The organism is Paucibacter sp. XJ19-41 (assembly GCF_028462495.1).
Taxonomy (GTDB): Bacteria; Pseudomonadota; Gammaproteobacteria; order Burkholderiales; family Burkholderiaceae_C; genus Roseateles_E.
Genome location: NZ_JAQOWX010000029.1, coordinates 1 through 48,757, shown reverse-complemented (window position 1 = coordinate 48,757; position 48,757 = coordinate 1). Strand labels below are relative to the sequence as shown.

47 protein-coding genes and 3 pseudogenes are annotated in these 48,757 nt (G+C 65.7%); 24 read left to right on the top strand and 26 right to left on the bottom strand.

What is annotated here, in order from left to right; translation table 11 throughout:
• Window positions 1-8 precede the first annotated feature (8 nt).
• From PO768_RS10205 to PO768_RS10190, 4 genes and pseudogenes are all read right to left on the bottom strand, one after another.
• A complete protein-coding gene (locus tag PO768_RS10205; protein ID WP_272645979.1) occupies window positions 9-326 on the bottom strand; it encodes a hypothetical protein in 318 nt (105 codons plus the stop codon).
• Window positions 327-434: 108 nt separating this feature from the next.
• Window positions 435-571, bottom strand: a pseudogene (locus PO768_RS10200) (DUF1232 domain-containing protein); the annotation flags it as partial.
• Window positions 572-1,308: 737 nt separating this feature from the next.
• Window positions 1,309-2,262, bottom strand: coding sequence for a relaxase/mobilization nuclease domain-containing protein (locus PO768_RS10195; protein WP_272645978.1), 954 nt, complete (start codon window positions 2,260-2,262; stop codon window positions 1,309-1,311).
• On the bottom strand, window positions 2,255-2,848 hold the full coding sequence (locus PO768_RS10190) for a hypothetical protein (RefSeq protein WP_272645977.1): 594 nt from the start codon (window positions 2,846-2,848) through the stop codon (window positions 2,255-2,257). The genes PO768_RS10195 and PO768_RS10190 overlap by 8 nt, the downstream gene beginning before the upstream one ends.
• A 704-nt stretch (window positions 2,849-3,552) precedes the next feature.
• Between PO768_RS10190 and stbB the strand changes: the two genes are divergently transcribed.
• Window positions 3,553-4,299: a StbB family protein gene (stbB, locus tag PO768_RS10185; protein WP_272645976.1), complete on the top strand. Its 747-nt coding sequence runs from the start codon at window positions 3,553-3,555 to the stop codon at window positions 4,297-4,299.
• Window positions 4,296-4,757: a hypothetical protein gene (locus PO768_RS10180; RefSeq protein WP_272645975.1), complete on the top strand. Its 462-nt coding sequence runs from the start codon at window positions 4,296-4,298 to the stop codon at window positions 4,755-4,757. The genes stbB and PO768_RS10180 overlap by 4 nt, the downstream gene beginning before the upstream one ends.
• 80 nt (window positions 4,758-4,837) lie before the next feature.
• Here the strand turns inward: PO768_RS10180 and PO768_RS10175 are convergent, their stop codons facing one another.
• From PO768_RS10175 to PO768_RS10165, 3 genes are all read right to left on the bottom strand, one after another.
• Complete coding sequence (locus PO768_RS10175; protein WP_272645974.1) at window positions 4,838-5,698, bottom strand: DUF932 domain-containing protein; 861 nt, start codon at window positions 5,696-5,698, stop codon at window positions 4,838-4,840.
• 39 nt (window positions 5,699-5,737) lie between these two features.
• On the bottom strand, window positions 5,738-6,196 hold the full coding sequence (locus PO768_RS10170) for a single-stranded DNA-binding protein (protein ID WP_272645973.1): 459 nt from the start codon (window positions 6,194-6,196) through the stop codon (window positions 5,738-5,740).
• 629 nt (window positions 6,197-6,825) lie between these two features.
• The gene (locus tag PO768_RS10165) at window positions 6,826-8,925 is read right to left on the bottom strand and encodes a ParB/RepB/Spo0J family partition protein (RefSeq protein WP_272645972.1); all 2,100 of its coding nucleotides are present in this window, start codon (window positions 8,923-8,925) and stop codon (window positions 6,826-6,828) included.
• 654 nt (window positions 8,926-9,579) lie between these two features.
• Between PO768_RS10165 and PO768_RS10160 the strand changes: the two genes are divergently transcribed.
• Together PO768_RS10160 and PO768_RS10155 are read left to right on the top strand one after the other, a co-directional pair.
• Window positions 9,580-9,849: a hypothetical protein gene (locus PO768_RS10160; RefSeq protein WP_272645971.1), complete on the top strand. Its 270-nt coding sequence runs from the start codon at window positions 9,580-9,582 to the stop codon at window positions 9,847-9,849.
• Window positions 9,850-10,381: 532 nt separating this feature from the next.
• Window positions 10,382-11,266 carry a type IV toxin-antitoxin system AbiEi family antitoxin domain-containing protein gene (locus tag PO768_RS10155; protein ID WP_272645970.1) on the top strand — a complete coding sequence of 295 codons (885 nt, stop codon included), beginning with the start codon at window positions 10,382-10,384 and terminating at the stop codon, window positions 11,264-11,266.
• 7 nt (window positions 11,267-11,273) lie between these two features.
• Here the strand turns inward: PO768_RS10155 and PO768_RS10150 are convergent, their stop codons facing one another.
• Entirely contained in the window at window positions 11,274-12,215 is a 942-nt protein-coding gene (locus PO768_RS10150) for a nucleotidyl transferase AbiEii/AbiGii toxin family protein (RefSeq protein ID WP_272645969.1), read from the bottom strand.
• A 302-nt stretch (window positions 12,216-12,517) separates the two neighbouring features.
• On the opposite strand from PO768_RS10150, the gene PO768_RS10145 reads away from it, so the two are divergent.
• Window positions 12,518-12,736: a helix-turn-helix transcriptional regulator gene (locus tag PO768_RS10145; protein WP_262973521.1), complete on the top strand. Its 219-nt coding sequence runs from the start codon at window positions 12,518-12,520 to the stop codon at window positions 12,734-12,736.
• Here the strand turns inward: PO768_RS10145 and PO768_RS10140 are convergent, their stop codons facing one another.
• Complete coding sequence (locus PO768_RS10140) at window positions 12,737-13,147, bottom strand: hypothetical protein (protein WP_272645968.1); 411 nt, start codon at window positions 13,145-13,147, stop codon at window positions 12,737-12,739.
• A gap of 92 nt (window positions 13,148-13,239) precedes the next feature.
• On the bottom strand, window positions 13,240-14,274 hold the full coding sequence (locus PO768_RS10135; RefSeq protein WP_272645967.1) for a hypothetical protein: 1,035 nt from the start codon (window positions 14,272-14,274) through the stop codon (window positions 13,240-13,242).
• Between the two features lie 307 nt (window positions 14,275-14,581).
• Here PO768_RS10135 and PO768_RS10130 point away from each other — a divergent pair, with 307 nt between their 5' ends.
• The 5 genes from PO768_RS10130 to PO768_RS10110 all read left to right on the top strand — a co-directional run bounded on the left by PO768_RS10130 (window position 14,582) and on the right by PO768_RS10110 (window position 20,727).
• The gene (locus PO768_RS10130; protein ID WP_272645966.1) at window positions 14,582-14,716 is read left to right on the top strand and encodes a hypothetical protein; all 135 of its coding nucleotides are present in this window, start codon (window positions 14,582-14,584) and stop codon (window positions 14,714-14,716) included.
• A gap of 133 nt (window positions 14,717-14,849) precedes the next feature.
• Window positions 14,850-15,701 (top strand): lasso peptide biosynthesis B2 protein, encoded by an 852-nt coding sequence (locus tag PO768_RS10125; protein ID WP_272645965.1) that lies wholly within the window; start codon window positions 14,850-14,852, stop codon window positions 15,699-15,701.
• A gap of 17 nt (window positions 15,702-15,718) precedes the next feature.
• A complete protein-coding gene (locus PO768_RS10120) occupies window positions 15,719-17,539 on the top strand; it encodes an asparagine synthase-related protein (protein WP_272645964.1) in 1,821 nt (606 codons plus the stop codon).
• Window positions 17,540-17,570: 31 nt separating this feature from the next.
• Window positions 17,571-19,439, top strand: a complete 1,869-nt coding sequence (locus PO768_RS10115) for an ATP-binding cassette domain-containing protein (protein ID WP_272645963.1) — start codon at window positions 17,571-17,573, stop codon at window positions 19,437-19,439.
• A 133-nt stretch (window positions 19,440-19,572) separates the two neighbouring features.
• Window positions 19,573-20,727, top strand: a complete 1,155-nt coding sequence (locus PO768_RS10110) for a Fic family protein (RefSeq protein WP_272645962.1) — start codon at window positions 19,573-19,575, stop codon at window positions 20,725-20,727.
• Window positions 20,728-20,992: 265 nt separating this feature from the next.
• On the opposite strand, the gene PO768_RS10105 is transcribed toward PO768_RS10110, so the two are convergent.
• From PO768_RS10105 to PO768_RS10080, 6 genes and pseudogenes are all read right to left on the bottom strand, one after another.
• Entirely contained in the window at window positions 20,993-23,596 is a 2,604-nt protein-coding gene (locus PO768_RS10105; RefSeq protein WP_272645961.1) for an alpha/beta hydrolase family protein, read from the bottom strand.
• A gap of 149 nt (window positions 23,597-23,745) precedes the next feature.
• Window positions 23,746-26,037: a TonB-dependent receptor domain-containing protein gene (locus PO768_RS10100; protein ID WP_272645960.1), complete on the bottom strand. Its 2,292-nt coding sequence runs from the start codon at window positions 26,035-26,037 to the stop codon at window positions 23,746-23,748.
• A 164-nt stretch (window positions 26,038-26,201) separates the two neighbouring features.
• Window positions 26,202-26,486 (bottom strand): annotated as a pseudogene (locus PO768_RS10095) (hypothetical protein); the annotation flags it as partial.
• A gap of 505 nt (window positions 26,487-26,991) precedes the next feature.
• Window positions 26,992-28,083, bottom strand: a complete 1,092-nt coding sequence (locus tag PO768_RS10090; protein WP_272645959.1) for a FecR family protein — start codon at window positions 28,081-28,083, stop codon at window positions 26,992-26,994.
• A gap of 2 nt (window positions 28,084-28,085) precedes the next feature.
• Window positions 28,086-28,586: an RNA polymerase sigma factor gene (locus tag PO768_RS10085; RefSeq protein WP_272645958.1), complete on the bottom strand. Its 501-nt coding sequence runs from the start codon at window positions 28,584-28,586 to the stop codon at window positions 28,086-28,088.
• A 363-nt stretch (window positions 28,587-28,949) separates the two neighbouring features.
• Complete coding sequence (locus PO768_RS10080; protein WP_272645957.1) at window positions 28,950-29,282, bottom strand: hypothetical protein; 333 nt, start codon at window positions 29,280-29,282, stop codon at window positions 28,950-28,952.
• On the opposite strand from PO768_RS10080, the gene PO768_RS10075 reads away from it, so the two are divergent.
• Window positions 29,281-30,066: a helix-turn-helix transcriptional regulator gene (locus PO768_RS10075; RefSeq protein WP_272645956.1), complete on the top strand. Its 786-nt coding sequence runs from the start codon at window positions 29,281-29,283 to the stop codon at window positions 30,064-30,066. The genes PO768_RS10080 and PO768_RS10075 overlap by 2 nt on opposite strands.
• Before the next feature lie 69 nt (window positions 30,067-30,135).
• On the opposite strand, the gene PO768_RS10070 is transcribed toward PO768_RS10075, so the two are convergent.
• The 3 genes from PO768_RS10070 to PO768_RS10060 form a co-directional block, all read right to left on the bottom strand.
• Window positions 30,136-31,506 carry a DUF6880 family protein gene (locus PO768_RS10070; protein ID WP_272645955.1) on the bottom strand — a complete coding sequence of 457 codons (1,371 nt, stop codon included), beginning with the start codon at window positions 31,504-31,506 and terminating at the stop codon, window positions 30,136-30,138.
• A 216-nt stretch (window positions 31,507-31,722) separates the two neighbouring features.
• On the bottom strand, window positions 31,723-32,052 hold the full coding sequence (locus PO768_RS10065) for a HepT-like ribonuclease domain-containing protein (protein ID WP_272645954.1): 330 nt from the start codon (window positions 32,050-32,052) through the stop codon (window positions 31,723-31,725).
• 23 nt (window positions 32,053-32,075) lie between these two features.
• The gene (locus tag PO768_RS10060; protein ID WP_272645953.1) at window positions 32,076-32,360 is read right to left on the bottom strand and encodes a nucleotidyltransferase family protein; all 285 of its coding nucleotides are present in this window, start codon (window positions 32,358-32,360) and stop codon (window positions 32,076-32,078) included.
• A 522-nt stretch (window positions 32,361-32,882) separates the two neighbouring features.
• Between PO768_RS10060 and PO768_RS10055 the strand changes: the two genes are divergently transcribed.
• The 3 genes from PO768_RS10055 (at window position 32,883) to PO768_RS10045 (ending at window position 36,001) form a co-directional block, all read left to right on the top strand.
• The gene (locus PO768_RS10055; protein WP_272645952.1) at window positions 32,883-33,701 is read left to right on the top strand and encodes a spondin domain-containing protein; all 819 of its coding nucleotides are present in this window, start codon (window positions 32,883-32,885) and stop codon (window positions 33,699-33,701) included.
• Window positions 33,702-33,767: 66 nt separating this feature from the next.
• Window positions 33,768-34,472 (top strand): response regulator transcription factor, encoded by a 705-nt coding sequence (locus PO768_RS10050; RefSeq protein ID WP_272645951.1) that lies wholly within the window; start codon window positions 33,768-33,770, stop codon window positions 34,470-34,472.
• Window positions 34,469-36,001, top strand: coding sequence for a sensor histidine kinase (locus PO768_RS10045; protein ID WP_272645950.1), 1,533 nt, complete (start codon window positions 34,469-34,471; stop codon window positions 35,999-36,001). Before PO768_RS10050 ends, PO768_RS10045 begins: the two co-directional genes overlap by 4 nt.
• 127 nt (window positions 36,002-36,128) lie before the next feature.
• Here the strand turns inward: PO768_RS10045 and PO768_RS10040 are convergent, their stop codons facing one another.
• Complete coding sequence (locus tag PO768_RS10040) at window positions 36,129-36,689, bottom strand: peroxiredoxin-like family protein (RefSeq protein WP_272645949.1); 561 nt, start codon at window positions 36,687-36,689, stop codon at window positions 36,129-36,131.
• Window positions 36,690-36,782: 93 nt separating this feature from the next.
• On the opposite strand from PO768_RS10040, the gene PO768_RS10035 reads away from it, so the two are divergent.
• On the top strand, window positions 36,783-37,619 hold the full coding sequence (locus PO768_RS10035; RefSeq protein ID WP_272645948.1) for an AraC family transcriptional regulator: 837 nt from the start codon (window positions 36,783-36,785) through the stop codon (window positions 37,617-37,619).
• 85 nt (window positions 37,620-37,704) lie between these two features.
• On the opposite strand, the gene PO768_RS10030 is transcribed toward PO768_RS10035, so the two are convergent.
• A complete protein-coding gene (locus PO768_RS10030; RefSeq protein WP_272645947.1) occupies window positions 37,705-38,439 on the bottom strand; it encodes a cytochrome c biogenesis CcdA family protein in 735 nt (244 codons plus the stop codon).
• Between the two features lie 13 nt (window positions 38,440-38,452).
• Window positions 38,453-38,833, bottom strand: a complete 381-nt coding sequence (locus PO768_RS10025; protein WP_272645946.1) for a thioredoxin family protein — start codon at window positions 38,831-38,833, stop codon at window positions 38,453-38,455.
• Between the two features lie 231 nt (window positions 38,834-39,064).
• Here PO768_RS10025 and PO768_RS10020 point away from each other — a divergent pair, with 231 nt between their 5' ends.
• The 4 genes from PO768_RS10020 to PO768_RS10005 all read left to right on the top strand — a co-directional run bounded on the left by PO768_RS10020 (window position 39,065) and on the right by PO768_RS10005 (window position 41,561).
• On the top strand, window positions 39,065-39,679 hold the full coding sequence (locus PO768_RS10020) for a DUF7482 domain-containing protein (protein WP_272645945.1): 615 nt from the start codon (window positions 39,065-39,067) through the stop codon (window positions 39,677-39,679).
• A gap of 244 nt (window positions 39,680-39,923) precedes the next feature.
• The gene (locus tag PO768_RS10015) at window positions 39,924-40,223 is read left to right on the top strand and encodes a hypothetical protein (protein WP_272645944.1); all 300 of its coding nucleotides are present in this window, start codon (window positions 39,924-39,926) and stop codon (window positions 40,221-40,223) included.
• A 17-nt stretch (window positions 40,224-40,240) separates the two neighbouring features.
• Complete coding sequence (locus tag PO768_RS10010; protein ID WP_272645943.1) at window positions 40,241-40,687, top strand: hypothetical protein; 447 nt, start codon at window positions 40,241-40,243, stop codon at window positions 40,685-40,687.
• A gap of 259 nt (window positions 40,688-40,946) precedes the next feature.
• Window positions 40,947-41,561 (top strand): hypothetical protein, encoded by a 615-nt coding sequence (locus PO768_RS10005; RefSeq protein ID WP_272645942.1) that lies wholly within the window; start codon window positions 40,947-40,949, stop codon window positions 41,559-41,561.
• Window positions 41,562-41,631: 70 nt separating this feature from the next.
• Here the strand turns inward: PO768_RS10005 and PO768_RS10000 are convergent, their stop codons facing one another.
• The 3 genes and pseudogenes from PO768_RS10000 to PO768_RS09990 form a co-directional block, all read right to left on the bottom strand.
• Window positions 41,632-41,877: a hypothetical protein gene (locus tag PO768_RS10000; protein ID WP_272645941.1), complete on the bottom strand. Its 246-nt coding sequence runs from the start codon at window positions 41,875-41,877 to the stop codon at window positions 41,632-41,634.
• Window positions 41,878-41,972: 95 nt separating this feature from the next.
• Window positions 41,973-42,344: pseudogene (locus tag PO768_RS09995) on the bottom strand (DUF6880 family protein); the annotation flags it as partial.
• A gap of 15 nt (window positions 42,345-42,359) precedes the next feature.
• Window positions 42,360-42,536: a hypothetical protein gene (locus PO768_RS09990; protein ID WP_272645939.1), complete on the bottom strand. Its 177-nt coding sequence runs from the start codon at window positions 42,534-42,536 to the stop codon at window positions 42,360-42,362.
• A gap of 276 nt (window positions 42,537-42,812) precedes the next feature.
• Here PO768_RS09990 and tnpA point away from each other — a divergent pair, with 276 nt between their 5' ends.
• From tnpA to PO768_RS09970, 4 genes are all read left to right on the top strand, one after another.
• Complete coding sequence (gene tnpA, locus PO768_RS09985; protein ID WP_272645938.1) at window positions 42,813-43,217, top strand: IS66-like element accessory protein TnpA; 405 nt, start codon at window positions 42,813-42,815, stop codon at window positions 43,215-43,217.
• Window positions 43,214-43,561, top strand: coding sequence for an IS66 family insertion sequence element accessory protein TnpB (tnpB, locus tag PO768_RS09980; protein ID WP_272645937.1), 348 nt, complete (start codon window positions 43,214-43,216; stop codon window positions 43,559-43,561). The genes tnpA and tnpB overlap by 4 nt, the downstream gene beginning before the upstream one ends.
• Before the next feature lie 65 nt (window positions 43,562-43,626).
• On the top strand, window positions 43,627-45,210 hold the full coding sequence (gene tnpC / locus PO768_RS09975) for an IS66 family transposase (protein ID WP_272645936.1): 1,584 nt from the start codon (window positions 43,627-43,629) through the stop codon (window positions 45,208-45,210).
• Window positions 45,211-45,246: 36 nt separating this feature from the next.
• On the top strand, window positions 45,247-45,774 hold the full coding sequence (locus PO768_RS09970) for a hypothetical protein (protein ID WP_266009268.1): 528 nt from the start codon (window positions 45,247-45,249) through the stop codon (window positions 45,772-45,774).
• A gap of 418 nt (window positions 45,775-46,192) precedes the next feature.
• Here PO768_RS09970 and PO768_RS09965 read toward each other — a convergent pair whose 3' ends face one another.
• Complete coding sequence (locus PO768_RS09965) at window positions 46,193-47,737, bottom strand: Fic family protein (protein ID WP_272645935.1); 1,545 nt, start codon at window positions 47,735-47,737, stop codon at window positions 46,193-46,195.
• A 653-nt stretch (window positions 47,738-48,390) separates the two neighbouring features.
• Between PO768_RS09965 and PO768_RS09960 the strand changes: the two genes are divergently transcribed.
• Window positions 48,391-48,757: PAS domain-containing protein (locus PO768_RS09960; protein WP_272645934.1), on the top strand; the 367-nt coding region annotated here is incomplete at its 3' end.

Sequence of the window (48,757 nt, the reverse complement as noted above, 5' to 3'; positions counted from 1 at the left end):
CGCGCTGGTCAGGCCGCGACCGTCTGACTTAAACCAACTGGCCTCCGCGGAAGCCGGGGCGATTCAACTGGCGCGATCCGGTCGCCGAGTACTAGATGGATACCCAGCATGCTCTCGCGCCCCACCAAGGCAAGACCAGCTTGCGGACCCTCAGCAAGCCCACCGACCAGAGCAAATGCACCGGCAATCGGAAAGTAGGCGTTGGCACTCGGCAAGCCAGCTTTATGCAGTACCGCGCCGGCCTCCAGCTGGACAATTTCGCCACAGCGCAAGAGATTCTGACGGTCCGCTCGTCCGAGCTTCGCAAGTAGCTTGTTGTGATGCATGAGACATTCTTTGCCCCGGGCTGGCCAGAAGTCGGTGCGGCTCCGCGCATTAGCGTCAGCCGACTAGTGCTTTCTGCGGCAAAGGCCGCAGCTGTGGAGCCCGGCGTACAGTGTCAGCCGTATCGGGCCTGACAAAAGTAGAACTTCGTCGACATTGCGGAGCACGGGAACGAAGTCTGGAATGAGGTCAATTGGGCTGCGCGTGTGACGACCACCACCCCAAGGGCCTGGGCATACAACGGAGTCCGCACGTTCCCGAACATCAAGCGCGAAAGTTTATCGTCGTAGCGTGCCTGCCCTTTGGAATTTTGCAGCCAGGACCGCTTTGGCGCCTTCGGTGAGTGCACGAGTCAGAGCCAAGTCTGAGGTTGCCCACCGGTAGTTTCCCGACAACCCAGCATCCCGATACACCTCCTGAGGTACGCCATGGGTATCGTCCTCGCGATGAACGACAACCGCTGCGATAAAGCCCCGACCCGCGCAAAGCTCCATTGAGCCTGCGTAGATCCGGTAGTTGCCATCTTTCCTGTCCTCGAATCGCATATGCATCCCTCAGAGGTTCAGAGGCAAACCCGTTTCAAGAAACGGGCGTTCGGCGCCGATTCGGGCCGACATCAAACACTGCGTGAGTATTTGATGGCTGTCTGTTCGTTACCGAACACAGCTACGACAACCGCACCGAGAACCTCGGCAACCGCACCTGGACGATCTTGTCTTCCAGGGTCGGCAAGGGCGTGACGCATCAGGGTGCCGGGGTCAGTCGCCTCAGCGTTGGTTGCCACATGCGTAGCCGACCCTCGCCTGCGCCAGTGAAACTGTTGCGTCGACATCGCCGATCGAATGTTGGACGATCCAACTCCCGACCTCAGTTAGAGGTCCGACTTTCGCATCGCCTTGTCGACCCAGGAAGCCAAGGGAGAAATGAACAGCCCACGCAGCTGATTTCATTTAGGTCCTCCTCAGATGGTGGGCGGTGAGGGTTTCAGCGGCCTGGTCGATCCAAATCAGGTGGCTCCACCTCGCGCACTACGCGTGGCTCGCGCACAGCGGAGGCGTTCTTGCCGCCGGTCATGTAGCCACGAACCGCACTTGCCAGCTTCATGTCCGCAGGGTCGTTCGACGACTCCAGCACTTGGATGATGGCCTTCCATGTAGTACTGCGGGCGTTGGCAGGCCCTCCCTTTGCCTCCCTCTTCGGCCCACGCTCCGCCATGAGCAGGCGCCCCTCACTGCGAGCACGAATGCGCCACAGCGGCTCGTAGCCCCTGATGGCGCCTCGTGACGCGCGCGAGCTGGCGCCAGCCTCGACACCCCATCCCCTCAACCGCTCGGCAAAGAGCTCACGCCAGCGCCGCAAGTCCGCCTTCCTCGGATTCAGTCGATGCCCATGCTTGGACTCCATCCGCACGCTGAGGTGCACGTGGGGGTTGGCCTGGTGATCGTGCAGCACCATCACGTATCGATGGTCCTTGAACTCGATCTGTGCAAACTCCCGGGCCGCCCGCAGCACGGCCAGCGGATCGGTACCCTGCGGCATCGACAGCATCACATTGAGCGCCTCCCGCCGCGGGCCCTCTTCCGGAATCCTCGACCCGCCATAGCGCCAAGCGTCCGTCAGCTCGTGCACCGCTTCACGCCCGGAGGCCTTCAATCCCAGCTCGTCTTCGATCTCCAGCCGCCCCGCTTTGCTGATGTAGCGAAAGTGCGCGGCAATCGCTTTCATGCCGCGTCCGCCCCCTGTCACCTTGACCATGACCTGCGGTACGCGCCGCAGCACCACTGCCCCGATGTGACGGCGAATCGCGTCGGCGCGTTGATGAACGGACTGCCCCGAGAGCTTTGGTGTCGAGCTTTTCACCACACGGTTTGGTGGGTAGAAAAGCCTGTCGCCCCACTGGACTAGCAGTCCGTCGATCCACTGTGGCTGCTCATTCATGACGTTCTCCTCTTGCTGGGGCGCCTCCAGATGAGCCCGCCCGGGATCCTGGTCTGCCCAGCCCGGCCTCAGCCAAGGCCACCGAGGCCAGCCTCAGGTGCCGGTGGATTGGCGCTTCGATCCGCAGCAGCAGGTCCCGGTATGCGCGCGCTGCCTCACCTTCCCCGTGCCTCAGCAAAGCAGCCAGTTGCAGGAGTCCCCGGCGTACGGTCACCAGCTCATCTGTCGAAGCGTGCAGCTCGGTCAGCAACGCAGGCCGCCCTCCTCCTCCGGTTAACGAGGGCACCTCACTCGCAAGCCCCACGAGGTAGGCGCCTGGTGACAATCGGGCCTGCCGAGCAGCCAGGCGGATGAGTTGGGCGTCTGCGGCGCTCAGGCGCAGCGACAGACGGACCGGCCCACGGCTCACGGGGTTGATGCGCACGGATGGAACGAGGTCGCGCCCCTCCTCTTTACCCAAGCGCTCAACCAGCACGCGCCGCACAAGGTTTGTGGGCGACACGCCCTCAAGTCGCGCACGCGCCAGCAGTGCTGCTCGCATCCCTTTCAGGTCGACGCAGAAGAGCTCTCGATGCGACTTGTCCATGGCCACCTCCATCGCGGATGGGTGCAATACATCGGGGCGCCTTCGCCCCTATCGCTGCACTAACCCAAGACCAAGTATTGGTCCGAAATCGCGCTTTTGAGGCGCTGATTTTTGGCAAAAATCAGCACCGATTCCCGGCCAATCGTGGACTAAAGATTGGTCATGAACACCTCAGCCGTCCACGCAGCGTCCCTCGGCGACTCAGGTCCGTCCCCTGACCGTCCATCAAGCGTTCCGGGAGCGACCCGGGAGCGGCACCTGAGCGTCCCCGGACTGACCGCAGAGGCAGGCCTGAAGCTGATGCCTGGGGAGCCGCCCGGGCGCGCCACGCGCAAGGCGCGGCAATTCGAGGCCGAGATCGCCAGACTCCGCGCGGAGGGCTACACGCTGACCGCCATCCGCCGATCGCTGGCTGCGGCCGGCGTAGAGGTCAGCCTCGCCACCATCCGGCGGGAACTGAAGCGCCCCACGCGCGCGCTGCCAATCACGATGGCAACCGCAGTCCCTGCCGTCACCTCATCCGGTCTACTCATAGCCAGCACAGCCTCGCACTCCGCACCGGCCCACGCCGCAAGCCGGTCACAGCAGCCTGGCGCACAGCCATCCCCCGCAGAGCTCTGCGAGCAACCCAGCGGCAAAGACCTGGCTCAGGCGTTCTGCAGCAGCCAGAACCATCACCCCCTGAAGCGCGCAAAGGAAAACCCATGAAGATCGCCGTTATCAACTTCTCGGGCAACGTGGGCAAGACCACCGTGGCCCGCCACCTTCTGCTGCCTCGCATTCCCGCTGCGGAGCTGATCGCTGTGGAGAGCGTCAACGCCGACGCCGACGCAGAAACAACACAGACTCTGCAAGGCCGCCAGTTCGGAGCGCTGCAGCAATACTTGCAGACCATCGACAGCGCCGTCATCGACATTGGAGCGAGCAATGCCGAGGAGTTTCTGACCCTGATGAAGGCCTACTGCGGCAGCCACGAGGACTTCGACTGCTTTGTCGTGCCGACCGTGCCCTCAATCAAGCAGCAAAAGGACACCATCGCCACGCTGATCGAGCTGTCGCGGTTTGGCATCCCGCCACAGCGTCTGAAGCTGGTCTTCAACATGGCTCAGCCCGGCGTGCCGATCAAGGAGTCGTTCTACCTCGTGCTCGCCTTCCTCGCCCAGCAACGGCTGGCGGAGGAAAACACGGCTTGCCGCTTGTACACGAGCGACATCTATGGCTTGGCGCGAGACAGCCATACCGACATCGGCACGCTGGCCCTCGACCAGACCGACTACAAGCGCCTGATCCGTGACTCGGACGACAGCGAGGAAAAGCTCGCGCTCGGCCTCAAGCTGGCTGCCCGCCGGCTGGCCATCGGCGCTGTTCCCGCGCTTGACGCTTGTTTTGCAGCTCTCGGTCTGGATGAGCTTGCTGATGCAGACACCGCGCCGGCGGTGCACTACTCGTGAACGAGCCCTTCACAGCACGGGATGCGCTCGTCGCCGAAGCGCTGGGCGACATCGGGGTGCTTTTGGATCGCGCCGACATGGTCGCGCTGGAGATGAGATCCGCCGCCGAAGCGGTCGACCGTGCCTGTGAACGGCTCGAAGCGCAAGCTGCTGCGGCGGAGCCGCGCATGGCCCAATTGGCCGAGCATGCCCAGGGCGTGGCGGCCAAGCACATCGCGCGGAGCGCCCGCGAGGCCATGCACACCGCCGCCGACGACGAATGTCGGTCGATGGCCGCCTTCGCCCGCGCGCTCTTTCATAGCGAGCTGAACCCCGCCTTGCACAGCCTCCTTCAGGCTGCAAAGGCCTGCGCTGAGAACCGAGACCATTCGCGCATCAGTTGGTGGGCCTGTACCGTATCGGCGGCGGCCTCGGTCATGCTGACAGGGTTGCTGGCCTTCTGCATGCTGCACCTGTAGGCCCGTGCGGCATGCCCTGCCGGTCCACGGCGCGGCGGACAGGTTGTTGGTTGGCTTGCCCGCCGTGCCGGAGTGGCTCTTCAGGCCTTCAGCCTGCGCATCTCCTCGGCCAGCACCCACAACGCACGATTGAGCTGCACGCTTCGGTCGATGCTGCCCACGGCCCTTGTGTGCATGCGCCGGCCCTGGGTGCTGCGCCCCGGTTGTCCACCGCGCATCAGGTTTTCTTGGGCGCGCTGGAAGCTCATCCACAGGCTGTCGCCCTGGTCCTCCATGCGACGGGGCTGCATCAGTTGCTGCGCCGTGATCGGCGCCGCCGGCGTGGTGGCACCCGTCGCCTGCTCACCGTAGCGCAGCGCCAGCGCGGCTGTCGCGAAGGCATGCTGCTCTTCGGCGCGCAAGCTCAGTGCCTTCATGCCCTCGGTGGCGGCCTCCACCGCCTCGAAGTCCTCCAGCACGCGGAACGCGCCCTCGATCACCTCGCCCTGGATATCGCCTTTGTGGGGAATGCGGATGTCCTCGACCACATCGCCCACCACCAGGCCGTTGCAGCAGACAAAACGGAACACCCCGGCCAGCAGTTGGTAGGAGCTCGCACCATCATGGCTGTTGATCAGAATGATCTCATTGGCCTCAGACTTGCCCCGCTGCAGCTGCCCGGCATGGCGCATGCGGATCATGTGCTTGGTGAACTCGGCCTTGCCGGCGATACGGCTCGCGCTCTGCGCGACCATGAAGGGCTCGAAGCCCTCCATGTGCAGGGCACGCAAAACCTCGATGGTCGGAATGTAGGCATAGCGCTCCGAACGGCTGCAGTGCTTGCCGGCCGCGAAGATCGATGGAGCGGCAGCGCGCATCTGGTCTTCAGCCAGTGGGACAGCGCTTTGCAGCACGCGGCTGCCACGGCCGAAGCGAGCGGCCAGTATGGAAGATGAGGACATGATGATCTCCTGTCGGTAGGGATGATGAAAGCCGAGGGTTCAGCGCTTGGCCCGTGCACCGGAGCCGCCGGGGGCTGAGCGGCCGCGCCGGGCCGGTGGTTCGAGCGAGGACTCGCCCCAGCCTTCGTCTTCGGGCACCGTGCCGCGCTCCGATGCCTTGGCCCGGCTGTCCAGGAAGTCGACCTCGTCGGCCGTGAAGCTGAAGGCGTAGACATCGACGCCGCTCTTGTCCTGGTAGTTGTTGTTGCGCAGGCGGCCGACGATGTTCACGTGCGAGCCCTTGCCCAGGTACTGGTTTGCGTTCTCCGCGAGCCTTCCCCATAGGGTCCACTGCACGGCGGTGCTCTCCTCCTCCCGCGCCTCGCCGCTGCCGCGTCGGACATTGCTGATCGCAGTCAACACGGCCTTGGCCAGCCGGTCTTCGCGGTTGACCAGGTACTCAAGCCGGACCGCGCCGGCCAGATGCGCATTGCGCTGTTCCACGCGAACGGATGCCATGATGGGACTCCTTTGAGTGGACCTGCCGGCCCCATGATGGAAGCCTCCCAGCAGATCCTCTCGCTCGGACTCCTCGCTCCCGCCCACGGGCGGGCGGGGGGTGGGCATGGCCCCTTCCCTCACGGGAAGGGGTGGGGGATGGGTGGGGTGTGTTCAGCAGCAGCCCAAGCAGCGCGCCGCTGTCTCGGCCCACTGCTCGAAGATCCCCCCACAAGTCCCCTCACCCACGGATGGGGGCGCCGTGGGGGGATCGCGGTGGGCCTGCTCGGCGCGGGGACTGCCCCATCACCGGTCCGCAGGCATCGCGGCCGCCGTGCCAGGTCCCCTGGCACCAGGCTGCGCCGAAGGACCGCCCCCTGGCTGAGCCCCGGCGTCTTTCGCGGGCGGCGTGCCATCAAGCGCAGCGGCTGGCGCGCCGTTCGAGCCGGGGCGATCACCTCAAGAGGCGGCCCGGCTTCGGGCGTGGCGGGTGCCAGGGGTGCCGATCTGGCGAGGCCAGTTCGGCAGCCGGCGGGCCGTTCCCGCGCAGCGGGAAGGAACAAGCCCGCCTTCCCCTGGCACGGGATCGGGCCGCCGGACCAGGGCAAGGGCACAGGGCAAGGGCGCCGCCCTTGCCCCGGATCGCTCACTCAGGCCTGCACCCGCAGCAGGGCCGGCAGCCAGCGCTTGCCGTCCAGCAGCGCCTCGGCCTTCTCCACGAGCTGCTCCTTCTTCATCTTGGCCAGACCGACGCCGGCCTCGCCCTCGCCTGCCTCGGCCAGCGCCTGCCCGATCTGCGCCTTGGACACCCGACCCAAGTAGGTCTCGCCCGAGGCCTGCCACCAGTCGGCCATATCCAGGCCGGTGGCGCTCGCCAGCGTCTGGGCCGGCTTTGCGTGCGCCGAGCCATGCGTCGCGTTCGCGGTCAGAGCCGCACACAGCGCCAGCAGGTCGAGCAGGGTCTCCACAGACTGCTCCAGCAGATAGGGGAGCAAGGCCACCGGCTCGGCAGGCAGCCGCTCGCGCCAGCCCGCGACCAGGGTCGACAGCGCGACATGCGCCGAGCTCTCCTTCAGCCGGGGCGTGAGCTGCATCAACGACCAGTTGCAGCTTTGCACCGAGACGGTCAGTGCCGTGGGCGAGGCGAAGCGCGCGGTGCAATCGTCGTACAGCAGCACAGTCGCCATGGCATGAGCGAGCGCGGCCAGGGCCACCTGCGGCTTGCGCATCAGCGTCACCTGCAAGGCCTCGGTTTTGTAGGCCGCCAACTCGCGGCACAGCGCCGCCGAGAGCCCGGCGTCTGCATCGCCATCCTGCCCGGTGCCCATCCCCGCGTCATTGCTGCCATCGCCGAGCGCGCGGCAGTGGCCTGCGACCCCGCCCATGGCGCTGCGCAGCTGGCGATAGTCCTCGTCGCGCAGCAGGTGCCGCTTCACGACCAGCGTGCCCTCCCGGTCCAGCGTCAGCAGGGCACCAGCCAGCGCGGCCACCTCGGGCTCGCAGTAGGCCAGTTGCTGCTCGATCTCGTCGATTCGGGCCTGCACGACCTGCTGACGCATTTCCAGCGCCTCGATGGCCCGCTCTGCGTTTTCGCCGTCGCCATCGCCTTCGTCCTCCTGCTCACGGTCATACAGGGCTTCCAGCCGCTCGTCCAAGCCTTCCTGCTCCCGCTCCAGCGCGGCAAGCTCCTGTGCCTGCTCAGCGGAGGCTTCTCGCCGCTGTGTCGGGGCGTCGTGATAGCGCTGTTGCACCTCGTAGCCGAAGTCGATGGCCACCTCGGCCCAGGGCCAACCCTCCAGGGCGCGCAGTTCCTCGGCCTTGGCCTGCAGACGCTCCAGCGCCAGACGCTGCATCAGCGCCGGATCGCCGATGTGATCCGATTCGCTCTGCTCGTCGCTGAACAGGTCACGGATCACGACGCCGCCTGCTAGCTCGTAGGCGTCCAGCCCGACGAAGCGAACCAGCGCACCGCGCACGCCGGTGCCCAGGATCGCGCGCCGCAACGCGGCAGGATCGCGGCTGTAGACCGGCAGGCATTCCCAGGCGCTCTCCTGCTTGGCATGCGTGTCCGCCAGCGACAGCGCCATCAGCTGGTCCATGTTCAGCTCGCCCGCACGGAACATCGCGAACAGCTTGGGCGAGACGCCGGCCAGCTTCAGACGCCGCTTGACCGTCAGCGGCGTCAGGCCAAAGCACACGGCAATGTCTTCAATGCCGGCGCCGGCCGCCACCATGTCCGCGAACGCCTGGACCGTGTCGGCGATGCTCATCGGCTTCTGACCCTGGTTCTCGGCCACGCTGACCGCGATGGCCCGCTCAACCGGCACGACCCCGCAGGCCACCGAGTATTCCAGATCGATGCGGCCCCGCTTGAGCAGCAGGTGCAGGGCGCGCAGGCGACGCCCGCCCGCGATCACGCCATGCGTGTAGACGCGGTGCTTCTCGCGACCCTTGCCGCGCCGAGGCGTGTCGTAGGCGATCACCGTCAGGTTCTGCAGCAGGCCCTGGGCGTCGATCAGGTCTGCCAGCTCCTCGATCTCGCCCTCGGTCGGCGGATCCTTGCGCACATTGCGCTCGTCCAGCCGCAGCCCGCGCAGCGGCAGGTGCTGCAGGTCCGCCTCCGGGCTTTGCGCCCGCAGGGCGATGCCGGCTTCCAGGCCTGCTTCCTGGTGAGTCTCGGGAGGTGCGGAGGGAACGTCCGCTGCACGGCTGTTGCTGCCGCGGGTGGTTGGGGTTGCTGTCTTGCTCATGGCACGCCTTTCTGCGTTGGTGGTGGAAAAACCCTGCTTCCTGGAGCCGTCTCGACGGACCAGGAGCGCGGGGCGCGCCAAAGGCAAGGGCCGGGCCGCAGGCCGCAGCCCGAAAGCGAAACAGGCGAAGCCTGCGAAGCGAAGGGACCGGGCGAGGACCCGGGGCGCAGCCGCACCCTTGCCGCCGGCGGGCGCTGCGCTACACGTCGAGAACCGGACGGCTCGGAAGCAGGGCCGCCACCCATGCAACCCAGGCCGGCCTGACGAGCAGGACCAGCGGCATCCAGCGCCAAACACCCGCAGCAGCGCGCAGCGGCCCGCCGCTGCGCCCACACACCGCGAAGCGGTGCACTTCAGCGCCGACAGGCGAAGACTGGCGGCACAGCGAGAGGGGCCACAGGGCTGCGCAGCAGTCCCCGTAGCAGCGGGGATGAGCGCGTCGCGCGAACCCGCACGCACCCGCTCGGCAGGCCAGGCCTGCCGACTCGCTCATCGGGATTGCCCCCTGGTCCACCCTCCATGGCGTCCGCAGCTCAGACCTGCCCAGACCTGGCAGGGCCAGCCCCTCGGGCACTGGTAAAGATCGCAGCGACACACCACCACAGCGCGCGAAGCCGTGCGACCATCGCGACTCCGCAGCACGGAGATGCCAACATGGAAACGGTCAAGGATCCGGTGATCCTGTTCGAGACCCACATCACGATCGTCTCTGCAGCCGACCTCAACGGCGAACGCTGTCGTGTAGTGAACGTCCAGTTCAAGGCCGCCCAGACCTCCCCAGCCGGCCTCCTGAAAGAGGTGAAGATCCCCGCCCTCCTCGTCGAGAAGGAGCATCTGGAGGAACTGATCAACGCCTTCACGATGACGCTGCAGGAACTCGGTGGGCCGACACCCACCGCCCCCGCACCCGAGTCTTATCAGTAGCAGCGGCGACGACCTGCCAAGCCACGCAGAACCAGGCGGCCCGGCTTCGGGCGTGGCGGGTGCCAGGGGGCCGATCTGGCAAGCCAGTTCGGCAGGCGGGCCGTTCACGCGAAGCGGGAAGGAGCAAACCCGCCGACCCCTGGCACGGGTACGGGCCGCGCGGCTTGAGCGAAAGTTCCTCCCCAAGCTCGGGCCCAAGTTCCACCGCGACAAACAGCAGCGGTCTCGCATCGCGTGCCGGCGGTGCCCGGAGCCAGCCAGCCTATGCAATGTGCCGGGCAAGCGACCAGACGCGCGGATAGATAACTTCGCCGTAATCAGGAGCTTATAAGCTCCTGATTATAACAAAGACAGCATTTGCCCCTACTTGGCTGGCCAGCGGCGACGCGAAAGTTATAGAAATCTGCTCGTATTGATGGCTCGAACGCCCTCAATCGAGGGAACGAAGGGGCTCAAGATCTTGACAGTGTTTCTGATAAACATCATGCTATGAGGCATACATGCCTCATAGCACGACGAACGATTGGTTCCTATGAACCGAACCCGCCTGCAGATCGCCAAGCCAGACATCCTGGCGTTTTTCAGCGAGAAGATGCCCCCGATCCTGAGGGAGCGGCAGATTGCGTCCGCCCTGGCGCAGCAGCGCAAAGGGTGGCGGTTGGCCCAAAGCACCACGCTCGCTGCCTTCATCGAGTTTCTGCTCAAAAGCGGGCGGCTCAAGCGGCACAAGTTCGACTTCCCCAACAGGCCGGAGACCGTGTACACCTGGGGCACGCCTGCGACGATGGAGCTGCTGTTGCACCTCAAGGCGAACAGCTACTTCAGCCACTACACGGCCCTGCGCATGCATGGCCTCACGGAGCAGGTTCCCAAGCTCGTCTACATCAGCCACGAACGCTCAACCCCGCCCTCGACGGGCGACGACATCACGCAGGCGGCCATCGACAAGGCCTTCCGCCTGCCGGCACGAGTCAGTCAGAACGCGGTGGACTTCGGGGAGCTTCGCATCGTGCTCCTCAACAGCGCGAACACGGGCGAGCTTGGCGTCGTCGCCCAGGAGCACCAGCAAGGCGAAGGCCCCGCCGCCAAAGTGAGGGTCACCAGCATCGAGCGGACACTCATCGACGCGGCAGTGCGCCCCACCTACTGTGGCGGCGTCGCGGAGGTGGCCAAAGCGTTCGAGCTCGCCAAGGGCACGTTCTCAGTGAACGCCCTGGGTGCCATGCTGAGCAAGATGGGCTTCACCTACCCCTACCACCAGGCCATCGGGTTCTATCTGGAACGCGCCGGCTACCGGGACAGCGTCGTCGACATCATCCGGCGCTTCCCCATGAAGCACGACTTCTACCTGACGCACGACATGGCCGACACCCGCTACGAATCGGCTTGGCGCCTGCACGTCCCCAAGAGCTTCTGATCCCGAGTCAGGGCGTCATCGCTGTCAGGACCTCGTTCGCCAGCTTGACCACATAGTCGAAGTAGAAGTCGAATTCCTTGAGGTCGTAGGCAGGGGCCATCGTCTGTCTGACGGCCTCGAAGTTCTGGCGATGGAACTCGCGCTCTTTCTCAATGTCGGCCAGCCAGGCCAGCTCGACATGCTTCACCTTGAACATCTCCCGCGTGATCTGGAGCGCCCTCGCCTGCGTCAAGGTCAGGCCCAGCTCCTCGACCAGCACGTAGATGTCGATGAAGTCGCGAGCGCGCGGCGCGCCTGGCCGTGAGCGCCTCACCACCGGACCGTAGACCTCCATCTGCTGGCAGATGGCCCGCAGCTTCTCGCAGGCGATCATCGTTGGCGAGTAGACAAAGATGCGGTAGCCATCGACCTCGGCGGGCTCCTTGTCCTCGACGTACTCGAAGCGGCTGATGTCGATACTGAACTTCGTCCCCTGCCCGATGTTCAGCGCCGATTTCCGCAGCTTGTCCATGTCCTGCTTCAGGGCCTCGTACTGCTCGGTCGGGGCGAGCTTGAACTCGATGTCGTAACCGCCCCAGAAGCCGGCCAACTCGGGCGAGACCTGCGCGGGCTTCTCCGCCATCTTGAGGTCGAACGGCTCGTACCCCGCAGCCCGGAAGGTCTGCTGCAGCGCACGCACGATCTTGGCCTGGACGCCCTCGACCCCGCCTTCGAAGTCCCTCGCCATGGAGAAGTCCAGGTCGATGGACTGGCGGGACGTCAGCTTGTGGATGAGGGCCATGGCATTCCCGCCCTTGAGCACCAGCTCGTCCATGAGGTCGTCGTCGGAGAACATGGCGGCGACGGCGAGCCGCTTGATCTTCGCCAGCGTCTCCAGCTCGCCGTCCTTGACCTTGGCCATTGTCTTGCCCATAGCCTTGCCCTTCGCCCTGGCCTCACCTTTTGCCATGAACGCCTCGCCTTCAGCAGTCGTCGATATCCGGCTCCATTCTCGGAGCTTTGGCGGCCAGCGCAGCACGCACCCCCAAAGGAGGTGCGTATCGCACAGCAGGGCATGCCAGGGGTCGCAGCCACTGCAGGCGTGGGGCTCAGAACACGCTGGCGTCCGCATCGATGCAGCCAGGCGCAATGCAAGGCCATGAATCCCGGCGATCGCGGCAGGGACGAGGGCGCTGAATTTTGCTGAATTTCAGCAGCTAGAACCGAGCTGTCCGTGCCTAAACTGAATGGAACAGGACACGGGAGCACAACATGCAAGCACACCCACACAGCGTGTCGTCGAGTCTGACGCCCCAGGCTTTGCTGCGCCTACCTAAGGTCATGAACACCACCGGGCTGGGTCGATCCACGATCTATCGCATGGTCGCCAAGAAGCAGTTTCCCCGACCGATCAAAATCAGCGTCAGGGCCGTCGCATGGCGCCAGACAGACATTGCCGATTGGATCGAAGCGCGGACGCCACCTGCCTGATCAACCGGCGTCAGCAACCGAAAGACCTGCATCCCAACTCGCCTGCCATGCATCCAAGTCCACGCACAAGCTTGCGGTGAGCGTCTCCATCAGCACGATGGACAGCAGCGTGCCCTGTTCGATGCGAGTTCGGGAGCTCAGCAAGCGCAGACGAGCAAGCAAGGCCCGCAGCGCTTCGACCGTCTCAAGAACCTCCGGTGGTGGCCGACTCAAGCTCATCGAGAGCACGACGGCCTGCGACCCGTCGGCCACATCCCTGGCCATGATCCGCACCGTCTCCAGGCGGGATTTCGCGAACGCTTTGGGCAGCATCACGGCCAGCGCGTCCACGTCTGAGACCAGCTTGGCAACCCGTGACTTCAACGCTTCACTCGACACCGCCAATACACTGGCATCTGGTACTGCACCCATATGGGAAGTGTAGCCATTGCGCGGCGCAGTATCGCCAGCAGCGCGACTCGGCGTCAGTCTTCAGCCGAAGGCAAGGGCGACGCAGCAGATACCTACGCATGATCTTTTCCGGGGATGCTCCGCATCAAACCCGCCCTGCGCAATTCCGCCACGTCCTGAAGAACCCGCTGGAGTGGCGTCGCAAGCAGCTTCCTATCCGAGAGATGAGACCGGCGGCGGGCCATCTGCACGCTCAGCGTGCCTTTGCTGCAGCCGTAATGTCGCGCGACAAATGCGGAGGAACACAGCCGGCAATCGGCCGCCATGCAGGCGACCAGGGCGCGAGCCCTGACCTTCAGCCCGCGGGGACATGTCGGCGTATCGAGTCTGCCGGATGCATCGATCTTGGCACACACCCAGGACTCCAGCAGCGACAGCGCGCCTTCGACGCCATAGCCGCCGCCTGCGGCGATCAGTGAGGCCGCCATGGGATCAACAGCTCGGCGAGTGGCTGCGGCAGAGGCCAGGCTCTGCGGCGTCGCCGGCTCCTCAAGGCCCCGTGTGAGCTCCCACACGCGCCACGCTTCGTCAGAGGGTCGCGCACGCAACGTGGCATCGAGCGCCGCGCGCGCCACGCTGATGAGTTCTCCATAGAGCGACAGCAGCGGCTTCGCATCGAAGCCCTCACCGGACTTCAAACCCGTGACGACGCTCAGTGCCGCGTTCGGGTAACGCTTCGGCCTTTTGCACAGGCCCAGCTTGACCGGGCGCCATGCCAGCATGAGGATCTCGCGCCGCAAGGCCTGTCTGGACTCGAGGGGTTCGGCACGACACTTCGCAGCGAAGGCCGGCCCGCGTCGTACGTGGGCCGCGCGGACCCACCGCGACAGGATGTGGCTGCAAGAACGCATGACGCCCACGATGCCGTCCCCGTCGTCGATGCGCGCGACGATGTGGATCTCGGTCGGCATCAGCACGTAGTACAGCAGCTGCCGTCCCGACTGACGGTGTGCAGCAATCAGTCGCTCCCGGATCCTCTCGGCCGTGCGCTCGTGGGCGAGGAAGTCGCGGCCTGGAGCCGCCTGCCAGCTCAAGCTCCAGGTTTTCTCGAGGGCGCTCGCCTCGCCCTTTGGCTTTTCTGCTCCCATGGCGGTAAGACGAAATCGCAGGCCTGCTGCACCCCACTTTCTTGTAAGCGATTGAAACACCCACTACGGCGATCCACTCGGTGCCCATGCCGAGCCATCGAAATCGAACCGAAACACCGTCGTTGCGAAGTTAGGGGCTCCCCCCGAATTGAAGCTCTTCTCCAGCGGGGGCCGCGCAGGACCAAATCAAACGCCCAAGATCGCCCGCCATGAACTCTCGACGGCCCCACCAGCCGGCATTACCTTCATCTCGCCCGAAGCCTGAAACGCCGAGGGCAGTTCGAGTCTCAACCTGAAGGAGTTCATCATGGACAAGCAAGCGCAAGCGGCAATGGAGCCGCAACTCATCGACCTGGGCGACGCGAAGGCACTGACGCAGGGCCTCCCGCAACCCAACTCGTACGAGGACAGCGTCGAGATCGAGGGGAAGAAGGTCCCCTGAACGGCCACGGCGTGCGTCATCAATGTCCGACGCACGCCTGAGGCCACAAGTGCCGCTGCGGTCCACCATCGCGATCTCCCTCGCGACGCGGCCGCAGCGGCCGACCAGATTGATCCACCAGCGGGAGGACCAGATGATCCACGTCAGTGCTCCCCACGAGCTGGCCTTGGCGAGCCATGTCCGTGCGTGCGCATGCGATGGTCAGGTCATCCTCCTCGACCTGCGTCGCAGCCGCTACCTCGGGATCGGTGGCCCCGCCTCGCAAATGCTGGCCCAAAGGCTCCAGGACTGGCCGATCGCCGCGCAGCACAGCGGCACCTCCCTCAGCACCTCGGCCACAGCCGCCCTGCTGCACCAGCTCGTCTCGCAGGGTCTGGTAGTGGACGCCACGACCACCTGGACAAGAAACACCGGCATAAGGAACACCGGCACAAGGAACACCGATGTCAGCCGTGCGTTCCACAGGAGCCCGGTCGACAGCTTTGAAGAAGCGACGTCGACCATCGAGCTGGATCAGGACCTGGGTCATGGCCTGACCTCGGCCCCAGGCAAGCCACATCGGACGACCGTCCACATCCGGCGCTCGCTGCGCTTCGTGCGCAGCGTGGCCACCGCCGCCTGCTGGATCCGTTGCCGCACCTTGCAGGCCATTGCACGCGATATTGCACGCCGGCGGATCCAACTCCAGGGGTCGCGTGCAGAACGCAAAGAGGCCACCGAAGCCGACGAAGCCATCGAGGCGATGAAGCCAGCCCTGGCGGCCTACGATGCCCTGCGGCCTTTCGTGTTCACCGCTCGCGACGAATGCCTGCTGGATTCCCTGGCCTTGCTCCACTTCCTGTCGCATGAGGGCCTGGCCCCACGCTGGGTTCTGGGCGTCAGAACGGGGCCCTTTGCTGCCCATGCCTGGGTGCAGGAAGGTTCGACGGTGCTGAACGACCAGCACGAGTATGTCCGGCAGTTCCGACCCATCCTGGTCGTGTAGCACCGGGCAGCGCCACTATGTTCCGGTACCTCGCCCTGGTGTGGAACGCGTCCCAGCCAAGACCGTCCGCCTCCGCACAACGGCTCGGCAGCATCTGGCAGCGGCAGGCGGGCTGGCGCCCCGCGCTGCGTCGACCGGGCCTGCAGGTGTTCACCACGGGTGAACGGCCTGGCATCAACGAAGCCCAGGTTCTCCATGGCGGTCTCGGCCTCGTGCTCGGCAAGCTGTTCCGCCGCGTCGAATTCGATGCCACGCCGGCGCCCGGCGCCATCCTCAGCGAAGCGGATGCGAAAAGCATCCTGGACACCGGCGGCCGCGCGCTGGTAGAGCAATTCTGGGGTCGCTACGTGGCCTTCCTGCCAGCCCCTTCGGACGCCACCCTGATCCTTCGCGATCCGAGCGGCTCCCTTCCCTGCTTCAAGCTACGGCATGGCGACGTCTGGATCTACTTCTCGTGGCTTGAGGACGCGCTGCAAGTCACCGCCGCGACCGGTGGAGAAGGAGAACCCGCAAGCCCTGCAGCTTGGACGGTGAACTGGGATGTCCTGGCTCATCGCTTCCTGTACGGCGCTCAGAATGGTCGCGAAACCGCCCTCACCGAGATCACCCAGGTCCTGCCCGGCGAACTGGTGGACTCGGAAGCCGGAACGTCCACGCTGCTGTGGAGCGCCGTGAGCCACGCACGGGCGGCCGCAGACCGGGATGGCATCGAAGCGGCGACCCTGCTGGGCCACGCCGTGCGCTCGTGCACACGCTCGTGGGCCAGCTGCTACGACACCCTGCTGCTGCGGCTGTCCGGTGGCGTGGACTCCTCGATCCTCGTCAACTGCCTCGCGGCCGGCCACACGCCGGCCGACGTGATCTGCATCAACTACTACTCGCCCGGCTCGGACACCGACGAGCGGCGCTACGCGATGCTCGCAGCCGGCCAAGCCGGACGCGATCTGCTCACCCGAGAGCGTGATCCTGCCTTCCGCATCCAGCGCCTGCTGGAGTCGGCCCGCATGCCCAACCCTGTCACCTATGTCGGCGCGATGAACGCAGCCACCGACGCCAAGCTGGCAGCGGCCTACCGGGCCGGCGCGATGTTCACCGGCGCCGGGGGTGATCCGCTCTTCTATGAGATGGCCAGCTGGTGGCCGGCGGCCGACTATCTGCGCGACTGCGGCTGGGACCCAGGCTTCCTGCCTGCGGCCCTGGACGCGGCCCGTGTCGGCCGGGTCTCGCTCTGGCGCTGCCTCAAGCTCGCGATCCGGGAGCATGTCAAGCCCGATCTGGCCGCGAGGACCGCAACGACCCGAGCCGATTGGCTGCCCGGCGATTTCGCGCATGACCGGGTGGACGGGCTTCGCTTCGCACACCCGGAACTTCGCGCAGCGACCGACCTCCCGATCGGCAAGTACATGCAGACCGCCGCACTGATGCACCCGATAGGCTATTACGACCCGTTCGAGCAGGCGGCTGCGCCCGAGGCCGTCCACCCCCTGTTCTCCCAGCCACTGGTGGAGCTTTGCCTTCGGTTGCCCACCTACCTGCTGATTCGAGGTGGGCGCGGCCGGGCACTGGCCCGGCGCGCCTTCGCCGCCGAGCTGCCAAAGCAGATCGCTGCCCGCAGGTCCAAGGGCGGCACCGACGACCACATCAAGGCGGTGCTGCAGAACGACCACGATTTCGTGCGCGGACTGCTGCTCGAAGGCCACCTCGTCCGCCGCGGGTTCATTGATCGCCCCCGGCTGGAGGCAGCCCTGCGCGGGGACCCCACGACGCTGGACTGGTCGCCCGGCCTGATCCATGAGCTGGTCGCCGTCGAGGCCTGGCTCGCCCGCTGGCTCGGATAGCAGCAGCCTTTCACGGGCTGGGAAAAGCGGCATGCCATCGCTGAAGGAACTCCGGGAACTCCGCTCAGCGCTGATGGTCCTGTGCAACGGCCTGGACCGATCCATGGCCTGGCGCCTCGCGGGTGCGAATGCACTGGCGCTGCTCGGTGGCGCCCTGGCCGGATTGGCGCCTCTGGCCCTGAAAGAGCTGATCGATGTCGTGAGCCGCCAGCCCAGCGACACCAACAACCATGCCACCGACCCTTGGGCATGGATCTCGGCGCTGGGCATCGCCTATCTGCTCTGCCTGAGCGCCGCGAGGCTCGCGTCCGAGATCCGGCCCTTCCTCGTCGGGGGCGTCGAGCAGCGGCTCTACACGGGCTTGCGGGTCCGCTACTTCACGCACCTGCTGGACCTGCCGCTCTCCTTCCACCTGGCGCGCCAGAGCGGCGCCATGGGTCAGCGTCTTCAGCAGGCGGTCTCCGGATACCAGCTCATCCTGGCCAGCCTCGTCCACGGCTTCATTCCCGTCCTGGTGGAGGGGGTGACCGTGGCCATTGTGCTGCTCACCCTGGGCCAGCCCGGCCTGGCCGCCACCTTCGTGCTCACCGGCATCGCACTCGCCCTGGCGGTCGGCAGGCACATGCCGCAGCTGCGCACCAGCGCACGCGCGGTCACGGGCACCATGGTCGATATGCAGGGCTTGATGGCGGACAGCCTGATCAATTACGAGCCCATCAAGTGTTTCGGCGCCGAACGAGAAACCCTGGATCGCTTTGGTGAGCGATGCCTCGCCCTCGAAACGCACTGGCGGGACCTTCTGCACCGGCGCCTCGCCATCGGAGCCTCGGTCACAGCGGTTTTCACCCTCAGCGTCGCGAGCTCGCTGGCGATCGCGCTCCTCGCCGTGTCGCAGGGCCGATTGAGCCTGGGCGGCTTCGTGCTCGCCACGCTGTACATGGTGCAAATCATTCGACCGCTCGAACTGCTGAGCAGCGCCGCGCGCGATGCCTCGCAAGGCCTGGCCTTCATCCGCCCCCTGCTGGAGGATCTCGGCATCTCCCCGGGCACATCCCCGCAGCCACCCAGGGTCCAGCAGGGGAGCTCGGGAGGCGAGCCGGCCAACGCTATGGACACGATGAGCGCGAAAGTCATGTCCATGGCCTCGCCGGTCCAGGCCGGTGTCGCCGTGAGTTTTCGGGGGGTGTGCCTGACCTACGACAGAGGCCCGCCCGTGCTCCGGGACTTCAGACTTGACGTCTCGCCAGGGAAGTCCATGGCCATCATCGGCGCCAGCGGTTGCGGCAAGTCGTCGCTCGTTCGCCTGCTGCTGCGGCTCCACGAGCCCGATGCCGGGGCCATCACCCTGGCGGGAACCCGGATCGATGCGCTACCCCTCGACGAACTGCGCTCGATGATCGCCGTGGTGCCGCAAGACCTGGCCCTGCTCAACGGCACGGTCGCGGCGAACATCGCACTCGGCATGGGCAGCGCGACACGCGCCAGCATTGCGGATGCCGCGCGCCTCGCCAAGCTGCATGACTTCGTCGCCGCCCTCCCCCACGGCTACGAGACCGTGATCGGCGAGCGCGGGCTCAAGCTGTCTGGTGGCGAGCGTCAGCGCATTGCGATCGCCCGAGCGATCCTTCGGCGCCCCCGCCTCTTCATCCTCGACGAGGCGACCTCGATGCTCGATGCCCCCACCGAGCAAGAGATCATGCAAAACCTGCTGGCGCTCTCGCAAGGGCGCACCCTGATCCTGATCGCTCACCGCCTCGCCACCATCCGGCACGCCGACGAGATCGCCGTGCTGGCCGGCGGCGCCGTCGTAGAGAGAGGCGACCACGCCACGCTGATGGCGCTTGGCGGCACCTACGCGGCGATGTGGCAGCACCAAACGGCCGAGGAACGCAGGCGCTGAGATGAACCGTGCTTCGATTTCAGGAGTCGCCGCCACCACAGCTGCCTGAGGAGATTCAGAGACTTTCAGAAGAGTTTGACAAAAAAACATAAACTCTTTGCAAATCAATTAGATAGCTCTCTACAATCTTGTCATGGGCAAAGAGATTCTGAGTCTCATTCGTGCATCCGGAGCCTCCGGAATGGCCCCGGACATGCTGATGACGTCCCTTGAGGAGCGGCTGAGCCGTTCCACGCTCAATCGCCAGCTTTCAGCGCTCGTCGCCGAAGGAAGCATCAAGCCGCTCGGTAAAGGTCGGTCGACGCGCTACCTGAGCACCACGCCCTTCTCGCGCGCAGAGGTCGACGCCTACTTTGCCCGGCCGGCGGCCGAGCGTCCACTGGCTCCGTTCCGGGAGGAGTTGCTTGAGCCGACTCCCAACATCGACCCGGAACGAGCATTGCGATGTACGCAAATCCAGGGCCTGGCCTACAAGCCGGACCGAAAGTACCTCGCTCAGTTCCTCGTCCTGTTCGCATGGTCCTCGTCCTTGCTCGAAGGGAGCACGTATTCGGAGTTGGATACGGAGGCGCTGGTCAAGTATGGGGAGAGGAATCCTGACAAGCCGATGGAGGATGCGCTCCTCGCGCTGAATCACAAGCTGGCAGGCCAGTACCTGTGGGATCACCGTGAGTTGTCGATGGAGACGGTGTGCGCGATGCACGACCTCCTGACAGACGACCACGGGATCATGGCGGAGGGGGAGTCGGACCACTTCCTGCCTAAGGCGCAACGTGGGCGGCCTCGGGAGTTCGAAGACGTGAACCTGGCGAACTCCGCCTACATTCCGCCCTTCCGTCCTGGCACAGGTCACGCCCAGGCAGTGCTCCAGCAGATCATCGACACCGCCAAGGGGCTCCCGCCGGTGGAAGCTGCGGTATACCTGCTGACGCGGATCGCCTACGTGCAGTCGTTCGCGAACGGCAACAAGCGCACCTCGCGCATTGCGGCCAATGCTCCACTGCTCGCGGCGGGCTTGGCGCCCTTCTCCTTCGTCGACATCAACAAGGCCAGCTACATCCGAGGCATGGCGGCCTTCTACGAGCTGGGCTCCATGCATGTCATCGAGCAGGCATTCATTGAAGGCTACGCGCGATCAATCGTGCGTAGCAGCAACCTGCCGGCCGCACTGCGAATTCAGAATGACGACAAGCAGCTGGTCGAGCAGTTGGTCGACTACGTCAACTCCGGCAAGCGCAGCCATGGCGACCTGCTGCGCGACTTCCTCACTCCCGGCGCAGGGTCTTGAGTGGAAGCGCCAGCGGCTGCATCAAGGGCGCCCAGCCCAACTCGGCTGCCTTAGACGTCCCTTTTTTAGCCCGACCCGCCAATTCTCCAAGTGGTGCGGCCGGCGGCAGTCCGAGGGGGCCCGCCACCCAGGCCGAATGGACCGCTCATCGCCGGTATGCACGATGAGCGACCGGTTCGCACGAAGGCAGGGCCAAGCACCAAGCCGCCAAAGAGACAGCACCCTACCCGATTGAGTATCAACTCAAGCTTGACCGCGCCGGGAGTCAAAGGGCCTTGCGGATGCACCGCGGCTTGGCATCGGCCTCGACCTTCATCAATGCCATCTGATCCCAGCGCGCGTACTGCGCCTGCAGGCCTTGCACCGTCTCGCCAGGGATCACCGGTGCCAGCCGCTTCTCGCCCTTCAGCCAGAAACGGTACCAGTCCACATTGCCCTGCAAGGAGATCATCCGCTCGCTGGGTCGCGACAGCGCGTGGCCGCCTTCCGGGAACTTGAGCATCTCGACCGGCCGGTACTGCCGCCGCAGCAGCGCATAGATGTCCGAGTTGTTCTTCGCCTCGGCGCCGTACGACTCGATGCGCAGCGCGGCCCGGATGCAGTCGGTGTGCAGCGAGGGGTCGTTGCGGATCCAGCGGTCCCGCGTTTCACCAAAAGGCGCCCCCTGGTTGCCCTCTTCCTTCGACTTCAGCGTGCTGTCGGCGAAGGCGTAGGTGATCGTCAGCGAATACAGCGTGTTGACGTCGCCGTCCAGGATCGTGGCGGCACGGATCGGTGCGTCCGTGAAGGTGATCAGGTTCTGCACCCGCACGCCGGTCGCGCTCCAACCCAGGATGCCGATCCGATCCCGGTCCACAAGGCCCTGCGCCACCAGCGCATCGATGGCGCCGCTCACACCATCGGCGAACGCGACGATCGAGCCATGCTCGTCCCGAGGTGCCCCGGTCGCCGCTCGCCACGGCAGCGCGAGCACCAGGATGCCCTCGCGCAGGAAAGCCCGGCCCGCAAAACCGCTGGTCGCACCGTCATAGTCGTTCGTCCCATCCCGATAGAAGCGTTTCGGATCGAAGCCATAGGACTGGATCACCAGCGGGTACCGCACACCGGGCTTGAAGTCCGCAGGCACCATCAGGCCGCCATCCCAGCGCCGCCCTTGGCCATCCGTCCAGCGGTACTCCTTCATCGTGCCCCACTGCTCGGCCACGAACTGCGGGTTGAGCTGCGTCAGGCGAATCTCGCCCCCGGACGGCCCCGCTGCGACGATGTCCGCCGGCTGGTTCAGCGCCTGGCGTACCTGCAGGCGCCAAGTCTGCCGGGCATCCTTTTCCTCGCCCTTGCCACCGGACATCCCATGGCGCTTCGCGCCACCGCCTGCGGCGCGCTCGCCCTCGCCTGTCCGCACAGTTCCAGAACCGTCCACCGCATCTCCCACCGCTTCATGCCAGCGGCCATCCGGCAGGCGCTTGAAGATGCGCCGCTGCTCGCCATCGATGGCCGTGAACCGGCCCTCCTCGCCGCCTGCAGCCTCCACCTTCTGCAGACGCGCCTTGAGCGCGGCGATGTGCTTCCACTCGCCGGAGGCGGGCCAGTACTCGATGATGTGGGAGGCCTCAGGTGAAGCCTTGCCGGCCGCCTGGTCGGCCGCCTTGGCGCCGCCTGCGGCACCCACTGGCAGGTAGGTGCCAGCGATCACGACGGAGGTGCCACCGTTCTGCCACAGCCGATCAACGCGCTGCCTCCCTCCCGGCGCAGAGTCGTCCGGCGCGTCGAGCACGACACGCGCCTGGCCGTCGCTCGCCCGGTACGCCATCATTTTCCGCGGGGCGTAGTTCGTCGGGCGGGAGAAATAGCCGAGGGGGTCCACCGCCGCCGAAGCACCGTACTGCTTGCTGAGCTCAGCCACCTGGGGATAGACCTTGGCCCAGGCCATTTGGCGCGCGGGCTGGTCTGTTGGCAGCAGTACCCAGCGACCGTCTGGCGAGATGCTGGCCAGCGGTGGATAGCCGGCCCTCGGGAAAGCCTCGCCGAGCGGTCGAGCAGGCATCCTCACCCCGGCCTCCGCAACGAAGAACTGGTGCAGCCGGTCCTGCGGGTAGAGATCGTCCTGCTGCCCATGGACGCTCCAGAACGACTTGGTCCCCACGATGATCGCGCGCGCACCAGCCTCCCGCGCGGGGTTGGGCACCTGGGAGACATAGACCACCCGACGCAGGTCGTCAGGCACCTCGAAGGCGAGAACACTGTGGGGCGCATAGGTCAGTTGCTTGACCTCGCGAGTGATCACATCCACCTTATAGACCTGATGCGCCTCATCGTTCATCCGCGCGCGAAACACGATGGTCCGGCTCCCTACCCAACGTGCTTCCCTCAGGGAGGGGTCCGAGTCGGCACGGTCCCTCGATGACTCCACCGCCAGCAAGAGCGACGGCGGTGCGTGAGGGGGCGCGGAGGCAGACGGAGTACCGGCTTGCGACCTCGAGCCCTCTCGGGCCAGCGCAGCCAGGCGAGCAGGACTCACGTCCATCAAGAGGATCTCAAAGCGGTTGCGGTCCGTCGCCACATTGGCCTTGCGCGTGACGATGAACAGCTGCCCACCGTCCGGCGAGATCTGGGTTTGCAGCGTCTCGTCGTCGTAGAGGACAGGCTGGATGATCCGGTTGAACTCGACCACCTGCTGGACGGTCGGGCCCACGGCGGCCGTCGCCGGCGCGGCAGGCAAGGCCAGGGGCAGTCCGGCCACCAGTGCCAGGGGCGCCAGTGGGGCCAGAGACACCATGGATAGCAGCCGTCGGGCAGCCAGGAGCAGTCGGGGCACGAGCCGGATCGACTGGCTCAAAGGCAATGACTTGAAGAAAGGTTTGCACAGCATGGGGCATCGCCGGCGCTCGGCCGGGCGCGAAAGTTGTAGGGTGCGTTGTTGGGTGCGTTGAAGGGGGCGTTGTGGGGAGCGCTGCAGAGAGCGAGGCCGGCACCGGCGCACGCCGACGCAAGGGCGCCGCGTCGTCGAGCGGGGCCGCGCTACCAGCTCACAGACAGCTGCAGGCTCGCGTAGCGGCCGCGCCAGTCGGCCTGGGTGACGTCGTAGTACGGCGAGCTGCCGACGTACTCCGGGAGGCGGTCCGCCAGGTTGGCAATGGCCAGCGACAGGCGCGCATCCTTGACACCGCTCAGTCCAGCGCTGAGCCCGGAGCCGAGTCCGAGACGCTTCAGGTTGACCGAGGCCGCGACGTCATGAATCCAGTAGCCGCCGAGCCTGCGTTCATCAGTCCCAGAATCCCGGTAGGCCCCCAGGTAGCGATTCGTGAGGCCCACGCTCCAGGGGCCCTGCTCGACAGCCAGTTGGAGCCGGCCTTTCCACTCGGGAGCCCAGTAGTCGACGGCCCGCACGCCCAGCCGTGACGCAGCCGCCGCACCTGGGCTCAGCGCGACGTCGTACTGGCGCGTCCGGGTCGCGCTGGCGGACGCGGACCACTTCGTCGCGCCTCTCTTCCAGGCGTGCGCGATCTCCATGTCGGCGCCCGAGGTTTCGAGCCGCCCATAGTTCACCTCCGAGTAAAGCACCCGGGTGATCTGGCCCGGCACGCCGCCGCTTGCCGGCGCCCGGGTGACGAAGCCGGGGAACTGCGCCTCGTTGTCGACCGCGGTCTGCGGCCACAGCAGGCCAATGAGTCCATCGATCTTCACCCGCCAGGCGGTCACACCGAACCGCGTACCGGACAGCGACGCGGGCTCCCATACAGCCCCCAGCGAATAGGCATTGCCCTTTTCCGGACCCAGGTCCCGATTCGCGGCACGCAGCACCTCGCCGCCGGTGACCAGGGCGTTGCCGCGCTGCGGATCCCGGATGCCATAGGCCTCGGTCGTGAGCGACACATTGTTGATGTTCATCTGCACCAGGGTCGGTGGTTTGAACGAGCTCGCAGCGGAGCCGCGCAGCAGCATCGATCGCACCGGCCGAATCTCAAGGCCCGCCTGGTAGGTGTTGGCGCCGCCGAAGTCGCTGTAGACATCTCGTCGCGCCGCCAGCGTGAGCGTGGCCAGATCCCAGGCCTTGCTCCCCGCACCGCTGGCGCCGGCCCCCTCGCGCCACAAGGGAACGCGGGCCTCGCCATAGGCCGCGCTGCTGGAGCGATTCCCGCCAGAGCGAGTCCCACCGACGATCTGGCTCAGGTAGCGATCACGCGCCGCCTCGCCACCGATGATGACGTCGACCGGGCCGGCCGGCAGGTTCAGCGGCGAGCCTCGCAAGAAAGCGCCGACCTGGTCCTTGCGACCCTCGTCATTGCGCACCACCCCCGGAAAGATTGCGGCCAGCACCTCGTCGCTGGCGGCGCGTCCCGCCGTGAACAGGTTGAGTGCCTGCGCTGGATCCGAGGACGCCAGGGCGGCCGTGCGTGCGGCTGCGTTGGCGGTGACGTTCCACGTCCGGTGCTGGCCGTCATCCAGCGTGGACGAGGCGGTCGCCTCCAGCTCCCAGCCCGGCAGCACCTCGCCACGCACGCCCAGCAGCGCGCGGGCAAATTTCGTGTCGCGCTGCAAGGTCTCCACACCGTTCTCCGTGCCCAGCCGGGAACTGACGCGCACCGCCACGCCGAAGGGGTTGAAGGCGTTGGAGGCGGGCACCAGCACATTGGCCATCAGGATTCCCGTCTCCTCGGCCCGCAGGCGGTCCTTGGACAGCGTCAGTTCGCCGAACGCCGACCAGCCCCCGCGAAACTGGAAATCGCCAGCCGCATGCAGCCCCAGGGTCTCGGTGCCGTGGGCCAACACATAGCCCTTGCCGGTGGCATAGGAGCTGCACAGATTGGCCTGGCCTGCCGTGGCCGCGAAGTCCGCGATGGAGAGGCCCTGGCCGGTACCGCCGGAAGGGATGGCCGCGAAAGTTGAGTTCAACCCGGGCAAGTTCGCCGCAGTGTTGCTGCTGACCGTACCCGGGGTGCAGTAGCGGGCACGGCTGTCGACGCCGCCCATGCGGCGGTAGTCCGCGTCCAGGAAGAAGTCCCGCTCGGCCATCGTCAGCGGCGTGGTCTTGCGGTACGAGCCCAGCACCAGGTAGGAGCTGGACGCGTCCCCGCCCCCTGTGGCCAGCGAAATGCTGCCGTCGCCTGCGCCCTTGGCGGCGCCCACCCGTGCGTCGAGTGCGATGCCGTCGATCTGCTTCTTCAGGATGATGTTGACGACACCGGCCAGCGCATCGCCGCCATAGACGGCGGAAGAGCCCACCGGCACGATCTCGACCCGTTCGACCGCCGCCATCGGGATGAGGTTGAGGTTGAAGAAGCGCGAGCCGGAGGCACCAGAAACCTGCACGCGCCGGCCGTTGATNCGATCTCGACCCGTTCGACCGCCGCCATCGGGATGAGGTTGAGGTTGAAGAAGCGCGAGCCGGAGGCACCAGAAACCTGCACGCGCCGGCCGTTGATCAGGACGAGGGTGGAGCCCAGCGGCAAGCCGCGCAGCTGCACGGCGCCCTGCCCGTTCGTCACGCCCAAGGTACCTTCGCCGGGGGACATCGCTGCCTCGTTCAGGCTGCTCAAGAATCGCTCCAGCGACGGCTGCCCGCTGCGCTCGATGTCCGCCCGCGAATAGACGTTCACAGGCGTTGGACCATAGGAATCGATGAGCTTGAGCCGTGTGCCGGTCACCTCGACGCGGGTCAGCGAAACCGGCGCCTCCACCAAGCTGGCGCCACCCTTGTCGGCGGGCGTCCCCGGAGACGCCTGCACGACCGGGCCGGCCGACCCACCGGCCTCTTCCATCCGGCCTGGTTTTTCGGCACCCACCGAGCCTGCCTGGCCGGCGGGGAACTGGCCAGGCAGCGCAGCCGGTGCCGGGCCTGAGGACAGACGCGCCTTGACCACGACCGCCCCACCAGGCATCTGCGTGAGTTCGAAGCCCGAGCCTTCGAGGGCCTGGGCAATCGCCTCCACCGCGGTCAACTGCCCTGACACAGCACGCGAGGTGCGATCTCCGAGCTTGACCGGGTCGAATAGAACGGACACACCGGTCTGCCGTCCAATGGCACGCAGGGAATCAGCCAGCGGCTGCGAAGGCTGCTCGATGCGATACCGCGCACCGGCTGGCTCGTCGGCAGCGCAAGCCAAGTTGCAGCCGAGCATCAAGGCCACAAACGCGCCATCACGCAGAACGCCGTGGTACGTGCTGGCTCGTGGAAGGAATTTGCCGATCATGCTTGCCTCTCATCTTGTTGTGGGGGTGAACAAGATGACGCGGCCTGCGCCGGTGCCCCCCTGAGGGCTTGCCCTACTGAGGTGCCGCGAGTTCCAGCCGGCCCGCCTGCTCCCGGACTTGAAGCCCGTGAAGCTCCGCAACGGCCCGGACAAAGCCCCGGGCATCGCCGATGTCGTACGCACCGCCGACCCGGAGGCTGGCCACATTGCCAAGGAGCACGACGGAGGTGGGGGAGTAGCGGTTCATCTCCGCCACGGCATCGCCCAGCGAGACATTCTCGAAAATCGCCTTGCCCTGCTTCCAGGCCAAGAGCGGCTCCAGCGGCGGCCGATCAATCTGGACCACCGCAGGGGCGGTCGACGCGGCCGCTGGCTGGGCCAGCCGAATGCGCTCACCCGGCTGCAGTGTGATCCGCTGCTGCGGCGCCATGCCCGCCTCCTGCCCGGCCGAGGCGGGCTGCACGGTGACCGCGCCTTCGATCAGGGCCACGGCCAGGGCGGCCTCACGGCCCTCGCGGCCCTCACTGCTCCTGCCGGGCACACGCACCGAGAAGACCGTGCCCACCGCAATGACCTCGCTGCCCCCAGCGCGCACGACAAAGGGTCGAAGCGGATCCTTGGCGACCTCGAACATCACCTCTCCGGCATCAAGGCTCACAGTCCGCCGGGCGCTGTCAAGCTCCACGCGCACCCTCGTGTCAGTGTTCAGAGAGATACGCGTGCCATCTGCCAGCAGGACCTGTTGCTGGCCGCCGACCTCGGTGGCGTAGACGGCCACGGCCAGCCATCGATGCAAGGCATAGGCCGCCACCACGACAGACACGGCCAGCAGTGCCCCCAGGGGCCACCGCATCCGTTGCCAGCGGCGCTCGCGCGCGAGGGTGTCCCTCGCTTTGGCGCCTGCCATGCCGGCGACGATCTGCTCAGGTTTCATGGACGCCACATCCGTCCAGATGTCGGTGCAGCGCTCGAACGCATACCCGTGTGCCGGCGAACGTGAGACCCACTCACGAAACTTGCGATCCATCTCGGCCGAACGGTCCGGCCCATGCAGGCGGGCAATCCAGGCCGCAGCCTCTTCGGCAACCCTGCGTGTCACGACGGGCGGCTCGCGCCCACCGTCCAGCGGTTTCTGCGCCCTGCCCTGCCTGTCATTGGGCACCATGCTCACCATCCTTCCATCCGGCGCATCAGCGCCGCCGTGGCTTTGCCGACGTGTTTGCCGACCACCCGCACACTGAGGCCGAGCACCGCCGCAATCTCCGGGTAGCTCATGCCATAGAACACATGCGCGATGAAGATCGCGCGAGTGCGCATGTCAAGCGCAGGGACCGTCAAGCTCAGACGGGTCAGCCGCTCTGCGCTCAGCACGGCATCCTCGGTGGATGAAGCACTCTGCGCGCCGCACGGAGCCTGAGCGAGCTCCTCGTCAAGCAAGAGGGTCTCCCCGTGGCTGCGCTGCGCGCGGTGCGCATCAATGGCGAGGTTCCATGCCGCGCGAATCAGGAAGGCATCGGGGTTCGACACCTCATGGGTCCGCTGGTAGCCGTCCAGCCTCAGGTACGCATCCTGGATCAAGTCATCCGCATCCTGGCCGGAGCAACCACGGCGCCGCAGCACCGCCCTGACATGCGACAAGACGCGTCCCCAGTCGATGAGTGCAGCCATGCCATCCCCTTCAACCCGAGTGTTCTCGGTGTTGCGACATCGATCTTAGGCGCGTAAATCACGACAGGAAAGCGCCGCTTACATCTGCGCCCCACCGCCTGCGATCCCGATATTCAAACGAAAACATGCATGTTCCCAGCGCAGCACCACGCCAAGAGGACAGTGCGACTACCGCGCTGAGAGCGTCACCCCATGACCGCGCGCGCATGTGAATCACGCGAGTTTCCCCTATGGGATGCCGCCAGATGGTCTGAGAGTGCAGCAGATCGACGATCCGGCACCGCGCCCCTTGCAGGAGACCATCAACAATCAAACGCCGAAAAGTCTTCGCACGCCAACCCTTGATCCCGCAGGCCGAGATCATCAGCATTCAAGGCGCAGACCCAGCATCGCGCGAACAGCGACTCCAGGGAGGAGATGGTCATGCATCGAACCCGCGACGACTACCGCCAGCCAGACGCCAATCACGGAGCCGGTAAACGCCGTGAGCGCCGCGAGCGCCGCCCATGCTGCCGCCTGTACCCCGTGCACGCCGGCATAGCCGCCCGCACGGCCAGCCGAGTGCAAGGCAACGTCCTCGCCGAGTGGTGGACCTTGTTCGTCACGCGCAAACAGGTCGATGCCGCCCTGACCGCAGATCCACTTCGCTTCGAGGATCCGCCCCTGTTCGAGCAACTCCGAAGGGACTTCGATCATGTCTTCGACCCTGCCAGCACAAGCATCGATCCGGGAACAGGCACAGGCATCGGACTACAGCGCACGAGCGCTGGCAGCGATTGTTCAGATCGCCGGAGCGACCGACCCGCAGACGCTGATCGGACGACTGGCCGATGCCACGGCGGCCCTAGGCGCCAGCGCGAGCCTTTACACCGCAGCGGTCCTCGAAGGCGACCGTGATCTCTCCTGCTTCAGCCTGCTCGCCGGCCCTCCGGCCTACGCGCATGCGCAGAACGAGATCGGACCCCTCACCGCGCATCCGTGGTTCAGATTCGCGCGAACCCATCTGACATCGGGCAGCGACCGCCAGGTTGGCATCGAGGAAGCGACCGACGCAGCCGCCCTGCAGCTCGCCCGTGAGTATGGTTTTCGGGCGTGCTTCGTCGTCCCCACCCCCTCGGGCCAAGACCTTGACCGACTTGGCATGCTGTGCGTAGGCAGCGAACACCCCGACGACTTCGAGGGCCCTGAGGCTGGCCTCATACGAACCCTCGCGCGCTCACTCGCGGCCGAGTTGCACGAGTGGCTCTTGCACTACCTCCACCAGCGACTGCTCCAGACAGCCAGGCTGGAGAGGACCGACATGAAGCTCCTCGCCCTCGAACACAGAGGCCTGCAGACCAAGGAAATCGCGACACTCACCGGCCTGAGCCGGGCATCCGTCGACTCGCGATTCCAACGCATCAACATGCGGCTGCACTGTTCGAACCGCAGGGCTTCGGCATTGCGCGCGGTGGCCTACGGGCTTCTGGAGCCAAGGTGATCTCGCTCTTGATTCAGTTGGTCGAACAACGCAGACGCAACGACCACCACCAGCGCCGCAGTAAGGTGCTCAGGCGCCTCCGACCAGGGACCAGAACGCAGTCTTGCGCCCATGCTTGCTCCGGAGCTGGGCCAGGAAGTCTTCATGCGGCGGCAATGGCGCAAGATCCGTGGGGGCCATCAGTTGCAGGCGCTCCAGGTACCGAGCAGCATGACCATAGGCCCGCGCATTGGCGCGCTCCAGGATGTTGAGCAGCAAGGCCCGGTAGATGGCCGTTGCTGCCTTGAGTCGTCCGCCCTCGGCCAGCTTCTTCGCTAGCGTCGGCAGCATGAAATAGTCCGCCCCGTCGATGGCCGCTGCCAGGTCGACCAGCACAGCTTCGGCGTCAGCCTCGCGATGAAGCTCGACAAGAATCTGTGCAGCCAGGCCTGGATTCGGCAAAGTCAAGGCAACATGCCCTGCGCGCTCCATCGACGCGACCTGCTGCTGAGGCGGCAACTCGTCGAGCCACAGGCGCAAGGCCTCGATCGACGGTGACTTCTCAAAGAGCGCTTGCCGCAGAGGATGGCTGAGTTCGGCGTTGCCGAGTTGGCCGTGGGCTTGCGCCAGGAGGCGCTGCCGGCGGTCGTCCAGATGGCCCCAGCTGCCTTCCAGCCACTTCATTGCGTCTTCTGGTCGGTCGGCCTCCAGGTAGGCCCGGACGATCGCCTCCTTCTGCATCGGGTTCGGGTCCGGCCGATAGCTCAGGATGGCGCGGACCTTGACGTCCGGATCCTTGAGCGCCTCCCCGATCAGAGACAGGGCAGCCGACACCTTGATGACTTCGTAAGGCAGTTGGCTCGCGCCCCGATGCTCGGCGACCAGCAGGGCCATCTTCCCCTCCAACTCCGCAACCAGCTCGCGCATGCCCTGCTCAGAGAGCAGCAGGTTTGCCTCTCGGAACAGGCCCTCGCGGGCGCCGTAGGCATCGGCGTTTGCCAGCTTCAGCAGACGCTCACGCAGCCCGGCCTCTGGGGCTTCGCACCGCGCGGCTGTATCCAGCCAGTACCTGCAGGCACTGCGAACGGCATCACCGATATCGCCACCGGAATCGTCGGCGCTCTCGAAGAAGGACTCGTCGGCCTCGATGAATGCCTCGAACACATCCAGGGCTGCGGCGGGATCCTTCGGCGCAAGTTCCCGGGCGACCTGATCCAGCCATAGCTCCAGCTTGGCGGCGAATGCACGGACAGACTTGTAGTCGTGGTATCGCTGCGAACGGCGCCAGCCGGCCAGCGTCTTCTTGAACGCGGCCGCGAGCTTGCTGGGGCTGTCGCAGAGTTGTAGGCGCTGAAGGCGCTTGTGCACGTCCGGATGGTCGTTCGCAAGCTCCAGAAGAATGGCCGCGAGCGTTGTCGCGTGCTGGCGGCGCAGGAAGGTGGCGAGATTTTCTGTGGGCATGTGCCGTCAGCCTACCGGAAGTTGGGGGGCGGGGCTTGCTGGGTTTAAACGGGCCGGTGCATGCACAGCTGTGCTTGGCAACGACTGGACGCGAACGGACCCATGGCGCTCAGGGCGAACGGGTACTGAGGCCCCATGTAGACGCTGCCGTCGACGGATTCACATCCGCCAAGCAGTCGCACACGAACACGTCACCTCGGGTCCAGGTCAGCCACTTCAATGCTGATGATTTGTGCGGGCAATCATGCGGTCGATGGCGATCACGAGCGGCGGCAAGTCCTGCGCGACAACAAGCCACACGGCCGCAACATCTATACCGAGGTACCCATGCACGATCACGTTGCGAAAGCCGGCCAGTTCACGCCACGGAACCTGCGGCTCCGTCGCCTTGAGCTCGCCGGACAGGCGCTGGCTCGACTCAGTGAGCGTCTGCAGATTGCGTATCACCGCGTCTTGAATCAAACGCGATGTCTCGAACCGAGTCATGTCTCCGCCGGTGTATTCGCGGACGCGCTCAATGCATTCCCGCATGTGTGCCAGCAGCACGCGGTCGCTGTCTGACCCTGGCGTCACAACGCGACCGCATCCGCGACCACTCGGTCGCGCAGCGCAGGATGGAGGCTTGTTTCAGTCACAACGTCCACCTGACGGCCCAGCAACTCCTGAGCGTCCAGCAACAACCCGCCCAAAGCAAGGGCGCTCGTGCCAGGGGCTAAGGTCACCAGCAAATCGACATCGCTGTCATCGCGTGCCTCATCCCGAGCCATAGACCCAAAGACGCGAACACTCGTGATGCCGCGGCGATGGGCCAGCGACAAAAGCTGTTCGCGGTGGGACTCGATCAGCGCATGCATATGCCAAGTGTAGCGGCGAGCGCTCCTCGCCGAAATATCAGGGGCCAAAACAACGCCTGCCGGAGCAGCCATTGGCCAGCCGAGATCAAGCGCGGCGCGGCACTGGGAGCCAAGATCGGTCTCGATGAGCCATCTGGGAGTCGCTGGCGATGCTGTCGGAGCCACTGGCGCAGCGTCGCCAAGCGGCGGCCGAGCGGCTGATCTACTTCCTACCCAGTTCAATCCGCCCTGCATGCGCCTGGACCGCCAGGTCGTGCAAGCCGGCCACCGCCCGCGCGAAGCCTTCGCTATCGCCGGTCTTGTACTGACCGCTGACACGCAGATCAATGTGACAGGCCAGCGGCCACTCAGGCGCGAGGGCCTCAGCCGTGATCGCTGCGGAGTCACCCCGACGCAGCCGAAACTTCCCGTGACGGTGAACTCCCAATGAAACCTGTGTGACCTCGCCTTCCTAGGATCGTGAATGCGAGTTCGATACGCGCATCTCGCTCCCCAACCACAGTCTTGCCAGGAGTTCTCCCCATGACCCAATGCCTCTCAGTTATCTCCCGCACCGCCGTGGGCGCTGCCACCCTGCTGGGGCTGTGTGCACCCACGCATGCCGCCGTCATCGATGTGACGGTCACGGTGCAGAACATGGCACCCGTCGACAGCATCAGCTTCGCACCGCTGCACGTCGGCTTCAACAACGGCAGCTTCGACGCCTTCAACCTCGGTGGCGTGGCCACCACACCGATCATCTCCGTGGCGGAAGGCGGTGCGGGCGGCGCCTGGCAGGCGGCGTTTGCCGCCGCCGACCCCACTGCAACGCGGGGCACCATCGGCGGCCTGTTGCTGCCGGGTGCCACCAGCAGCCTGACCTTCCGCGTGGACACCACGCTCAACCCGTTCTTCACCTTCGGTTCCATGGTGGTGCCGAGCAATGACTTCTTCATCGGCAACGACAGCCCCACCGAGTACCGGCTTTTCGACGCTGGCGGCAACTTGAACCTCTCCACCATCGGCATCAAGGCCAACGAGATATGGGATGCCGGCTCGGAGGTCTTCGACCCGGCTGCTGCGGCTTTCGTCGGCAGCAACGACCTGCGCCGTGACCAGAACTCGGTGGTGGCTTTCAACTTCGCGGAGTTCGCGGCCTTCAACGGCCTGACCACCGGCGCCGGCTACTCCTTCAACAGCGCCTTGACGGCCGACAGCGATGTGTACCGCATCACGTTTGGCGTGTCGGCCGTGCCCGAGCCCGGCAGCTACGCGCTGATGGCAGCGGGACTGATGGCCGTGGGTTTTGTTGCGCGTCGCCGGCGCGTCGGCACGCAGCAGCTTGGCACGGCCGCGGCCTGAAGCTCTGAGCTGGTCTCTCTGTTCCAATGAAATGCCGGCGTCGCATACAGGCGGCGCCGGCCGCCCATGAACGAACACCTCTTGCTGGTCGAAGACGACGATGCCATCGCAGTGGCCCTGCGCCTTCATCTTGAAGACGCGGGCTACCGCCTGCACCGCGAAGCCAACGGCCGGCACGCGATGGCCGCCATCGACCGGCAGCGCTGGGACCTGGTGCTGCTCGACCTGATGCTGCCCGGCGCCGATGGCTGGGAAGTCTGTCGCCACCTGCGCGCCCGGCATGCCGATGTGCCAGTGATCATGCTCAGTGCACGCTCTGCCGAAGCGCATCGCGTGCTCGGGCTGGAACTGGGTGCCGACGATTACGTCGCCAAGCCCTTCTCCATGCTGGAACTGGTCGCTCGCATCCGGGCGCTGTTGCGGCGCATCGAGCAGATGCGCTCGACAACCGCATCAAAGCAGGAATTCAGCTTCGGGCCCTTTCGCCTGGACACGGTGCGACGCGAGTTGCTGCGTGACGGCAGCACGGTGCCCTTGACCTTGCGCGAGTTCGATCTGCTGCACTTCCTGTTGAAGCACCCGGGCCGCCCTTTCAGCCGCGGAGAACTGCTGCAACGCGTCTGGGGCGAAGGCTTTGACGGTTACGAGCACACCGTCAATTCCCACATCAACCGGCTGCGCAGTCGCATCGAAGAAGACCCGCGCGACCCCAAGCGCGTGGTCACCGTGTGGGGCGTGGGCTACCGTTTTGATCTGCAGTCCGCACCATGAGTCCCAACCTACCCTTCACCAACCGGTCCTTCACCACTCGTTCGTTCACCACACGTCTATCGCTGGTCCTGGCCCTGCTGTTGCTGGCCTACGGCGCTTTCGTGGCGCTGCTCGGGCGGCAGGTGGCAGCCGAACAGGAGCAGGAGTCCTTGCAGCGTCTGTCGCATGGGCTGGCCAAGCACATCGTCGGTCACTGGCCCGAGATCGCCTCGCCCAACCGCGACGAGGCCGAACGCACGGCGCGTGGGGCTCTGCTGTCCATGCTGATGGCCGTGAACCCAGGCGTGCAGGTGTACCTGCTGGATGCGGATGGCCGTGTGCAGCACTACATCGGCGAACCCGGCATGGTGCGGCAGGAACAGATGGATCTAGCCGCCATCCGCGCGTTTCTGGCCGGTGCTGCGCTACCGCTGCGCGGTACTGACCCGATGGGGTCGGGCGTGCCGCGCATCTTCAGCGCGGCGATGTTTCCGGTGCGCGCAGGCGATGTGCGCCCCCCGGGTTACCTGTACGTCATTCTGGACAGCCCGGCGCGCGACGCGGTGGCGGCGCAGGTTGGTGCCGACCGGGTGTGGAGGGGTGCCGCGATCGCCGCCGGCACGGGCCTGCTGGTGACCTTCGGGCTGGGGCTGTTCACCTTCCGCCGCCTGACGCGGCCGCTGCACAGTCTGGCCCAGGGTCTGCGCGACTACAGCCGGCGCGTCCCTGGGGCTGAACCTGGCGACGGCTTGGCAGCAGGCGCGTCGACACGCCCGGTGGGCGACGAGGTGCAAGCCCTTGCCGATGCCTTCGCCGACATGACGCACCGCATCGAGTCGCAGGCCGAGCGCGAGCAGCGCCAAGTGGCCGACCACCGCGAAATGATGGCCAGCGTGGCGCACGACCTGCGCACGCCGCTGACTGCGCTGCACGGTCACCTGGAAGCCCTGGCCGGTGAGACCGCACCCGACGCCGTGCGCCGCGGGGCCGTGCTGCAGGCGGCGCTGGCGCAAAGCCGCAAGGTCAGCCGGCTGTCGCAGCAGTTGTTTGAGCTGGCCGCGCTGCAGTCCACCGAACAGGTGCTGCACCGCGAACGCTTCAGCCTGGACGAAGTGGTGACAGATGCGGTGCAGAAGTTCGAACTCAGCGATGTGCAGCCCTCGGTCATGCTGCATGGCGTGCCACCGGGCCGGCTGGAACTCGATGGCGACCTGCAACTGATCGAGCGGGCCTTGACGAACCTGATCGACAACGCCGTGCGTCACGCCCTGGGGAGCCATCCCGTGCGTGTGAGCCTGCGACGCGAAGGCGCGCAGGCCGAGATCGTGGTCGAAGACGGCGGGCCCGGGCTGCCGGGCGAGCTGCACCATCGGCTAGATCAGGGCCTTTCGCTGCGTGACCCACCCATCAAGCGCAGCAGCGGTGGCATTGGCGGCTTGGGGCTGGCTATCGCACAGCGCGTGGCCGTGCTGCACGGCGGCAGCCTGCGGCCGCTGCCTGCGCCAGGGGGAGGTACGCGGCTGTGCCTGGCGCTGCCGCTGGTGGCTTGAGCCGCAGCGAAGCGCTGGGCACCGGGCAGGTTCGCCGATGGCGATGCTCGCGCGGCCTGCAAGCCAGCTGCGCCCTACGCGGCCAGCAGTGTCTTGAGCAGGGCCGGCCGAAATGGGCGAAGCATGCTCAAACCGCGCCGATGTATTCGCCCCGCGCCGGGTAGTTCTTCTCCAGGGTGAAGTCGAGTGCCGCCAAGAGTTCGTCGAAATGCGGCCGCGCGAAGGGCATGGTTTGCGCCGCGCCGTAGTACAGCGTGCCGTCCGGCCGCACGATGAACACACCGGGTTCGGAAAACAGCGCCGGCTCCTCGATGCCGATGGACGTGGTGCCGCGCGAGGTGCTGATGAACAGGCCCCATTCGCGCGCCTTGGCCAGGCTCAGGTCGTAGCCCATGCGCAGATCAGGCGCCTTCAGCTTATCGGCCATGGCCTGCGCGCGTTCGCGCCCGTCGCTCGAGATGGCGACCACCTTGATGCCGCGCTTTTCGAACTCGGGCTGCAGTCGGCCGAGTTCCAGCAGGTACTTCAGGCAGATCGGGCAATGCAGGCCGCGATAGAACACGACCAGCGTGAAGTTCGTTGCCATGTCGTCGCTGAGCGTGAAGTCGCCGTGGTCCAAGGTCGGCACCTGCAAGGGCGGCACGGCCTGGCGCGGGATCAGCGGGGACAGCAGTGACGGGTTCGACATATCAGTTCTCCAGGTTCAGGGGATCACGGCAATGTAGAGCCTCGGATGAGATGATTGGCAGCACTTCATCTCCATCACTCAACCATTCATCTCATGTCTGACCGTCTATCGGCCTTGCTCCAGCGTTTCGAGCTGCGTGCCCGCGTGTTCTATAGCGGCGCGCTGTGCGGCATTGCGAACTTCGACGGCGGCGCAGGCATCGGCCATCTGCACCTGGTCCGGCGTGGGCCGCTGGGTGTGACGGACTCGCTGGGGCGGCACAGCGTCGTCAGCGAGCCCAGCGTGTTGTTCTTCCCGCGTGACGGGGCGCACCGGCTGGACGGTGGCGAGCGCGAGGGCGCGGATGTCGTCTGTGCGTCGATCGACTTCGGTGCCGGTGACGAAAACCCGCTGCTGCGCGGGCTTCCGGCATTGCTGAGCGTGTCGCTGGCCGAGTCGCCGGGGCTGGATCTCGCCCAGCAACTGCTGTTCAGCGAGGCGCAGGCCAGCCGCTGCGGGCACGGCGCCGTCGTGGACCGATTGACCGAGGTGCTGGTGATCCAGCTCCTTCGCCATGCCATGGCACATCAGATGGTGGATGGTGGCGTGATGGCCGGCCTGGCCGACCCCCGCCTGGCCAAGACCATCAGCGCGCTGCACGCCGACCCGGCGCGAACCTGGAACCTGGACGCGATGGCCGGGCTGGCCGGCATGTCGCGGGCGCGCTTTGCCGCGCACTTCACCCGGACGGTGGGCATCCCACCCGGGGACTACCTGACCGGCTGGCGGCTCGGCCTGGCCCGCACGCTGCTGCGCAAGGGGCTGGCGGTGAAGCAGGTGGCCGCCGAGGTGGGCTACGCCAGCCCGGGTGCCTTCGGGCGCGTCTTCCTGCAGCGCATCGGCTCGACACCCACCGATTGGCAGCAAAGCGACGCGGCAGCAGGGCCTTGAAGGCGCTCTCAAGGAAACGCCGGGCCGCCCCAAGTTTCCTCGGCAGCTGGGTGGCGGGCTCGGCGCCACCCGGCCCTGGGGGCACTCAGATGCCGATCGTCAGGTTCACCCAGGCATCAGGCAGCCAAGCCAATACCCTCGCTTCCACCCACTTGTCGGCGCCGGTGAGGACGGCAATGCCCATGCCGCCCAGCAGCACGGCAAAGCCACGGCGCACGCCCTCGATGCGCGCCATGATCCAGTCGCGTGCACGCACGAAGCCGCTGCGCGAGGCGTAGGCCACCGCCACCAGCGGAATCGCTGCACCCAGGCCGAACAGCGCCAGCACCACACCACCCCGCAGCGCGCCGCCTTCGCTGGCCACCAGCGTCAGCGCCGAGCCCAGCAGCGGCCCCGAGCATGGGCTCCACACCAGGCCAAGCACGCCCCCCAGCGCCGCAGCACTGAGCAAGGAGCCGCCGTCGAGCCGGCTAGAGGCAGCGTTGGCCGCGCTGGCGATGGGCAGCATCCATTGCGCGAAGCGGTCACCCAGTGCGGGCACCAGCATCACCAGCGCAAAGGCGATCAACATCGCCGCCCCGGCCACGCGGATGGTGTCGGCGTCAATGCCCAGCGCCGGCCCGAGCGCGCCGAGCACCACGCCGATGCCGGCGAATGACAGCATCATCCCCAGTCCCATCGCCACCGGGGCGAAACGGTGGCCCTGAACCGCGCCACCCAGCACCAGCGGCAGTAGCGGAAACACACAAGGCGAGAGCGTCGTCAGTCCACCCGCGGCCACACTCAGGCCCAGTTGCGGCAGCGTCAGCGCAAGAGACATCGTGCTGGCCCGATCAAAGCGCCGTCTTCAACGCGGCGCGCAAGCCTGCCGCAGTGGTGTCACTGATGCTGCGGCTGGTCTCCTTCTGCCCGCGCAACACCACCAGCGTGGACTGGCTGCGGACGGCGAACTGTTTCTTCAGATCCTTCTCGGTGTCGTAGTTCACCGCCAGCACGGTCAGGTCCAGGCCCGGTTCGGACTTCATCGCCTCAAGCTGTTTGTCCTGAGCGCGGCAGGTCGGGCACCAGTCGGCGCGGAAGAGCAGCGCCACGGGCTTGTCGGCCTTCTGGGCTTCAGCCAAGGCGGCCGCCGAGTAGGGCTTGACGTCGAGCGCATGGGAGGACGCGGCAGCGCAGAACAGTGCAGCGGCAGTGATTAGTTGAACAAGTTTCATGGTCTTCCTTGGGGTTGAGGGGATGCGGTCGGGCTGCGTTCAATACAGGCCGTTTGGTGTTCGTCGTCAGCCCCGGCCTGCGCCTTACATCGGGTGCTGTGATTGTCGGGATCGGGAACTTGGCCAGTGATCCGATCGCCTCAGATTGCACGCGATTCGTCTCGTCTGCGCACGCCAAGCTTCGGCCACTCGACAATGCGAACTTCCCGACCCGCAAGAGAGAGCGCAAACATGGCCAAGCAAGTGAACACCACACGCCCTGTACCCGCAGCATCCATCGCCCGGCCGATGCTGCGCAATTTGCAGTTGGCGCTGGCAAGCCTGCCCCTGCTGCTGGCCTGCGCCTGCACCACGGCGCCGCCGCTGGCTGGCACTGGCCAGGCCTCGCTGCCGGTGCTGCGTGGCTGGTTCGAAGGGGAGGAGGTGTTCTACATCACCACCGACGTCTCGCACGCCGACGTGGCCCAGGCCAAGGGCGCGAACTTCGCGCCGCGGCTTGCCGATGCCTTGCCCGTAGGCCCATCGGTGCCGGGCCGTCGATCTTCGGTCGACAAGGTCTATGCCGTCACCAACTTCAAGCAGGAGAGCATCTTTGCTTCCGCGCCTTTCCCGATGGGCTCGGCGAATCGCGACATTGCCTACAGTCCGCTCTGGCAGATGGTCAAGGTCACCTGGGCCGCTGGCAAAACCCCGCAGACCCTGAAGTCTGAAGAAGCCGTGCTGGCCGCCGTCGACAGTGGTGCGGTGACGCTGGAGCCGACAAGCGTGGTTTTGAACTGCCCCATCGTGCACCGCGGCCCCAAGGGCGCGCTGCCCGGTGTGTCGCTGATTCAACCGGTGCGCTGAGCACCGCGGCGGAACAAGCCTCTTCTTTCGCGGCGCCGCGAACTTGCTCTGGTTCACTGCTGCGCTGACGCCGGGCAGGTTTCCGACAAACCTAAACTGGGGCGGTCGCATAGGTTGGACGGAGCTACCTGAAGCCGCCAAGAGTCTCGAGTGTCGGTCGTATATGCAGCCGTCTGACGGGACGGTGCACATGCGCAATTGACGCCAAACCCGGACGCCGAGTACGACACCTGACCAACACCCTATGTACGTCACCGACCTCACACACTTTCTGGACAAGTCGGGCGCGATCGGCCCTGTCAAAGGTCCAGCGCGCGCCATGGCGCAATTCAATGTTGATGTGGTCGCCCATGCCTCCGACGTGACGCCGAAGGCCTGTCCCGCGCCGAGGTGCTTCAAGTGCAAGAAGGGTGCGATCGAAGCGGTCCGGGCCAACGACGACGCCATCGTGTGGCGTTGCCCAATATGCGGCACCGAAGGACGTATTTCGAACTGGCAGGGCAGCTTCTGGGACCTGCGCGGCCGCCCACATGCCCCTGGCTAACTTGAACGGTGGATGCGATGGGACTGTCATCGAGATTGTTTCTGCTTTCCGCTGATGACGAGCTGCACGCGCTAGCCGGCACCGCCTTCATGCGAATGCTCCGGCGTGAAGACGTCGCTCGTGTGCCCCAGTTTGCCGGACAGCGCGTTCGCCAGGCCAGCGTCGTCGTCGAAGTGGTCGACGGCACGCCGTCGCGAATGGTGCACTGGACTTTCTCCGTTCTCGACTTCGACACTGACGGTTTGTTGGATGTCGAACGTCTGAACACCCAGCAACTCGCCCGTATGGACGCCCAGTTCGAACCTTCAAGACCCGCAGCGGATACGGGTGGCACCTTCGTCGACGCGGCGAGTCGCTTTGTCGCCCGAGGTGGCTCCTGGGCGCCCGACGAACGCCTCCTGCGTCGCATCGAGGCTGCCGCGCTGAGGCAAGTGTCGTGTCCGAAGGTTCGGATTGTTCGATGAGCCCCGCTGCATGGGTGAAGGCGGCCTGGCCTGTTGAGTGGGCTTGCTGAGCTACATGCCTGCACATTGGAGACTTACGTTCGACCGGTTCGACCGGTCTGACCGTGAACGACAGCTTCACCGCTGCGTCCCTTCAAACCATTTCCGGCCGCGCAAGCACAACACGTCTTCGAAGTCTTGCCCGGCCGGCCGTTGGCGGCGCGGCCTGTGATCGCTACCATCCCTACATATGCCGGGCCGGCATGTTCGAGGAGACTCCATGAGCGAGTTAATCATCAACCGCAGGCACGTCGGCGCCGGGATGGCGGCGCTAGCGGCCGGTGTCGCGACTGCACAGCCGGACGAGCGACCCAAGCTCCCGCCGCCCGAAGCGTTCGGCGACCTTCACACAAAGATGGTTGACGGTGTGGTGCGCACCGCCGGACGTAACGAGAACACGCTGGACTCGCCGCCCGGTCTCCGCAAGCTGATCGCCTATTTGGTCGAGTACAAGGTGCTAACCCGGGACGAGGCGAATGCGATCAATGAGGCGATCGCGGAGCTTGACGCGGTGGTCAACAGGAAGAAGCCACTCAGCGCGGCGCTGGACAGGATTAGCGCCATTGCCGACAAGGTGGGAAAGACTGCGGGCGCGATGGCCAAGGGCGTCATGTCGATTCTCGTGGCTAGCGTCAAGTACGCCTCCAACTTGGGCGCCAAACTCACCGACGGCGAAAAGGCCAATATAGTGCTGAAGGACCTTTCTGGATGCATGGCCGGCGGCGTTGCCGCATTGCTGGCGGGGCACCCGGAGCTGGTCTTGCTGGCAGTGCTATTTACCGCCGGTGGATTGTCAGCGGCTGCTGTCGGGGATGCATTAGCAACGAAGAAGTAGCGATCAGGATTGCCCTCACACGGCCGCGCCCGATAGCCTCGAGCTCCCCCAGCCTCCCGGAGTTCCGTGCCTATTTCGGCGCCAACTCCAGCCGATCCGCATGCTCTTGCACCGCCAAGCCGTGCAAGTTGGCCACCGCCTGCGCAAAACCGGCGCTGTCGCCCGTTTTGAACAGACCGCTGACCCGCAGATCCGCCGCGCGAGCGTCCACCGAGACCGGTGTCTGGCTGTAGCGATTCATCTCGGCCACGGCCTCAAGCAGCGACGCGTTGTCGAAGACGGCCTCGCCACGCTTCCAGGCCAGCACCTGGTCCATGCGCGGCCGGTCCCTCTGGGGCTGTGCTGCCGCCGCCGTGGGGTCTCCACCCGCGCCTTGATCGCCTCGCACGCGCAGCCGCTCGCCGGCCGCCATCACGATGGGCGACACGATCTTGGGCGTTTGCCCTGCTCGGAGAGCAGCAGGTGGGCCTCTCGGAACAGGCCCTCGCGGGCGCCGTAGGCATCAGCGTTTGCCAGCTTCAGCAGACGCTCACGCAGCGCGGCCTCTGGGGCTTCGCACCGCGCGGCTGTCTCCAGCCAGTACCTGCAGGCACTGCGAACGGCGTCACCGATATCGCCACCGGAATCGTCGGCGCTCTCGAAGAAGGACTCGTCGGCCTCGATGAATGCCTCGAACACATCCAGGGCTGCGGCGGGATCCTTCGGCGCCAGTTCCCGGGCGACCTGATCCAGCCATAGCTCCAGCTTGGCGGCGAATGCACGGACTGACGTGTAGTCGTGGTATTGCTGCGAACGGCGCTAGCCGGCCAGCGTCTTCTTGAACGCAGCCGCGAGCTTGCTGGGGCTGTCGCAGAGTTGTAGGCGCTGAAGGCGCTTGTGTACGTCCGGATGGTCGTTCGCAAGCTCCAGAAGAATGTCCGCGAGCGTTGACGCGTGCTGGCGTCGCAGGAAGGTGGCGAGATTTTCTGTGGGCATGTGCCGTCAGCCTACCGGAGCTTGAGGCGAGGCTTGCTGGGTTTCAACGGGCCGGTAGACAGCAGTGCCTGGCAACGACTGGCCGAGAGCGGCCCATGGGACTCAGGGCGAACGGGCGCTGAGGCCCCATGTAGACGCTGCCGTGGACGGATTCACATCCGCCAAGCAATCGTAAGCGTGGCCCCAAGGCCCCATTGCGCCGGAGTCAGCCCATGAGCACGATCAGGTGACGGCGCCCACGCTTGGATGTGTGCGCGTAACCCGATAGATGCACACATGAACAAGCGAGTCAGCAAGCCCCAAGACATTCGGCGCCGGCATGCCGAAGAGTTCAAGCAATCGCTGGTGCAACGCACCCTGGAGCCCGGCGCATCGGTGGCAGCGATTGCGCAGCAAGCCGGCGTCAATGCCAACTTGCTGTTCAACTGGCGGCGACTGCACCTGCAAGCCCAGCCACCGAACACTTGCGACAACGATCCCCCGGTTCTGCTGCCTGTCACTGTGGTGGCTGCAGAGGATCCAGGTGCGGCCTGCGTGCCGACGCCCTCGGGCCCGCCACCACGCACCGCACCGGCGGGCACCATCGAGATCGACATCAATGGCGCTCGCGTCCGCCTGCGCGGCACGGTCGACGAGGCCAGCCTCAGCACTGTGCTGCGCGCGTTGGCCAGCGTCCCATGATCGGACTTCCTTCAGGCACCCGCGTGTGGATCGTGGCCGGCCACACCGACATGCGCAAGGGCTTCGATGGCCTGGCAGCGCTGGTACAGACCGCACTGGCGGAGAACCCGTTCAAGGGCCACGTGTTCGTCTTCCGAGGCCGGCGCGGCGACATCATCAAGGTGCAGTGGTTTGACGGCCAGGGCCTGATGCTGCTGGCCAAGCGGCTGGAGCGCGGGCGCTTCGTCTGGCCGCAAGCCACGTCGGGCAGCGTGTCGCTGACACCGGCACAGTTGTCGATGCTGCTGGAGGGCATCGACTGGCGCATGCCGGTGAGAACGCACCATCCGGAACTGGCTGCATAGCGAGTCGGTGGCGAGCTCTGCGGGGCAGTACCAATGGTCAAGGGAGAGCCCCTATCTCAGACTCGATGCCTGTGTCGACGCCCACCCATCCGACCCCCACGATCGACTCGCTGCTGCGGGTCATTGAGGCTCGCGACTCCGAGGTAGCGCTGCTCAAGTTGATGGTCGACAAGTTCAAGCTGCAACTGCTGCGCCGCGTGCGCTCCGAGTTTGGCACCTCCAGCGAGCAACTCGACGCCCAGATCAACCCGATTGACATCGGCACGACGCCAGCACCGCTTGCAGCCGTTGCACCCGTCAAGACCAATGCGGCGAACGCACCCGAGATCGACCGCAGTCTGCCGGCCCACCTGCCGCGCGAAGCGCAAATCCACCGGCCCGACACCACTGCCGCACACCATGACACCGCAGGCCAGCGCTGCGGCTGCTCAGCCTGCGGCGGCCGTCTGCGCCAGATCGGGCAGGACGTCTCCGAGCAACTCGAGTACGTGCCCTCGCACTTCAAGGTGATCCGCCACGTGCGGCCCAAGCTGGCCTGCGTGAGCTGCCAGTCGATCTTCCAGGCCGCAGCGCCGAGTCGTCCTATTGCGCGCGGCATCGCCGGGCCCGGGCTGATCGCCCATGTGATGGTGTCCAAATACTGCGACCACATTCCCCTGTACCGGCAGAGCGGTATCTACGCCCGCGACGGCGTCGAGATCGACCGATCCACCATGGCCGGCTGGGTCGACCGCGGCGATCAGCTGCTCGACCCACTGGTGGCTGCACTCGGACGCTACACGCTGGCCGGATCCAAGGTGCACGCGGACGACACGCCGGTGCCCGTGCTCAGCCCCGGGCTGGGCAAGACCAAGACCGGGCGGCTGTGGGTGTACGTGCGCGACGACCGGCCGGCAGGATCGAAGGACGCGCCGGCGGCCTGGTATCAATACTCACCCGACCGTAAGGGCGAGCATCCTCAAGCCCACCTCAAGAACTACCGTGGCATCCTGCAGGCCGATGCCTACGGCGGCTGGATCAAGCTCTACGACTCAGGCAAGGTCACCGAGGCCGCTTGCTGGGCTCACGCGAGACGGCCCTGGTGGGATCTGTATCTGAGCACAGGCAAGGCCGAGGACTCCATTGCCGCCCAGGCACTGCGGCGCATCGCGGCGCTGTACGCGGTGGAGAAGGACATTCGAGGCCAGCCGCCCGATGTGCGCCAATCCCAGCGCCAGGCGCGTGCTGGTCCGCTGCTCGACGAGATGCATGCCTGGCTGAGCAGCCTGGTCGGGCGTGTGTCGGCCAAGTCCGAGCTCGCCCAGGCCATCGGCTACAGCCTGGTGCGCTGGCAGGCGCTGACGCGCTACCGCGACGACGGGCGCATCGAGATGGACAACAACGCGGCCGAGCGCGCCCTGCGCGGCGTAGCCCTGGGAAGAGGCAACTTCCTGTTCATGGGGTCAGACGCGGGCGGCGAGCGCGCGGCAGCAATCTACAGCCTGGTGGAGACGGCCAAGCTCAATGGCTTGGATCCGGAAGGCTACCTGCGCGAAGTGCTGGGCCGCATCGCTGATCATCCGGTCAACCGCATCGACGAATTGCTGCCGTGGAACATCGAGCGGCACGACAACGAGCAAGGACAGACAGCCCGCGCCCTAGTCGCTTGAGAACGGCGCCGCGCTGTGGCATCAGAGGAATCAGGCGTGAACTCGCAAGTCAACGACCCCCACATGATCGACGCTCTGCAGGCGGCATCGAGCCTGCAGCTCTACCAGCTCAAAGCCATCATCGAAGGCATGCTGGCCGATCCGCGGCGCGGCCTGGCAGCCCGCGCGAGTCTGCATCTCGGTCAGCCCGTGCGCTTCGTCGACTTCCGGGACGGACAGATGCGCAGCGGCAAGATCATCGCCTTCAAGGACACCCAGGCCACCGTGCTCGAACATGGCACGAAGCGAACCTGGAAGATCCCCTGCGTGTCGATGCAGGGCTACACCGAAGCTGAGCGGCAGGACGAGCAAGCGGCGTACGTGCCGCCGCCCGAACCCGCCACCGCGACGACCAAGACCCGCGAGTTCCAGAAAGGGGACACCGTGACGTTCGAGGACCGCGACGGTCGCAACATCACGGGCGTGGCCGTGCGTATCAACCAGCGGACCGCTACGATCGGCACGGGTGACGGCGGGAGTTGGCGTGTGCCGTTCCACATGCTGCGCCACGTGCTCGACATCTGACCCCTGCCAAGTTCAACACGCTGCTCGAGTCAATGGGGCCTTGGGGCCACGCTTACAAGCAATCGCACAAGCTCAGCTCAGCTCGGACCTAGGTCAGTCGCTTCAATGCTGGCGATTGGTGCGGGCAGCTTCGACGTGCTCATCAAGAGGTCCTCGTCCTCCAGGGTCTTCCCGACTTCCAGGACCTCGCGGAGCCAGTACCGCCGCTTGCTAGTGGCGTGCCAGGTGTTGCCCGCATCGTCGGCGAGCTTGACCGGGCACGTGGCCAAAGAGCGGGTCGGCCGTCGGGCCATGGTGGACGATCTCCTTGCGGAGCCATCTGGAACGGCTGTTGACAATGCGAACGACCTCACCGAGGAATTCGGTCTGTTTTAGTCCATCGAAATCCGGCGCCCTCACTTCACGTCTTATCGGGTGCTCATTCAATGATTGGCACAGGCTCGCGGTCCTCGAACGTGGACTGCACGGCCTCGACGACGCGCAGGGCCAGTGCCTTCTCTTCCAGTCGGGGGTACTCCTTTGCGAGTTTGCCTGACACTCGCCAGCCGCTCTCCTTGATCGAGCGGATCATGCGCACCGCGTCCGCGTCGGGCATCTCCAGCACAGCTTTGATGCGCTGCTGCGCCAGCTGAAATCGGACGAGGGTCCGCGCCTCGTCCGCCATCTCGTGCTGGATCGTGTGGGCCACGAGTCGTGCCGTGTAAATCACATGCTCCGTGAGATCCGGATAGCGCCAGGCATGGTTGGCGTTCTCATAGGCATCGAATATGAGGTTCGAACGCATCCCGTCCTCGTAGGTGCGCATCTCCCCGAATCGATACGCTGTGGCGTATCGCCGCATGAAAGGACGCGAGAACACCTCAAGAACCGAGTCGTACCCGTGCCCAAACTCGCGCACGCCGGTGATGGTGGCCGAGATCGGAACGATCACACCAGACGGAATGGCGTTGTCGCGCTGCAGCGTATCGCTGATGAGGAAGCGGTGGATGCGACCGTTGCCGTCGCTCATGGGGTGGATATAGACAAAGCCAAATGCCAGAGCCGCCGCCCGCGCCAGCGCCTCCCTGCCCCGGGTTGCCTGCTCGAACACGCGCAGCCCCTCCAGCATGGCGGGGAGTTGCGAGAAGTGGGGACCGATGTAGTGGACGATGTCATCGCGTATCGTGGCCTGGCCGACGAACACAGGCGACTGACGTAGACCGAGGCGAAGCGCGTCGTCGCCGAGAATGCCCCGCTGTAGCAGGGTGAGGCTGCCGCTGTCGAGCGGTTCTTCCAGCTTGCCGCTGTGCTCCGCCATGACGTGGGCGTACCGCTTGATTCGGTCGGTCTCGTCGGCCTCGTGCTCGATCAGGAAGCTCGCACGCGACTCCTTGAGCGATAGCCATGCCGCCGCGCGCATCAGGACATCTGCCCCGAACTGGCGATCCAGTTCGGTGATCGCGCCATGGGGGTCAAACTCGAGTGCCTGGCCTAGAGCCTGGCTACGCCGGATCAGAGGGCAGAAAGCCGGCGAACCCGGCAGATTGTTATTGATCCGCCAGCGCCGCTCGCGAACGGCTTGGGTGCGTGTCATGTAGGCGTCGCCGGCCACCGCGTCAACATAGGTACCCCCTGCCAGATCTGGCACGTCCAGTCGTTGCCCCGTGAGCCATTCATAGAAGAACCCCGCGCGGCGAGCGTACTGCCCGAAAGGCTCCGCCTTGCACCACTGTTCGAGTGGAGCCGGCCCGCAGGCAGCGAACAGGCGCGAGAAAAATTCGAAGTGGATCTCCTCGTACTTCAAACCGAACTCGAAATGCCCGGCAAAGGTGTCGGCAGGTCTGTAGACGTTTGGATACTGGCGCTGAATTCGCTGCGGAGACTCCCTCTCCGAACGTGTCGTGCCAATGACCGACTCCACCCGCAAGGGCTGAACCAACACGATGCCGAATTGGGCCTCCAGAGCTTTGAAACCGATCTGCACGTTACAAAAATCCTCTCATACGCCAAGAAAAACGATGCCAATTCCCGCAGTTGGTCAAAAAACGCGACTGACAACATCGTTACACAAATTGGCTTGTGATAGAAGAAAAACGATGACAAATACAATGAAAATGAAAAAAACGATCTTGCTCACAAACACGAGCGGCTTTCTAAAATCCATAGATGCGACATCCGCGCCATCGCCGCTGATCTGATCGGCGATGCAGGGATAGCGCGGCCCGCCTGCTCGGACTATTCACACTGGCAGCAAACCTCACCCGATGGCACAGGATCGTGACGTCACCATCGCCAGCGCGTTCTCGCCCGTGAACTAACGGGGCACCATACCGAGTGTGACCGTATCAGCGCGCCCGTGGCCGTAAGGGGTCGCAGGCGTGTGCCTCGAGCTTTGTAGTCCGCCCGGCCGAATAGAAGATGCTCACAAGGTGCTCACACGTAAAACATGAGCACCTTGAGCGTCCGGCGATCCCTTCTTGGCGGCCGGCTCCTGGAGTCGGTGCCTGTTGATCTCGTCGTGATCGTAGAAGCGGCCGACTGCGCGATCGAGTCGTCGCACTAGTCTCCGCGAAAAACTCCCGTGTTCCAGCAGCAGCCCGCCGCTATGCTTGCGCGTCGCATCCAGCCCCCTCCCCCATGCACCCTAGCGAATCCAACGGCGCCGTCTACCGGACCCTGCTTGAATCCACCCGTGCCCTCCCATGGAAGATCGACTGGGCGACCTTGACCGTCCGCTCTATCGGCCCGGAGATCGTAGCCCTGCTCGGCTGGGCGCCCTCGACTTGGGTCAGCGTCAATGACTGGGCCTCGCGCATGCATCCGGACGACCGCGAGCGCGTCGTCAACTTCTGCGTCTCGCAGTCGCAGGCAGGCGTGGACCACGAGGCCGACTACCGGGCGCTGACCGCCAGCGGCGAGTACGTGTGGATCCGCGACGTCGTGCATGTGGTGCGCGACGAGCACGGGGCTGTGGACTCGCTGATTGGCTTCATGTTCGACATCA

Coding starts and splice junctions, on each gene's coding strand:
- PO768_RS10075 (WP_272645956.1), top strand. CDS start 29,281: ATGTCTTCGACCCTGCCAGCACAAGCATCGATCCGGGAACAGGCACAG.
- PO768_RS10025 (WP_272645946.1), bottom strand. CDS start 38,833: ATGAAACTTGTTCAACTAATCACTGCCGCTGCACTGTTCTGCGCTGCC.
- PO768_RS10195 (WP_272645978.1), bottom strand. CDS start 2,262: ATGAATGAGCAGCCACAGTGGATCGACGGACTGCTAGTCCAGTGGGGC.
- PO768_RS10145 (WP_262973521.1), top strand. CDS start 12,518: ATGCAAGCACACCCACACAGCGTGTCGTCGAGTCTGACGCCCCAGGCT.
- PO768_RS10060 (WP_272645953.1), bottom strand. CDS start 32,360: ATGCATGCGCTGATCGAGTCCCACCGCGAACAGCTTTTGTCGCTGGCC.
- PO768_RS10000 (WP_272645941.1), bottom strand. CDS start 41,877: ATGGACCAGGTGCTGGCCTGGAAGCGTGGCGAGGCCGTCTTCGACAAC.
- PO768_RS10020 (WP_272645945.1), top strand. CDS start 39,065: ATGGCCAAGCAAGTGAACACCACACGCCCTGTACCCGCAGCATCCATC.
- PO768_RS10140 (WP_272645968.1), bottom strand. CDS start 13,147: ATGGGTGCAGTACCAGATGCCAGTGTATTGGCGGTGTCGAGTGAAGCG.
- PO768_RS10170 (WP_272645973.1), bottom strand. CDS start 6,196: ATGGCATCCGTTCGCGTGGAACAGCGCAATGCGCATCTGGCCGGCGCG.
- PO768_RS10035 (WP_272645948.1), top strand. CDS start 36,783: ATGTCTGACCGTCTATCGGCCTTGCTCCAGCGTTTCGAGCTGCGTGCC.
- PO768_RS10150 (WP_272645969.1), bottom strand. CDS start 12,215: ATGGCAAAAGGTGAGGCCAGGGCGAAGGGCAAGGCTATGGGCAAGACA.
- PO768_RS10040 (WP_272645949.1), bottom strand. CDS start 36,689: ATGTCGAACCCGTCACTGCTGTCCCCGCTGATCCCGCGCCAGGCCGTG.
- PO768_RS10165 (WP_272645972.1), bottom strand. CDS start 8,925: ATGAGCAAGACAGCAACCCCAACCACCCGCGGCAGCAACAGCCGTGCA.
- PO768_RS10050 (WP_272645951.1), top strand. CDS start 33,768: ATGAACGAACACCTCTTGCTGGTCGAAGACGACGATGCCATCGCAGTG.
- PO768_RS10080 (WP_272645957.1), bottom strand. CDS start 29,282: ATGATCGAAGTCCCTTCGGAGTTGCTCGAACAGGGGCGGATCCTCGAA.
- PO768_RS09990 (WP_272645939.1), bottom strand. CDS start 42,536: ATGCCCACAGAAAATCTCGCCACCTTCCTGCGACGCCAGCACGCGTCA.
- PO768_RS10085 (WP_272645958.1), bottom strand. CDS start 28,586: ATGGCTGCACTCATCGACTGGGGACGCGTCTTGTCGCATGTCAGGGCG.
- tnpB (WP_272645937.1), top strand. CDS start 43,214: ATGATCGGACTTCCTTCAGGCACCCGCGTGTGGATCGTGGCCGGCCAC.
- PO768_RS10175 (WP_272645974.1), bottom strand. CDS start 5,698: ATGTCCTCATCTTCCATACTGGCCGCTCGCTTCGGCCGTGGCAGCCGC.
- PO768_RS10045 (WP_272645950.1), top strand. CDS start 34,469: ATGAGTCCCAACCTACCCTTCACCAACCGGTCCTTCACCACTCGTTCG.
- stbB (WP_272645976.1), top strand. CDS start 3,553: ATGAAGATCGCCGTTATCAACTTCTCGGGCAACGTGGGCAAGACCACC.
- PO768_RS10005 (WP_272645942.1), top strand. CDS start 40,947: ATGAGCGAGTTAATCATCAACCGCAGGCACGTCGGCGCCGGGATGGCG.
- PO768_RS10090 (WP_272645959.1), bottom strand. CDS start 28,083: ATGGTGCCCAATGACAGGCAGGGCAGGGCGCAGAAACCGCTGGACGGT.
- PO768_RS10110 (WP_272645962.1), top strand. CDS start 19,573: ATGGGCAAAGAGATTCTGAGTCTCATTCGTGCATCCGGAGCCTCCGGA.
- tnpC (WP_272645936.1), top strand. CDS start 43,627: ATGCCTGTGTCGACGCCCACCCATCCGACCCCCACGATCGACTCGCTG.
- PO768_RS10015 (WP_272645944.1), top strand. CDS start 39,924: ATGTACGTCACCGACCTCACACACTTTCTGGACAAGTCGGGCGCGATC.
- PO768_RS10115 (WP_272645963.1), top strand. CDS start 17,571: ATGCCATCGCTGAAGGAACTCCGGGAACTCCGCTCAGCGCTGATGGTC.
- PO768_RS10105 (WP_272645961.1), bottom strand. CDS start 23,596: ATGCTGTGCAAACCTTTCTTCAAGTCATTGCCTTTGAGCCAGTCGATC.
- PO768_RS10120 (WP_272645964.1), top strand. CDS start 15,719: ATGTTCCGGTACCTCGCCCTGGTGTGGAACGCGTCCCAGCCAAGACCG.
- tnpA (WP_272645938.1), top strand. CDS start 42,813: ATGAACAAGCGAGTCAGCAAGCCCCAAGACATTCGGCGCCGGCATGCC.
- PO768_RS10135 (WP_272645967.1), bottom strand. CDS start 14,274: ATGGGAGCAGAAAAGCCAAAGGGCGAGGCGAGCGCCCTCGAGAAAACC.
- PO768_RS10130 (WP_272645966.1), top strand. CDS start 14,582: ATGGACAAGCAAGCGCAAGCGGCAATGGAGCCGCAACTCATCGACCTG.
- PO768_RS10205 (WP_272645979.1), bottom strand. CDS start 326: ATGCATCACAACAAGCTACTTGCGAAGCTCGGACGAGCGGACCGTCAG.
- PO768_RS10190 (WP_272645977.1), bottom strand. CDS start 2,848: ATGGACAAGTCGCATCGAGAGCTCTTCTGCGTCGACCTGAAAGGGATG.
- PO768_RS10030 (WP_272645947.1), bottom strand. CDS start 38,439: ATGTCTCTTGCGCTGACGCTGCCGCAACTGGGCCTGAGTGTGGCCGCG.
- PO768_RS10070 (WP_272645955.1), bottom strand. CDS start 31,506: ATGCCCACAGAAAATCTCGCCACCTTCCTGCGCCGCCAGCACGCGACA.
- PO768_RS10010 (WP_272645943.1), top strand. CDS start 40,241: ATGGGACTGTCATCGAGATTGTTTCTGCTTTCCGCTGATGACGAGCTG.
- PO768_RS10125 (WP_272645965.1), top strand. CDS start 14,850: ATGATCCACGTCAGTGCTCCCCACGAGCTGGCCTTGGCGAGCCATGTC.
- PO768_RS10055 (WP_272645952.1), top strand. CDS start 32,883: ATGACCCAATGCCTCTCAGTTATCTCCCGCACCGCCGTGGGCGCTGCC.
- PO768_RS10160 (WP_272645971.1), top strand. CDS start 9,580: ATGGAAACGGTCAAGGATCCGGTGATCCTGTTCGAGACCCACATCACG.
- PO768_RS10155 (WP_272645970.1), top strand. CDS start 10,382: ATGAACCGAACCCGCCTGCAGATCGCCAAGCCAGACATCCTGGCGTTT.